Annotated in this window: 50 protein-coding genes and 3 pseudogenes (1 of these 53 running past the window's edge); 21 read left to right on the top strand and 32 right to left on the bottom strand. The window is 73.2% G+C overall.

Annotation, left to right across the window (positions count from 1 at the left end; all coding sequences use genetic code 11):
- The 7 genes and pseudogenes from ACFWPT_RS23860 to ACFWPT_RS23830 form a co-directional block, all read right to left on the bottom strand.
- Positions 1–69, bottom strand: the start of a protein-coding gene (locus ACFWPT_RS23860; protein ID WP_380484088.1) for a LuxR C-terminal-related transcriptional regulator. Its footprint begins 2,295 nt before the window's first position; the window shows 69 of its 2,364 coding nt (coding positions 1–69); it begins with the start codon at positions 67–69; its stop codon lies beyond the left edge, outside the window.
- Between the two features lie 256 nt (positions 70–325).
- Positions 326–2,008: a multicopper oxidase family protein gene (locus tag ACFWPT_RS23855; protein ID WP_380484086.1), complete on the bottom strand. Its 1,683-nt coding sequence runs from the start codon at positions 2,006–2,008 to the stop codon at positions 326–328.
- A 330-nt stretch (positions 2,009–2,338) separates the two neighbouring features.
- A pseudogene (locus ACFWPT_RS23850) lies at positions 2,339–3,403 on the bottom strand (type III polyketide synthase); the annotation flags it as partial.
- Positions 3,404–3,737: 334 nt separating this feature from the next.
- On the bottom strand, positions 3,738–4,943 hold the full coding sequence (locus ACFWPT_RS23845; protein WP_350876052.1) for a cytochrome P450: 1,206 nt from the start codon (positions 4,941–4,943) through the stop codon (positions 3,738–3,740).
- A gap of 200 nt (positions 4,944–5,143) precedes the next feature.
- On the bottom strand, positions 5,144–6,919 hold the full coding sequence (locus tag ACFWPT_RS23840; protein WP_380376298.1) for a glycoside hydrolase family 3 protein: 1,776 nt from the start codon (positions 6,917–6,919) through the stop codon (positions 5,144–5,146).
- Positions 6,913–7,740: a tyrosine-protein phosphatase gene (locus tag ACFWPT_RS23835; RefSeq protein WP_380376295.1), complete on the bottom strand. Its 828-nt coding sequence runs from the start codon at positions 7,738–7,740 to the stop codon at positions 6,913–6,915. The genes ACFWPT_RS23840 and ACFWPT_RS23835 overlap by 7 nt, the downstream gene beginning before the upstream one ends.
- Before the next feature lie 167 nt (positions 7,741–7,907).
- Positions 7,908–8,510, bottom strand: a complete 603-nt coding sequence (locus ACFWPT_RS23830; RefSeq protein WP_063352100.1) for a TetR family transcriptional regulator — start codon at positions 8,508–8,510, stop codon at positions 7,908–7,910.
- A gap of 246 nt (positions 8,511–8,756) precedes the next feature.
- On the opposite strand from ACFWPT_RS23830, the gene ACFWPT_RS23825 reads away from it, so the two are divergent.
- The 6 genes from ACFWPT_RS23825 (at position 8,757) to ACFWPT_RS23800 (ending at position 14,970) form a co-directional block, all read left to right on the top strand.
- Positions 8,757–10,310, top strand: a complete 1,554-nt coding sequence (locus tag ACFWPT_RS23825; RefSeq protein ID WP_380484084.1) for an ABC transporter substrate-binding protein — start codon at positions 8,757–8,759, stop codon at positions 10,308–10,310.
- Positions 10,307–11,275: an ABC transporter permease gene (locus ACFWPT_RS23820; RefSeq protein ID WP_380484082.1), complete on the top strand. Its 969-nt coding sequence runs from the start codon at positions 10,307–10,309 to the stop codon at positions 11,273–11,275. The genes ACFWPT_RS23825 and ACFWPT_RS23820 overlap by 4 nt, the downstream gene beginning before the upstream one ends.
- Entirely contained in the window at positions 11,262–12,143 is an 882-nt protein-coding gene (locus ACFWPT_RS23815) for an ABC transporter permease (RefSeq protein WP_380484080.1), read from the top strand. Before ACFWPT_RS23820 ends, ACFWPT_RS23815 begins: the two co-directional genes overlap by 14 nt.
- Positions 12,140–13,324 carry an ABC transporter ATP-binding protein gene (locus ACFWPT_RS23810; protein WP_380484078.1) on the top strand — a complete coding sequence of 395 codons (1,185 nt, stop codon included), beginning with the start codon at positions 12,140–12,142 and terminating at the stop codon, positions 13,322–13,324. Before ACFWPT_RS23815 ends, ACFWPT_RS23810 begins: the two co-directional genes overlap by 4 nt.
- Entirely contained in the window at positions 13,321–14,343 is a 1,023-nt protein-coding gene (locus ACFWPT_RS23805) for an ABC transporter ATP-binding protein (RefSeq protein WP_380484076.1), read from the top strand. Before ACFWPT_RS23810 ends, ACFWPT_RS23805 begins: the two co-directional genes overlap by 4 nt.
- Before the next feature lie 279 nt (positions 14,344–14,622).
- Positions 14,623–14,970: a hypothetical protein gene (locus tag ACFWPT_RS23800; protein ID WP_380484074.1), complete on the top strand. Its 348-nt coding sequence runs from the start codon at positions 14,623–14,625 to the stop codon at positions 14,968–14,970.
- Positions 14,971–15,246: 276 nt separating this feature from the next.
- Here ACFWPT_RS23800 and ACFWPT_RS23795 read toward each other — a convergent pair whose 3' ends face one another.
- Both ACFWPT_RS23795 and ACFWPT_RS23790 read right to left on the bottom strand, forming a co-directional pair.
- Positions 15,247–15,555 carry a hypothetical protein gene (locus tag ACFWPT_RS23795; protein ID WP_380484071.1) on the bottom strand — a complete coding sequence of 103 codons (309 nt, stop codon included), beginning with the start codon at positions 15,553–15,555 and terminating at the stop codon, positions 15,247–15,249.
- A 93-nt stretch (positions 15,556–15,648) separates the two neighbouring features.
- Positions 15,649–16,086, bottom strand: a complete 438-nt coding sequence (locus ACFWPT_RS23790) for a transposase (RefSeq protein ID WP_380484127.1) — start codon at positions 16,084–16,086, stop codon at positions 15,649–15,651.
- Here ACFWPT_RS23790 and ACFWPT_RS23785 point away from each other — a divergent pair.
- Positions 16,087–17,121 (top strand): annotated as a pseudogene (locus tag ACFWPT_RS23785) (FAD-dependent monooxygenase); the annotation flags it as partial.
- Between the two features lie 451 nt (positions 17,122–17,572).
- On the opposite strand, the gene ACFWPT_RS23780 reads toward ACFWPT_RS23785, so the two are convergent.
- From ACFWPT_RS23780 to ACFWPT_RS23760, 5 genes and pseudogenes are all read right to left on the bottom strand, one after another.
- Entirely contained in the window at positions 17,573–18,277 is a 705-nt protein-coding gene (locus ACFWPT_RS23780) for a hypothetical protein (RefSeq protein ID WP_380484069.1), read from the bottom strand.
- A complete protein-coding gene (locus tag ACFWPT_RS23775) occupies positions 18,277–18,897 on the bottom strand; it encodes a SigE family RNA polymerase sigma factor (protein ID WP_380484067.1) in 621 nt (206 codons plus the stop codon). Before ACFWPT_RS23775 ends, ACFWPT_RS23780 begins: the two co-directional genes overlap by 1 nt.
- A 156-nt stretch (positions 18,898–19,053) precedes the next feature.
- Positions 19,054–19,257, bottom strand: a pseudogene (locus ACFWPT_RS23770) (LysR family transcriptional regulator); the annotation flags it as partial.
- A 39-nt stretch (positions 19,258–19,296) separates the two neighbouring features.
- Complete coding sequence (locus ACFWPT_RS23765) at positions 19,297–19,875, bottom strand: hypothetical protein (RefSeq protein ID WP_380484065.1); 579 nt, start codon at positions 19,873–19,875, stop codon at positions 19,297–19,299.
- Between the two features lie 420 nt (positions 19,876–20,295).
- Positions 20,296–21,531, bottom strand: coding sequence for a GDSL-type esterase/lipase family protein (locus tag ACFWPT_RS23760; RefSeq protein ID WP_380484063.1), 1,236 nt, complete (start codon positions 21,529–21,531; stop codon positions 20,296–20,298).
- Between the two features lie 248 nt (positions 21,532–21,779).
- Between ACFWPT_RS23760 and ACFWPT_RS23755 the strand changes: the two genes are divergently transcribed.
- A complete protein-coding gene (locus tag ACFWPT_RS23755; RefSeq protein ID WP_380484061.1) occupies positions 21,780–22,583 on the top strand; it encodes a GntR family transcriptional regulator in 804 nt (267 codons plus the stop codon).
- Positions 22,584–22,789: 206 nt separating this feature from the next.
- Here the strand turns inward: ACFWPT_RS23755 and ACFWPT_RS23750 are convergent, their stop codons facing one another.
- Positions 22,790–23,665 (bottom strand): SGNH/GDSL hydrolase family protein, encoded by an 876-nt coding sequence (locus ACFWPT_RS23750; protein WP_380484059.1) that lies wholly within the window; start codon positions 23,663–23,665, stop codon positions 22,790–22,792.
- Between the two features lie 619 nt (positions 23,666–24,284).
- Positions 24,285–25,148 (bottom strand): helix-turn-helix transcriptional regulator, encoded by an 864-nt coding sequence (locus ACFWPT_RS23745; protein WP_380484057.1) that lies wholly within the window; start codon positions 25,146–25,148, stop codon positions 24,285–24,287.
- 174 nt (positions 25,149–25,322) lie between these two features.
- Between ACFWPT_RS23745 and ACFWPT_RS23740 the strand changes: the two genes are divergently transcribed.
- A complete protein-coding gene (locus ACFWPT_RS23740) occupies positions 25,323–26,246 on the top strand; it encodes an alpha/beta hydrolase (RefSeq protein ID WP_380484055.1) in 924 nt (307 codons plus the stop codon).
- Positions 26,247–26,424: 178 nt separating this feature from the next.
- Positions 26,425–27,495, top strand: coding sequence for a hypothetical protein (locus ACFWPT_RS23735; protein ID WP_380484053.1), 1,071 nt, complete (start codon positions 26,425–26,427; stop codon positions 27,493–27,495).
- Positions 27,496–27,702: 207 nt separating this feature from the next.
- Here the strand turns inward: ACFWPT_RS23735 and ACFWPT_RS23730 are convergent, their stop codons facing one another.
- The 9 genes from ACFWPT_RS23730 to ACFWPT_RS23690 all read right to left on the bottom strand — a co-directional run bounded on the left by ACFWPT_RS23730 (position 27,703) and on the right by ACFWPT_RS23690 (position 34,349).
- Entirely contained in the window at positions 27,703–28,341 is a 639-nt protein-coding gene (locus ACFWPT_RS23730; protein ID WP_380484051.1) for a DNA-3-methyladenine glycosylase I, read from the bottom strand.
- Positions 28,342–28,421: 80 nt separating this feature from the next.
- Positions 28,422–28,934 (bottom strand): methylated-DNA--[protein]-cysteine S-methyltransferase, encoded by a 513-nt coding sequence (locus ACFWPT_RS23725; protein WP_380484049.1) that lies wholly within the window; start codon positions 28,932–28,934, stop codon positions 28,422–28,424.
- Positions 28,935–29,188: 254 nt separating this feature from the next.
- Positions 29,189–29,719 (bottom strand): hypothetical protein, encoded by a 531-nt coding sequence (locus tag ACFWPT_RS23720; protein WP_380484046.1) that lies wholly within the window; start codon positions 29,717–29,719, stop codon positions 29,189–29,191.
- Positions 29,720–29,847: 128 nt separating this feature from the next.
- The gene (locus ACFWPT_RS23715; RefSeq protein WP_380484043.1) at positions 29,848–30,621 is read right to left on the bottom strand and encodes a 2OG-Fe(II) oxygenase; all 774 of its coding nucleotides are present in this window, start codon (positions 30,619–30,621) and stop codon (positions 29,848–29,850) included.
- Positions 30,618–31,235, bottom strand: a complete 618-nt coding sequence (locus ACFWPT_RS23710) for a methylated-DNA--[protein]-cysteine S-methyltransferase (RefSeq protein WP_380376241.1) — start codon at positions 31,233–31,235, stop codon at positions 30,618–30,620. Before ACFWPT_RS23710 ends, ACFWPT_RS23715 begins: the two co-directional genes overlap by 4 nt.
- The gene (locus ACFWPT_RS23705) at positions 31,232–31,723 is read right to left on the bottom strand and encodes an RNA polymerase sigma factor (protein ID WP_380484041.1); all 492 of its coding nucleotides are present in this window, start codon (positions 31,721–31,723) and stop codon (positions 31,232–31,234) included. Before ACFWPT_RS23705 ends, ACFWPT_RS23710 begins: the two co-directional genes overlap by 4 nt.
- A gap of 253 nt (positions 31,724–31,976) precedes the next feature.
- On the bottom strand, positions 31,977–32,651 hold the full coding sequence (locus ACFWPT_RS23700) for a hypothetical protein (protein WP_380484039.1): 675 nt from the start codon (positions 32,649–32,651) through the stop codon (positions 31,977–31,979).
- Positions 32,652–32,946: 295 nt separating this feature from the next.
- Positions 32,947–33,192, bottom strand: a complete 246-nt coding sequence (locus ACFWPT_RS23695) for a hypothetical protein (RefSeq protein ID WP_380484037.1) — start codon at positions 33,190–33,192, stop codon at positions 32,947–32,949.
- Positions 33,189–34,349, bottom strand: coding sequence for an anion permease (locus ACFWPT_RS23690; RefSeq protein ID WP_380484035.1), 1,161 nt, complete (start codon positions 34,347–34,349; stop codon positions 33,189–33,191). The genes ACFWPT_RS23695 and ACFWPT_RS23690 overlap by 4 nt, the downstream gene beginning before the upstream one ends.
- A 254-nt stretch (positions 34,350–34,603) precedes the next feature.
- Here ACFWPT_RS23690 and mdlC point away from each other — a divergent pair, with 254 nt between their 5' ends.
- The 6 genes from mdlC (at position 34,604) to ACFWPT_RS23660 (ending at position 41,433) form a co-directional block, all read left to right on the top strand.
- On the top strand, positions 34,604–36,214 hold the full coding sequence (mdlC, locus tag ACFWPT_RS23685) for a benzoylformate decarboxylase (protein ID WP_380484031.1): 1,611 nt from the start codon (positions 34,604–34,606) through the stop codon (positions 36,212–36,214).
- 328 nt (positions 36,215–36,542) lie between these two features.
- Positions 36,543–38,438 (top strand): amidohydrolase, encoded by a 1,896-nt coding sequence (locus ACFWPT_RS23680; RefSeq protein ID WP_380484029.1) that lies wholly within the window; start codon positions 36,543–36,545, stop codon positions 38,436–38,438.
- A gap of 92 nt (positions 38,439–38,530) precedes the next feature.
- The gene (locus tag ACFWPT_RS23675; RefSeq protein WP_063352131.1) at positions 38,531–39,193 is read left to right on the top strand and encodes a hydrolase; all 663 of its coding nucleotides are present in this window, start codon (positions 38,531–38,533) and stop codon (positions 39,191–39,193) included.
- Positions 39,194–39,241: 48 nt separating this feature from the next.
- On the top strand, positions 39,242–39,766 hold the full coding sequence (locus ACFWPT_RS23670; RefSeq protein WP_380484027.1) for a DoxX family protein: 525 nt from the start codon (positions 39,242–39,244) through the stop codon (positions 39,764–39,766).
- Positions 39,747–40,475, top strand: a complete 729-nt coding sequence (locus tag ACFWPT_RS23665) for a YoaK family protein (protein ID WP_380484025.1) — start codon at positions 39,747–39,749, stop codon at positions 40,473–40,475. Before ACFWPT_RS23670 ends, ACFWPT_RS23665 begins: the two co-directional genes overlap by 20 nt.
- A gap of 46 nt (positions 40,476–40,521) precedes the next feature.
- Complete coding sequence (locus ACFWPT_RS23660; protein WP_380484023.1) at positions 40,522–41,433, top strand: VOC family protein; 912 nt, start codon at positions 40,522–40,524, stop codon at positions 41,431–41,433.
- A gap of 13 nt (positions 41,434–41,446) precedes the next feature.
- Here the strand turns inward: ACFWPT_RS23660 and ACFWPT_RS23655 are convergent, their stop codons facing one another.
- From ACFWPT_RS23655 to ACFWPT_RS23645, 3 genes are all read right to left on the bottom strand, one after another.
- Positions 41,447–42,481 carry a helix-turn-helix domain-containing protein gene (locus tag ACFWPT_RS23655; protein WP_380484021.1) on the bottom strand — a complete coding sequence of 345 codons (1,035 nt, stop codon included), beginning with the start codon at positions 42,479–42,481 and terminating at the stop codon, positions 41,447–41,449.
- Positions 42,482–42,655: 174 nt separating this feature from the next.
- Positions 42,656–43,627 carry a helix-turn-helix domain-containing protein gene (locus tag ACFWPT_RS23650; protein ID WP_380484019.1) on the bottom strand — a complete coding sequence of 324 codons (972 nt, stop codon included), beginning with the start codon at positions 43,625–43,627 and terminating at the stop codon, positions 42,656–42,658.
- A 118-nt stretch (positions 43,628–43,745) separates the two neighbouring features.
- Entirely contained in the window at positions 43,746–46,493 is a 2,748-nt protein-coding gene (locus ACFWPT_RS23645; protein WP_380484016.1) for a BREX system ATP-binding domain-containing protein, read from the bottom strand.
- Positions 46,494–46,725: 232 nt separating this feature from the next.
- Here ACFWPT_RS23645 and ACFWPT_RS23640 point away from each other — a divergent pair, with 232 nt between their 5' ends.
- Both ACFWPT_RS23640 and ACFWPT_RS23635 read left to right on the top strand, forming a co-directional pair.
- A complete protein-coding gene (locus ACFWPT_RS23640; RefSeq protein ID WP_380376210.1) occupies positions 46,726–47,283 on the top strand; it encodes a hypothetical protein in 558 nt (185 codons plus the stop codon).
- A gap of 80 nt (positions 47,284–47,363) precedes the next feature.
- On the top strand, positions 47,364–47,960 hold the full coding sequence (locus ACFWPT_RS23635) for a hypothetical protein (RefSeq protein ID WP_380484014.1): 597 nt from the start codon (positions 47,364–47,366) through the stop codon (positions 47,958–47,960).
- Between the two features lie 100 nt (positions 47,961–48,060).
- Here ACFWPT_RS23635 and ACFWPT_RS23630 read toward each other — a convergent pair whose 3' ends face one another.
- Complete coding sequence (locus tag ACFWPT_RS23630) at positions 48,061–48,348, bottom strand: TetR-like C-terminal domain-containing protein (RefSeq protein WP_380484125.1); 288 nt, start codon at positions 48,346–48,348, stop codon at positions 48,061–48,063.
- A gap of 84 nt (positions 48,349–48,432) precedes the next feature.
- Between ACFWPT_RS23630 and ACFWPT_RS23625 the strand changes: the two genes are divergently transcribed.
- Positions 48,433–49,851, top strand: coding sequence for an APC family permease (locus ACFWPT_RS23625; RefSeq protein WP_380376205.1), 1,419 nt, complete (start codon positions 48,433–48,435; stop codon positions 49,849–49,851).
- A gap of 37 nt (positions 49,852–49,888) precedes the next feature.
- Positions 49,889–51,526 (top strand): amidohydrolase, encoded by a 1,638-nt coding sequence (locus ACFWPT_RS23620; protein WP_380484012.1) that lies wholly within the window; start codon positions 49,889–49,891, stop codon positions 51,524–51,526.
- Positions 51,527–51,724: 198 nt separating this feature from the next.
- On the opposite strand, the gene ACFWPT_RS23615 is transcribed toward ACFWPT_RS23620, so the two are convergent.
- The 3 genes from ACFWPT_RS23615 to ACFWPT_RS23605 all read right to left on the bottom strand — a co-directional run bounded on the left by ACFWPT_RS23615 (position 51,725) and on the right by ACFWPT_RS23605 (position 54,573).
- Positions 51,725–52,429, bottom strand: a complete 705-nt coding sequence (locus ACFWPT_RS23615; protein ID WP_063352140.1) for a TetR/AcrR family transcriptional regulator — start codon at positions 52,427–52,429, stop codon at positions 51,725–51,727.
- Between the two features lie 161 nt (positions 52,430–52,590).
- Positions 52,591–53,583: an Acg family FMN-binding oxidoreductase gene (locus ACFWPT_RS23610; RefSeq protein ID WP_380484010.1), complete on the bottom strand. Its 993-nt coding sequence runs from the start codon at positions 53,581–53,583 to the stop codon at positions 52,591–52,593.
- 393 nt (positions 53,584–53,976) lie between these two features.
- Positions 53,977–54,573, bottom strand: a complete 597-nt coding sequence (locus ACFWPT_RS23605; protein WP_380484008.1) for a TetR-like C-terminal domain-containing protein — start codon at positions 54,571–54,573, stop codon at positions 53,977–53,979.
- Between the two features lie 450 nt (positions 54,574–55,023).
- Here ACFWPT_RS23605 and ACFWPT_RS23600 point away from each other — a divergent pair, with 450 nt between their 5' ends.
- Positions 55,024–55,227, top strand: coding sequence for a hypothetical protein (locus ACFWPT_RS23600; RefSeq protein WP_380484006.1), 204 nt, complete (start codon positions 55,024–55,026; stop codon positions 55,225–55,227).
- Positions 55,228–55,307 lie beyond the last annotated feature (80 nt).

Below are 55,307 nucleotides of genomic sequence, written 5' to 3'. Positions count from 1 at the left end.
TTCACCCGTGAAGGCCCGGTGGTCCGCGGGTTCCTGCCGGGGGACGCCAGGCTCGAACAAGATGGTCATGGACGGCTCCAGAGCTGGCTCCGCCCGCCTACACGGCGCAGGCGCGCCAGCGGGATCGTCCGTACTGATCCTGGACGGCGGCGCCGACCGGCGGTATCCCAGACTTCTGGGACGCCGCCGGTTCAGCATCTCCGGTTCAGCACCGCCGGTTCAGCACCGCCGGTTCAGCATCGCCGGTTCAGCATCTCCGGTTCAGCATCGGCGCGCGGCCAGGCTCAACTCCTCGTCCGGGCCGGCCTGCCGTTCGGTTCCGGGTTCACCGCAGTCCCCGGTGCCGGCGGTGGTGGCCCGCATGGTGGTGGTGGTGCCGGTTGCGCCGTCGCCACCGCCGTCGACCGGCTCCTGCCGCCGAGGCTCCGGCCGCCGACGATCCGGTGGACCGGGACGAGTCGGCGAAGGCGTCCTCCGACTCCCGCCCGGAGTCCTTCGATCCTGCGGGCAGCACGTCGATCCGGCCCATCTGGCCGTGCGAGGAGTGCACCATGTGGTGGCAGTGGTAGACGTACTCGCCCGGATATTCGCCCCAGGTCATGGCGATCCGGACGCTCTCCCCCGGGTGGACCGTGATGGTGTCCTTCAGCCCGGCCTCGGCCGGGCCGACCGGCACCCCGTCACGGTCCAGCACGCGGAACTGCACCAGGTGGGTGTGGAAGGAGTGGGGGGCGTGGAAGACCCCGGCCGGCGGGCGGGTGAGGTGGTTGCGGATCGTCCAGATCTCGCTGCTGCCGACGGTGGTCCGCACGTCGGTCCGCTTCGGGTCGTACTTGCGCCCGTTGATCCTGGCGTCCGGGAAGGTCGTCAGCGCGAACTCCCGGTGCACCGTCGCCTTCGGGATCGGCGGCAGGGTGGCCAGGACGTCCGGAATCCGGCTCCGGTCCTCGGCCGTCCGGGTGATGTCGAAGCGCAGCACCTCGGTCCGCTCGCTCTCCAGCGCGGCCGTGTTCTCCAGCACCACCGATCCGCCGACCGGGTAGCGGGCGAAGTCGACCACGATCTCGGCGCGCTCCGCGCCGGTCAGGGTCAGCTCGTGCAGCGTCACCGGCGCGGCGAGCAGTCCGCCGTCCGAGGCGATCTGGGTGAACGGCTGGCCGTCGGCGAGGCGCAGCGACACATGGCGGTTGGGCGAGACGTTGAAGACCCGCAGCCGGTACTTGCGCGCGGCCACCTGGAAATAGGGCCGCTCCTTGCCGTTGACCAGCATGTGCGGGCACGCGTACGGGTCGGTGTAGACCAGCCTGCCGTCGGTCTCGATCCGGGCATCCCGGATCAGCAGCGGGATGTCGAACTCGCCGTTCGGCAGCGGCAGGCCGCTCTCGTGCGGGTCGCTGAGCAGGTAGGCGCCGGCCAGGCCGCGGTAGACGTTCTCGGCCTCCAGCTCGTGCGCGTGGTCGTGGTACCAGAGCGAGGCGGCCACCTGCTCGTTGGGGTAGCGGTACTCGCGGGTCTCGCCGGGCTGGACGAGGTCCATCGGCAGGCCGTCGTAGCGCGAGTGCACCTGGCCGCCGTGCAGGTGGACGGAGGTGTGCACGCGCAGGTCGTTGGTCTGCTGGACCACCACCTCCCGCCCTCTGACCGCCCGGATGGTCGGACCGGGGAAGCAGCCGCCGAAGGTCCGGACGGTGGTCAGCAGCCCCTTGACGATCTCCGCCTGGGTATCGGCCATCCGCAGCCGGTACAGGTCCGAGGAGTCCGTCCGCGACACCGGGTTCAGCACGGGGGGCACCGGCATGGCGTGCTCGAAGGGGGTGATCCGGGCGGCCGACCGCTTGGCCTCCGACCTGGGCGGCGCGGCGTGCGCGGCCGGAGCGGCTTGCGTGGCCGGCGCGGCCGACAACGCCAGGGACGAGACCCGGGCCCCGCCCGGTGCGCGGTCCCAGGGGAAGAGGACCGCCGGGCCGCCTATCGCGGCGGCTTTCAAGAGGTCTCGTCGGTTCAGCATTCCCGGTCTTTCCGTCCAGGGCCGGGCGGTCGGTACGCCGCCGGGCCAGTGGTCGCCGGTCGTGGCTTCCGGCGGCCCTGCTCGGTGGCCGCCGCGCGCACGCCGGCGCGGGCCGGGCGTGTCGGACCGTAGCGCCGACGCGACGTTCCGTCACTGCCCGTTGGCTCAGTATCGGCGAGCTTCGCGCGCTCCGCAGCGCGACCGCACCTGCCCGGGCCCTGACCCAGCGCCCGGCCCCCTGCCCCCTGCCCCCGGCCCCCGGCCCCCGGCCCCCGGCCCTCTGAACGACGGACGCGGGGCCGGGCACCTGGTGCCCGGCCCGGCCGCCGATCAGGATTCCGACGACGCCCAGGTGCCCAGGGACATCTCGGCGGTGATCCCCGGGCCGAACCCGGCCAGCAGCCCTTGGTGCCCGTCGAGGGCCGACTTCTCGTCGAACATCCGGGCCAGGGCGTCGAGTACGACCGCACTGGCGATGTTGCCGTACTGGGTGAGGGTGGCCCGGCTGAAGCGGAACGCCTCGGGCGGCACCTCCAGGAAGCGGCTGAGGTCGTCCAGGATCCGTGGGCCGCCGGCGTGGACGATGTAGAAGTCCAGCGTGCCCACGTCCCACTGGTGCTGCTCCGCCACCGCGCGCAGGGCCGGGCTGAGCGGCTCCATCGTCCCCGGCACCCTCTTGTCCAGCTGGAAGTGGAATCCGGTGGGGCGGACCGCGTAGGAGATCCACTCCTCGGTGTCCGGGATGAGGTACGAGCCGTTGCGTTCCAACCGCATTCCGGTCCCGCCCTCGCCCCGGACCACGGCGGCGGCGATCCCGTCGCCGAACAGGCCGTTGGACAGCAGCGAGCCCACGCCCAGGTCCGTGGGCTGGTAGCACAGCGAACAGAACTCGCAGGCCACGATCAGCACGTTGGCGCCCGGGTAGGCCGAGCAGAAGTCGTGGGCCCGGTTCACCGCCGCACCGCCGCCCGCACACCCCAGTTGGGCGATCGGCAGCTGCCGGGTCTCCGGCCGGAAGCCCAGCCTGTTGATCAGCCACGCCGTGAGCGACGGCATCATGAAACCGGTGCACGACACATAGACGATCAAGTCGATCTGGGACGCCTCCACTTGGGCCTGTTCGAGGGCCCTGATCACCACCGCCGGGACGCGGGCCTTCGACTCCGCCGCGAAGACGGCACTGCGCTCGTCCCACCCCGGGTGCTTCAGCACCACCTCGATGGGCTGGATCAGGTGCCGCTTGCGCACTCCGGTGTTCTTGATGAGACGCAGCGCCAGTTCGAGCTGTGGATGGTCGGGGTGGAGCCTGCGCGCCAGCTCGATGGTCTCCTCGTTGGTGATGACGTGCTCGGGTACGTCTATCGCCGGTTTGCACAGAACTGCCACGGCACTTCCTCCAGACGAGCGGTGTTCCCGGTGCGACCCTGGCGGGGCGGGATTTCACCACTCGACGGCAGCCGCTGCGAGCCGGACGCGCGGAGGGCGCGGTCGGCGGGACGCACCGGGCGGGACCCAACTCAGCGGCCGACGAGCCGACCGGGCGAGCATCGGTTGATCGCGGTGCGGGCGGTCGTGCTGGCCGCAAGTTGGTTCAGGCCACCTAGCCCAATTTACGGAAGGCGGGCCCGTCCCGCATGTCGGCCCGCACACCCCGGGGTGTGCGGGCCGACGTGCGCGGTGTTTCCGGCAGCGGGTGGCTGCGGGCGGCCGCCGGAGCGTGGGGGCACCGTCACCAGGTGACCGGCAGCGCCAGCGGATAGCGCCAGATGGACGTGGTGTTCCACGCCAGCTCCGCGGCCGGCTTCGCCAGCGCGATCCTGGGGAAGCGCTCCAGCAGCGTCCCGAGGGCGACTTCGAGTTCGGTGACGGCCAGCGGCGCGCCGAGGCAGTGGTGCGCGCCCCAGCCGAAGGTCATGTGGGAGGGGCTGGTCCGCTCCAGGTCCAGCTCGTCGGGCCGGTCGAACCTGCGGCCGTCCCGGTTGGCCGTCAGGTAGGAGACGTGCACGATGTCCCCCGCCGGGATCGTCACCCCGCTCAGCTCCACGTCCTCAAGGGCCACCCGGGGGATGCCGACGCCCTTGCGGAAGGGGATGAAGCGCAGCAGCTCCTGGAGCGTGCGGGAGAGCGTCTCGGGCCGCTCGCGCAGTGCGGCGAGCACGTCGGGCCGGCTGAGGATGGTGTACGAGAGGTTGCCGAGCTCGTACGTCGTGGTGTCCTGGCCCGTGATCAGCAGGACCATGGCCATCACGGTGAGTTCCTTCTCGTCGAGGACCTCGTCGCCGTCGCGGGCCGTGGCCAGCACGCTGATCAGGTCGTCGCCGGGGTTCCTGCGCCGTTCGGCGGTCAGCTCGGCGAAGTACGCCCGCAGGTCGGCCTTGGCGCGTACCGCGTTCGGCTTGTTGGCCAGGCTCACGTCCATCATCGTCCGGGCGTTGGCGCGCAGCTGGGCGCTGTCGGCCTCGGGGATCTCCAGGACCTCGCAGATCGTGATCAGCGGGAGCGGATGGGCCAGGTGCTCCATGAGGTCGGCCGGGGGGCCCTGGTCCCGCATGCGGTCCAGCAGCCCGTTCACCACGTGCTGGGTGCGCTCCCTCATCCGCTCGATGTGGTCGGGGGTGAAGCCCTTGGACACCAGGCTGCGCAGGCGGGCGCTGGCGGGCGGGTCCATGACGTTGATCGCCTCGGCCTGGACGATCGGCTCCGGGGTCATGCGCGGGAAGTCCCGGCCGACGATGGCGTGGCGGCTGAACCGCCGGTCGGTGGTCACCGTGCGCACGTCGTCGTAGCCCGTGACGAGCCAGGCCTCCCCCTCGCCGTAGGGCAGGCGGATGCGGCTGACCGGTGCGTCGTTCATGAGCTGCCGGAGCGTCGGGTCGAACTCTAGGGTCTCGGCGAAGTCGAACGGGCAGTTCCGTGCGCTGGAGTCGGTGGACATGCGGACCTCCAGGTCTGGGCCGCGCGGGCCGGATGGGGGAGGCGGACGGAATGCACCGGTACCCGATCGGTCGGCCGCACACACCGGTGGACGGGCGAGAGCGCCGGTAATTCATCCGGTCTGATCAGCGGATCGGCTCCACCCGCGCCGGGGCCTGCCACTGGTCGGTGGCAGGCCCCGGCGGCCCCGGCCAGGGTGCCTCAGCCCTCCCCGGCGGCCCGGTGCCCGTGCCGGAAGAGCGGGGCGCGGGTGTCGAAGGGCACGTCCTCGCGGCAGGCGGCGACGGCGGCGTCCGAGCGGGGGAGGTCGAACGGGAGCGTCGCGGTCATCGGGGCCCGGCCGAGCGCGGCGTCCAGCACGACCTCGTCCGCGGCGCCGAACTCGCCGATCAGCAGCGCCGCGTGCGGGGCGAGCGGGGTGAGCACGGCGGGCCGCTCCAGCTGGGCGGCGAACACCGTGGGCACGGTGGCGGCCAGCGCGGTGAGCCGGTCGACCTCGGCCGGCTCGAACTCCAGCGAGCCGCTGTGGAAGTGCTGCTCCAGCATCCCTTCACGCCGCTCGTACGGGGTGGCGAGGCGGATCACGGCCAGCTCGGCCCGCTCCGGGTCCTCGACGAGGGTGCCGTACCCGGCGGCGACGGCGGGGTCGATGCCCTCGACGTACAGCCGGGTGGCGGTGCGCGGCTCGCCGGCCAGGTGGACCACCGAGCGGCGCTGGACCTCGCGGCCGAGCGCCCGGCCCTCCGGGGCGCCGACCAGGTCGGCGGCGGCCTCCGGGTCGACGTACGGGTCGGCGAAGAGGCCGAGGCGGAACTTGTCGCGCAGGATGCGGCGGACCGACTCGTCGAGCCGGGCCTCGGTCACCGCGCCGGAGCGGACGGCGGCCAGGATCAGCTCCGGGTCCGTCTCGCCGCCGAGCTGGTCGGCGCCCGCGTCCAGGGTGAGCACGACCTGCTCGGCGACGGACAGCTCCTCGACGCCCCAGTGCCGCGGGGGCAGTGTGACCACTCCGGGGACGTCCATGCCGGTGATGGCGTTGAAGTCGGTGCAGACCACGCCGTCGAAGCCGTAGCGACCGCGCAGCAGGCCGGTGATGACGTCCCGGTTGAAGTTGGCGCCGACCTCGTCGAGGCCGCTGCCGGAGGGGATCGCGTAGGCGGGCATGATCTGCGCGGTGCCCGCGGCGAAGGCCGCCTCGAAGGGGCGCAGGTGGGTCTCGAACTCGCCGCCGGGGTAGACCAGTCGGCGCCCGGCGGCGAAGTGCGAGTCCTCGCCGCCGGCCTGCGGGCCGCCGCCGGGGAAGTGCTTGGTCATGCAGGCGACGCTGTCCGGGCCGATCGGCCCGCCCTGGAGGCCCTCGATGTAGGCGGTGATCATCCGCGAGGCGCGCTCCGGGTCCTCCCCGAAGGTGCCGCTGATCCGGGCCCAGCGGGGCTCGGTGGCGAGGTCGGCCATCGGGTGGATGGCGACCCGGATGCCGACGGCGCACAGCTCGCGGCGGATCAGGTCGGCGTAGCGGCGCACCAGGTCGGGGTCGTCGGTGGCGGCGAGGCCGATCGGCTCGGGGCCGGTGCTGAAGCCGCCGCCGGTGTGGGCGGTGGCCGGGTTGGCGGTGAAGCCGTGCCGGGGGTCGGAGGAGAGGGTGACGGGGATGCCCAGCCGGCCGGCCGCGGCGAGGTCCTGGACGTGGTTGTTCCACTCGGCCATCGCGCGCGGGTCGGGGACGGCCATCATGGCGAAGTGGGTGAGGCCGCGCTCGGTGATCAGGCGGGCGCCGGAGGGGAACGGGCCCTGGTCGCCGGGGAGCATCCGGCCGTGCAGCATCAGCGCGGCCTTCTCCTGCAAGGTCATCCGGGTGAGGAGGTCCTCGACCCGCTCCTCGACGGGCAGCCGCGGGTCCTCGTAGGGCTCCATGGTGCCGTTGTGGTTGAGGTCGCGGAAGGGCGTGCCGTCGGTGTGCCGCAGCAGGGTCAGCATGCCGTCACCTCGGCGGTGTTCGACGCGGCGGTACGGGCGGCGGTACCGGCCTCGGTGCGGGCGGCGGTGCGGGCCTCGGCACCGGCGGCTGTACGGGCGGCGGCCTTGGCGCGGAAGGCGTCCAGGGTCTCGGCGCCGACCCCGCAGGCGGTCAGGAAGCCCTCGGCGCCGCCGTTCTCGGCGCGGACCAGGTCGAGGAAGGTGCTCATCGCCCCGGCGGGAGCCTCCAGCAGCGGGGCGGGGACGACCATCCGGCCGGCCTCGACCTCGTTGAGGGCGGCCCGGTTGCGGTCGGCGAGGCCGGCCCAGATCTGCTCGATCGCCTCGTTGGTGCGGGCGTAGTCGGCGACGATCTCCTCGGCGGGCACCCCGAGCAGCTCCAGCAGCAGCGCGGTGAGCAGCCCGGTGCGGTCCTTGCCGGCCGCGCAGTGCACCAGCACGCCGCCCGGGCGGACGGCGGCCTCGACGGCGGCGGCCAGCCCCTGCGGCGCGGACTCGGCCATCAGCAGGTAGAAGGCGCCGAGGTCCTCCGCGGTGGTCATGGCCCGCATGGCCTGCGCCAGTTCGTCGTTGGTCGGCTCGATCCGGGCGGGGACGACGGCGATGCCGGCGGCCTCGGCGGCGGCCCAGTCCTCGGGGCGGCTCTCGGGCTCGCCCCGGAGGTCGACGATGGTGGTGATGCCGTGCTCGCGCAGCTGGGCGACGACGGTCTCGTCGGCGGCGGGGAAGGGCTGGGCGGAGCGGAACAGGGTGCCGGGGCGGATCCACCGGCCGGCGGGGTCGGCGAGCGCTGCGGGGTCGCGGAAGTTGACCAGGGACATGCGGGGGCCTTTCGGGAAGTGCGAAGCAGGTGGTGAAGGTGCGCGGCGGGCCGCGCGAAGGGGGGGAGGGGGGCGGAAAGGGCGTGCGGTGCCGTCCGGACGGCCGGCGGCATCGCCCAGGGGTGTCGCGGTGACGGGGTGTAGAGGTGCAGGGCTGTCGGCTCGGGTCAGCCGGCGGTGTCGAGCACGTCCCGGTAGGCCTGGCGCCATTCGGCCACCGTGCCGGTCTCGGACGCGATCAGGACGTGGTGGCGCACCATGCCGCCGAACTGCGCGCCGAGCGCGGTCGGGCGCAGGTCGGTGGCCGGGTCGACGCCGAGCCGCTCGGCCGCGATGGTGACGGTGCGTTCGGTGAAGCCGTCGATCACGACCACGGCGTAGTTGTGCACGGAACCCTGCACCTCGATCAGGCTCCGGCGCAGCCGGCGGCGGCGCTCGGTGTGCTCGACGGGCTCTTCGAGCCGGCCGCCGGTGGCGGTCAGCGCGTGGTCGAGCGCGGCCCAGAGCGGGAGTTCGGCGGGGGCGGCGGCGAAGGCGTCGAGGATGGCCTGGCCGAAGTCCCAGCCGAACAGCAGCGCCTCCTTGGCCGGGTAGTAGCGGAAGAACGTGCGGTGGGCGATGTCGGCGCGGCGGCAGATCTGGTCCACGGTGGTGCGCTCGAAGCCCTGCTCCTCGAAGAGGTCGAGCGCCGCGGTGCGGATGCTGTCGCGGGTACGCGCCTTCTTGCGGTCGCGCATGCCCTGCTCCGCCGCGGTGTCCGTCCCCTGCATGGTTCTTCCGTTTCCTCTCGGTGAGTTGAGTGTGGATGGGGCCGCCGAGGGGGCGGCTGTCAGTACCGAATCACGTCCGACCGTGCTCGCTCAAGGCGAGTGCCGACTCTTCCGGGTCTCGTCATCTGAAATTTGCACAACTGCCTTTTGGCAGTACTGCCACTTCCGGAATGGTGTGGGGCGTCGGCGGCCGCACTCCCCCAGGCCGCCCCCGCTCCCCTCCCCCCTCCCCCGAACCGAGGAACCATGAAGCGGCACACCCACCTCCTGGTAGCGGCGGCCTGCACGGCCGCGCTCACCCTCACCGCCTGCTCCGCCTCCGACGACGCGCTCTCCGGCGCCGGCGCCGGGAACACCGGCGCGGCGAACGACGGGCCGGCCGTGGACGGCGGCACGCTCAAGATCGGCCTGGACCGGCCGTTCGCCAAGCTCGACCCGGCCGACGGCACCCTGACCTCGATGCCGATGATGGTCCTCGCCAACGCCCTGTACGACCCGCTGATGGTCAACGGCGACAACGGCGCCGTCCAGCCCTACCTCGCCAAGTCCTTCACCCCCAACGCGGACGCCACGGTCTGGACCCTCGACCTGCACGAGGGCGTGAAGTTCAGCGACGGCAAGCCGCTGGACGCCCAGGCCGTCGCCGACCACGTCACCCGGCTCGCCAAGCCGGAGAGCAAGTGCGCCTGCGCCATCGACGCAGCCACCATCGGCGCCACCACCGTCTCCGGCCCGACCACCCTCACCTTCACCCTCAAGGCGCCCGACGCCGCCTTCCCCAACCTGTTCACCCGCTCCCTCGGCTACGTCTCCGAGGCCCCGGCCGGCGACTCCCCCGCCGTCGGCTCCGGCCCGTACACCGTGGAGAGCGTGCAGCCCGGAGTCTCCGTCACCCTCGCCCGCAACCCCGCGTACTGGGGCGCCAAGGGCCACGCCGACAAGCTCGTCTACCGGGTGCTCACCGACACCGACAGCCGCTACCAGTCGCTGCGCTCCGGCGACACCGACCTGATCTGGACCGAGACGCCCGGCCAGCTCAAGCAGGCCGCCGCCGACGGGCTGCGCAGCGCCACCGGGCCCGGCGGCACCACCACCATCGTCTTCAACACCACGTCGGCGCCCTTCGACGACGTGCGGGTCCGCCGGGCCGTGCAGTACGCGATCGACCGCGAGGCCCTGGAGAAGGTCGTCTCCCTCGACCAGGGCGCCGTCTCGGACGGCCCGATCGGCTCCCGCTCCCCGTACCGCACCGCCCCCGGGTACCCGGCCCACGACGTGGCCAAGGCCCGGGCCCTGCTCGCCGAGTCCGGCCACCCCGACCTCGCCTTCGACTACCTCGTCGACAGCCGCCCCGAGGGCCAGCAGCGCGCCACCGTGCTCCAGCAGATGCTCGGCGAGGCCGGGATCAAGGTGACCATCAAGCCGCTCGACGCCGCGGGCCTGGGCACCGCGATGCTCCAGCGCAAGTTCCAGGTGATCGACTTCCCCACCAGCATGTTCGGCGACACCGACACCGCGCTCACCAGCCTCTACCTGCCCAACTCGCCGTACAACTTCATGAGTTGGTCCGACCCGGAGACCTCGAAGGCGATCGCCGAGGGCCGCTCCTCGACCGACACCGCCCAGCGTGCGGCCGCCTACCAGCAGGCCGCCCGGCGGGTCGTCGGCGAGGTGCCGATGGCCTTCCTCACCGAGAACACCGTCGGCTTCCTCGGCTCCGCCAAGGTCGGCGGACTGCCCGACCTGTCCAAGCGCACCGTCCTCAACGTCTCCCCCGCCCCCCTGTGGGTGAAGCGATGACCCCCCGCACCCGCACCGCGCTGCGCCACGGCGGGCGGCTCGGCCGCGCCGCGGCCGTGCTGCTGCTGGTCACCGTCGCCGCCCTGTACCTGCCCCACCTGATGCCGGGCTCCCCCGCCGTCGCCGCCCTCGGCCCCACCGCCACCCCCGAGCAGATCTCCGCCTACGAGGCCGGGCTCGGCCTGGACCGCAACCTGTTCGCCGCCACCTGGCAGTGGATCGCCGACGCCCTGCACGGCGACCTCGGCCACTCGCTGTCCACCGGAGCCGCCGTCACCACCGAACTCGCCGACCGCATCCCCGTCACCCTCGAACTCTTCCTCGCCGCCCAGCTGGTGGCACTCGCCCTGGCCGTGCCCGTCGCCCTGCTCTCCGCCTGGCGCCCCGGCGGCACCTTCGACCGGATCGCCACCGCCGGCACCTTCGGCTGGCTCGCCGTCCCCGGCTTCGCCCTCGGCCTGCTGCTCATCTGGCTCGCCGCCGTCCAACTGCGCGTCCTGCCCGCCACCGGCTGGACCCCGTTCACCGAGAACCCGGCCGAGAACCTGCGCCACCTGGTGCTGCCCGCCCTCACCCTCGGCCTCACCGAGGCCGCCGTGTTCACCCGCACCCTGCGCGGACAACTGCTCGACACCCTCGACCAGCCGTACATCGCCGCCGCCCGCAGCCGCGGCATGGGCACCACCCGGCTGCTGCTGCGCCGCGCCCTGCGGCCCTCCAGCCTGCCGCTGGTCACCCTGGTCGGCATCGGCATCGGCACCTCGCTGGGCGGCTCGGTGCTGGTCGAGTCGCTGTTCGCGGTGCCCGGCGTCGGCAGCCTGGCCGCCGGGGCCATCTCCGGCCGGGACTTCCCCGTCGTCCAGGCCGTGGTGGTGGTCAGCGCCCTCGGCGTGGTCGCGGCCACCTTCGCGGTCGACCTGCTGTACCGCACGATCGACCCGAGGATCGCCCATGAGCACCGCTGAGACCACCGTCGTGACCGTCGAGACGGTCCCGGCGCGCACCACCCGCCGCCGCCGGCCCCCCGCCGGCGTGCTCGCCGCCGGGGCCTGGCTGGCCGTCGTCGCCCTCGCCGCGCTGCTGCTGCCCCTGCTGCCCGGATTCGACCCGCTGCACGGCGACTTCGCCCACCCCGCCGCCGCCCCCGGCCCCGGCCACTGGCTGGGCACCGACAGCGCCGGACGGGACGTCCTGCAGCGCACCGTCGCCGGCGCCCGCGCCTCCTTCACCGTCGCCGCCCTCACCATCCTGGTCGGCCTGCTCGGCGGCGGAACGCTCGGCCTCGCCGCCGGCTGGTTCCGCGGCCCGCTCGACAAGGCGATCGGCTTCGCGACCGACCTGCTGATGTCCGTGCCCAGCCTGATCCTGGTGATGATCGTGGTCTCGCTGCGCGGCCCCAGCCTCACCGTGATCGGCACGCTGATCGGGCTGTTCACCGTCCCGCACTTCACCCGGGTGGTGCGCGCCGTCGTGCTCTCGCTCAGCGAGCGCGGCTTCGTCCAGGCCGCCCGCATGCTCGGCACCGCCCCGCTGCGCATCCTGCGCCGCGACATCGTCCCGCACGTCGTGCCGGCCGCCCTCACCTTCGCCTTCACCGCCACCACCGTCGCCATCGTCGCCGAGGGCTCGCTCAGCTTCCTCGGCTTCGGACTGCGCCCGCCGGAGCCCTCCTGGGGCGGCATCATCGCCGAGGGGCGCACGGCCCTCGGCAGCGCGCCGTGGATCTCGCTGGCACCCGCGGCCGTGCTCTGCCTGACCGTCCTCGCCCTCAACTACCTCGGGGAGCACCTGCGTTCGGGTGGCCCCGCCGGCCCGAAGGGAGCGCGCGGATGACCTCCGCCCCCGACCTCGACTCCCCTGCCCTCGACTCCCCTGCCCTCCACTCCCCTGCCCTCCACTCCCCTGCCCCCGACGAACCCGACCTCGGCGGACCCGACCTCGGCGTTCCCGTCCTCGACGTCCGCTCGCTCGACACCGTCCTGCACACTCCCGACGGCCGCGCCCTGCACGTCCTGCACGGCGTCAGCCTCACCATCGCGGCCGGCGAGTGCCTCGGCGTGGTCGGCGAGTCCGGCTCCGGCAAGTCCGTGCTCGCCCGCGCCGTCCTCGGCGTCGAGTCCCGCACCACCAGGGCCGTCGCCACCGGCGAGATCCGACTGAACGGCGAGGACCTGCTCGCCGCCTCCCGCACCCGCCGCGCCGAACTGCTCGGCACCGGCATCGCCATGGTCCACCAGGACCCGATGACCTCGCTCAACCCGGTGGTCCGGATCGCCGACCAGGTCACCGAGTCCCTCACCAACCGGCGCCGGCTCTCCCGGCGCGAACGGCTGCGCACCGCCACCGAGTTGCTCGCCGCCGTCGACGTCCCCGACCCCGCCCGGCGGGCCCGCGCCCACCCGCACGAGCTCTCCGGCGGCCTGCGCCAGCGCGTCGGCATCGCCGCCGCCCTGGCCGGCGAACCCGCCCTGCTGCTCGCCGACGAACCCACCACCGCCCTCGACGTCACCGTCCAGCGCACCGTCCTCGACCTGCTCGACCAGCACCGGCGCAGCCGCGGCCTCGCCACCCTGCTGATCACCCACGACATCGGCCTGCTGTACGGGCGGGCCCGCCGGATCGCCGTCATGTACGGCGGCCGGATCGTGGAGACCGGCCCCACCGAGGCCGTCACCCGCCACCCCCGGCACCCCTACACCGCGGCCCTGCTGCGCTCCGTACCGCGGGTCACCGGCCCGCTGCGCCGCACCCTGCCCGCGATCCCCGGCTCGCCGCCCGACCTCACCCGGCCCACCCCCGGCTGCCCCTTCGCCCCGCGCTGCGAACTGGCGACGGACCTCTGCACCACGACCGCGCCCCCCACCCACACCGCGGCGGACGGCCACACCGCCACCTGCCACTTCCCGCTCACCGCGCCGTCTGACGCGCCGTCGTCCTCGCATTCGTCCTCCCCTTCGCCCTCGCCCGATTCCTCGCCCGATTCCTCGCCCGACGAACTGGAGCCCGCGGCGTGACCACCGCCCCCGACGCCGCTGCCCCCGCAGCCGTCGCTCCCGACGCCGCCGCTCCCGGAACGGCCGTCCTGGAGGCCACCGGCCTCAGCGTCGTCCACCGCACCCGCTCCGGCCCGCTGCACGCCGTCAGCGGCGTCGACCTGGCCCTCCACCCCCGCCGCACCCTCGCCCTGGTCGGCGAGTCCGGCTCCGGCAAGAGCAGCATCGCCAAGGCCCTGCTGCGGCTGCCCCCGCCCACCACCGGCACCGTCACCCTCGACGGCACCGACCTCGCCACCCTCTCCCCGCGCGCCCTGCGGGCCGTCCGGCCCCGCTTCCAGATGGTGTTCCAGGACCCGCTCTCCTCCCTCAACCCGCACCGCCGGGTCCGCGACCTGGTCGCCGAACCCCTCGACGCCCATCCCGACCCGGCCCGCGACCGCGAGCAGGTCGTCACCGAGCAGCTGTCGGCCGTCGGCCTGCCGCCCGCCCTGTTCGGCGACCGCCGCCCCCACCAGCTCTCCGGCGGGCAGGCCCAACGCGTCGCCATCGCCCGGGCCCTGGCCGCCGGACCGCGCGTCCTGATCGCCGACGAGGCGGTCTCCGCCCTCGACGTCTCGGCCCAGGCCACCGTGCTCAACCTGCTGCGCGGGCTCACCGAGGGACGCGGACTGGCCGGCCTCTTCATCTCCCACGACCTCGGCGTGGTCCGCGCGGTGAGCGACGAGGTGGCCGTGCTCCAACTCGGCCGCATCTGCGAACGCGGCCCCACCGAAGCCGTCCTCGCCGCCCCGGCCCACCCCTACACCGCCGCCCTGCTCGCCGCCGTCCCCGAACCCGGCCGCCCGCTGCGCGACACCGGCCTCCTCCCCACCGACCCGCCCTCCCCCCTCGCCCCGCCCAGCGGCTGCCGCTTCCGCACCCGCTGCCCGCTGGCCGACACCCGCTGCGCCACCGAGGAGCCGCAGCTGCGGGAGGTGGCACCAGGCCGCGCGGTGGCCTGCCACCGACCGCTGATCGACGCCGCCACAGCGTCCTGACCAGCCGGACGCACCACGGGCCCCCGGGCCGGGAGCCCCACTCCCGCCCCGGGGGCCCCTTCCGTTCCGTTCCGTTCCGGCCGCGGACGGGCCTGCGTCCAGGGCGCGCCGTCGGCGGAAGCGACGGACGACGCCCCTGCCGGGCTGTCACCTGGCAGGGACAAGGCCTTCGCGCCCCGTTCGCACCCCTTCACGCCGGTGACGATTCGCGTACGCAGCCTTACCGTTGGCTGCGATCACGGGCCGCACCCGGCGACCCGGTGTACCGGAGGTCCCATCATGCGACGCCTCGTCACGACGATCGGTACCCTCATCGCCGCGGGGACGCTGGCCGTGGCCGTCCCCACGTCCGCCCAGGCCGCCACGGGCACCCTGACGTTCTACAACGTGATCTTCCCCGACGGGTCGGGCAGCGGCCCGGGCGTGCCGTACGTCGACCCGGCCCCGGGCTGCTACGACGTGCCGAGGGAGGCGCACGGGCCCCTGTCAGGCGTGAACAACGCGACGGACAGCACGGTCCGCTTCTACTGGGGCGAGGACTGCACCGGCGGATCGCTGTTCAGCGTGTCGGCCGGCCGTTCGGTCAGGTTCAACTCGCACCCGCGCTCCTTCAGGGTCGAGAGCTGACCCTGAACCCGAACGCACCCACACCGGCCCCCCACGACCGAAGCGCGGGCAACTCGGACACAGAAACGGCCAGTTGGACAGCGACAACGTCGCTGTCCACACCGCCCGATCTGCGGCGGCAAGAGCAAGCCGACCGAGCCGGCCGGCCCGGCTGGAGCCTCACCATGTAGTTGTCGGGCGTCTCGTCGTAGCACGTGGCCAGGCTCCGCCACGCTCGGATCCCGTGGGAGACCGGTTTCCCGCCCGCGCTGCCGCGCCTCTTTCGGTACGTCCCGGTCAGACAGCGGAGAGGTGCAGCTTGAACGGCGAACCGTTGGAGCTGGGCGTCCAGCCGTTCGACCGCCCGGCCCGAATACCTGCGGCGACTTCGCGCGGCAGGACGACCTCAGCCGGCAGCATGTTCGGTTCGAGCACGGCCGGCCGACCGGTCTCCACGACGAGCGTCGTTCCGGGACAGGCCGCGTCCTCCACCATGTAACCCAAGGTGACGCCGTCGTAGTCGCAGCACGGTTTCCTGCTCACTCGCCAGCGGTACTCGACGCCGTCGACGACAATGCGGCGGGACCCTTTCTTCGCCAGTGCCACTCTTTGCCCTTCGGCCTTCGACTGCTCGTATATGTGTATCGCCAGTCTCCCTGTACGGCACACGCGTGTCACCGGGTTCGGCGCCAGAGCTGATCACGCAAGGCCGAGGAGCGCGAGGGGGCGGCGTGCGTCGCGCGCGTTGCGGCGGAGGCCGGCCGCAATGTTCCTGACGCCGCTCAGCCGTAGGAATCCAACAGCGAGATTGCGCCAGGTCGCCATGGCGCGGGGGGCGTTCCCGGTCCGCAGTTGGGAGGCGCCCTCGGCGAAGGTCGTGTCGCGGACGTGGTGCAGGGCCTCGATCTTCCAGTGGTTCCGGATCAGTTGCGCGAGCTGGGCGGGAGTGGCCTGTTCGGCGGTCAGGCTGGTGACCGCGTAGATGGTCGCGATGGTGGTCTTGCCGGTCTTGCGGTCGGTGCGGCGGCGCTTGACCTGGACCGCCTGGCAGGCGCCGGGGAAAAGCAGGTTGTTGACAGTGGCTACCTTGATCCGGCGGATCTCGGAGCGGCCATGTCCCGTTCCCCGGGTACGCACACCGACGGCGGTGCGCCGATCCGAACCGGCTGGCTGGTCGGGTGCGACGGCGGCCGCAGCACGGTGCGCCGGCTCGCCGGGTTCGACTTCCCCGGCACGGCCCCGGAGATCACCGGCCACCAGGCGATAGTGGAGATGACCGGCTCCGAGGCCCTGGGCGCCGGCTGGAACCGGACCCCGGTCGGGACGTACGTGCACGGGCCGGTGCCGGGCCGGATCCTCACCGTGGAGTTCGACGGTCCGCCCGCAGACCGCCAGTCGCCGGTCACCGCCGAGGAGTTGCAGGCCAGCCTGCGCAACGTCAGCGGCGTGGACGTGACGATCACCAAGGTGCACAGCGCGACCCGCTTCACGGACAACGCCCGCCAGGCGAGCACCTACCGCGCGGGCCGGGTGCTGCTGGCCGGCGACGCGGCGCACGTGCACTCCCCGTTCGGCGGCCAGGGGCTCAACCTCGGCATCGGCGACGCGATCAACCTCGGCTGGAAGCTCGCCGCCACCGTGCAGGGCTGGGCGCCGGAGGGCCTGCTGGACAGCTACACCGCCGAGCGGCACCCGATCGGCACCTGGGTCCTGGACTGGACGAGGGCTCAGGTCGCACTGATGAGGCCCGAGCCGGGCAGCGGAGCGCTGCGCAACGTCGTCGCCCAGCTGGCCGACACCGCGGCCGGGACCACCTACTTCGTCAAGCAACTCTCCGGCGTGTGGCAGCGCTACGACCTGCCCGGCGAGCACCCGCTGGTGGGCCGCAGCGCGCCGGACCTCGTACTCGCCGACGGCAGCAAACTGGCCGACCACCTGCACGACGGCCGCGCGCTGCTGCTGGACCTCACCGACGACCCCGAGCTGCGCGCCCGCGCCGACGGCCACCGCGACCGGCTGCGGATCGTGACTTCCCACTGCCCCGAACAGCCCACGCTGGCCGCCCTGCTGGTCCGCCCGGACGGCTTCGTCGCCTGGGCGGGCGGCAGCGGTGAAGCCCCGGACGGGCTCGGCGAGGCGCTCGGCAGGTGGCTCGGCGCAACTCAGGGCTGAGCTCAAGGCTGAGCTCAGGGCTGGCACAGGGCCGGCGCAGGACGGCGGCTGCCAGGGCGAGCGCCAGGTCCTTGCAGGGTGTCGATCGCCCGGTCGAGTTCGGCGGCCTGCTGCTGGCAGCTGCCGCCGGTGACGCAGTCCTGGAAGGAGTCGATCCGCAGGTAGCCGATCCCGCCCGGCAGCGCGCCGACTCCCAGTCGGCCGTTGCCGGAGCCGAGTTGGAGTGTCGGTGCCGGGGAGGGAGCCCGGACCGGTGGGAGGGGCCGAGCAGACGCCTCCCACCGACGCGGATCCCCGGCAACCAGGCGCCGTGACGGCACCGTCCTCGCCCGGCGCGTCCGACCCGTCGGGCCTCAACCCGAACGTCCGGGCGCACTGCGGGTGGGAGAGCAGCCACTTGGCGGCTTCGCCGACCGGCCGGGCACCGCCGGGATCGCGGCGGCGGTCTGATTCAGGAGGTCAGCGTCTTGCTCGCCAGCACCTTCCCCTGAGCGTCGTACGCGGCGAGCTTGACGCCTTCGAACGGGTATGCCGTCGAACCGTTGGGGGTCTTGCGGCCGGGCGGCCCCCAGACATAGCCGGTGGCGTAGCCCGGGTTGCCGGGAAGTGAGGCAACGGTGGCCCAGGACACCTGGCCGTCTATCTCGATGGTCATCCGGGCCACCCGCCCGGGCCCGTGGTAGATGAGGTTGTACAGACCCTCCTGGTACTGCGGGGGGTTCCCGTAGTACTGCATGACGATCTCGGTCGCTCCGCCCGCCCAGGAGTGCCCGCCGCACCCCGGACCGCTGCGGTAGGCGGGGGCGTCGTGGATGCAGATCTCCTGGTCGTTCAGTTGCATCCACCAGTCCTGGCGGCCCAACGACAGTTGCTGGCCGGGCTCCACCACCACGGCCTCGGGAGCCGGCCCCTCCGGTACGGCCAGGGCCTGCGAGGCCGGCCCGACGGTCTGGACCGCGCGCTGCGCGGACAGTACCGCGCCCGTGCCGGCCACCACCGCGAGCGCGGCCACCACAGCCGACGCGCCCATCGCCACCCGGCGCCCCCGCTGCTGCCTGCGTACCTGGACCTGCACGGGTCCGGCAGACCAGTCCCCCACCTCGACCCGGGCCGCTTCATCTCGCAGAGCGCCGCGCATCATGTTCTCGGTGTCCATCACCTGTTGTCTCCGTTCGTGCCGTCGGTCGTCGAACCGGTGTCCGCCGCGTACGGGGCCAACGCCGGGTGTCCGCGCAGTTTCGCCAGGCCTCGGCTGGCCTGGCTCTTGACATTGCCCAGCGAGCAGCCGAGCGCTTCGGCGACCTGGTACTCGCTCATGTCCTCCCAGTAGCGCAGGACGACCACGGCCCGCTGGCGCTGTGGCAGTTCCGCCAGCGCCTGGAGCAGCACCGAGCGTTCCTCGACGTCGCGGTGGCCACCGCCCGCGGTGTGCGCCCGATCGGGCAGGACGGGCATGAGCAGTTGCCTGACCCGGCGCCGCCGGTGACGGCTCAGGTTGTTGTTCACCAGGGCCCGGCGGATATAGGCGTCCGGCTCCTCCAGACGGCTGATCCGGGACCAGTTCCTGAAGACCTTCGCGAAAGTCGCCTGTACCACGTCCTCGGCCTCGTGGTAGTCGCCGGTGAGCAGGTAGGCGGTGCGCACCAACTGCCGCCAGCGCGCAGCGGCGAACCCCTCGAAGTCAAGCTCCCGCAGGCCGGGGCCGCCCGCGGAAGCCGGTGCCGTGACGGACGGGGGCGGGTCCTCCACTGGGATGTGCAATACGCTCACGGTCATCCGATTCCTCTTCGCGTCCGCGCGACGACCCAACCGGGCCATCGCTCTGCCCTACTCACCGCCGCACCACCGAGAAGGTTGCACACGGGCGCCGACAACTGGTGCACGGCGAGTCGGTAGTCTCGGCGCCGGGTCCGGGGGGCCCGGCGGCACGTATCAGGCGGTCGAGGTGATGGCTCGGGTGATGGCTCGGGTGACGGCCGTGATCGGCGGGGTCGGGCGGCCGGGGAGTCGCGCCACGAGGACCCGGCGGAGCTCGGGAGGTGCGCCTTCGACGTGCAGCAGGCTCACCCCGGGCGGCAGCACCGGGGAGAGCCGGGAGGGCACCGTTGTCACCCCGAAGCCGCCGGCGACCAGTTGGAACGCCCGTCGGGGAGCCGGGCCGACGCGTTCAGGCGGCTACTGGGCCAGCACCACGGTGAAGACGAAGAGGACGACGGCGAGGACGATGGTGCACAGCACCGCGGCCCTCACGGGCGTCAGCCGGTCCCGGAACCGCTTCTGCGGCAGGACGCGCTGGCTCGGACTGGTGTTGTGCTTCCACCAGTCGACGACCCGCCGGAAGTCGGTGTCGAAGTCCTCCGACGGGTGGAGGTCGCTGGCCATCACGGTGGACATCCAGTGGCGCCGGCCGTCGGTGGTGTGGATCCGGGCCACACGTGTGGGCGCGCCGCGGCCTTGGATCTCCGACACGTCGATCCAGGAGATCTGCTGCCAGGAGTAGGTGCGGCCACGGCCGAACCCCCAGCAGATGGTGACTCCGTCGGTGCCGACCCTGCTCCAGTACCGCATGGAGAGGAGGCGGCTCGCGGCGGCCAGCGCCACGGTCCCGCCGACGAGTAGGACCATGGGGCCGAGGCCGAGGTGGAACTTCAGGTGGCCGGCGACGAGTTCGATCGTGACGACGATGAGTACCGGCCCGAGATCGGACCAGTCTGGGCGGAATCTGTCTTTCCCCCGGAAGATCAGTTCATTCACACTACGCACACTACGCCGCCCTCGACCCGGCCTCGCAGGGGGATGGGTAGAGGGCCGCGAGGCTCCCGTCAGGGCAGGTCGAATACCGACAAGTCGGCTGGTACCGCACCTGGTTGTGCCGGCTCGTACTGAACCTCGCGCTGAACGAGGACGCTGCCCGGCTTCCCGGCTTCTCCGAGAATCCGCCCCAGGCCCGGTCAGCCGGCACCGGCGCATCGCCCTGATCCGCAAGGTCGTGATCAGCGACGAGCTCCCGCCCATGGAGGGGGTCGCCACCGCACTGATCCTGCTCTGTGCCCAGCCCATCCGGCGGCTGGTCCGGCTCACCCATCCGCGAGGTCCAGCACGAAGCCGATCAGGTCGCGCTCCGGCTCGGCGATCCACCCACCCCAGTCCCCGAGCCCTTCACCGGCATACTCCTCATCTACATCCACACCGCGCGGCCGAACCGGCCGAACAGCACCGCTCCGGCCAATGGCTGAAGGGGCCCGGGGTGGTGAAGGTGAGGGTGGCGAAGCGTTGGGCCATGTGCTGGTGGGTGGCGGCGTCCGGGTGGAGTTGGTCGGGCAGCGGGAGGGCGGCGGCGTCGGCCGGTCCGTAGAGGTCGCGGCCGTCGAGGTAGTGGAGGTTCGGATCGTCGGCGGCCCGCTGTTCGACGATGCGGGCCAGCTCGTCCCGGATGACGCCCAGCGTCAGCTTTCCGCTCGCGCGCTCCGCGGGGTCGCCCGTTGCCCGGAAGCGGAGTTGTCCGGTGCTGAGAGCGGTGAGGTCGATCGTGCTGGGGCCGGGTGTGTCCTCGACCATGGGGCACAGGATGGGCGAGACGACGAGCAGGGGCGTTCGGGGGTGGCCGTCGCGGATGGTGTCGAGGAAGCCGTGGACGGCGGGGGTGAAAGCGCGCAGGCGCATCAGGTCGTGGTTGACCACGTTGATGCCGATCTTGACGCTGATCAGGTCGGCGGGGGTGTCCCGCATGGTGCGCGCGGTGAAGGGGTCGAGCAGGGCGCTGCCGCCCAGGCCCAGGTTGATCAGTTCCACGTCGCCGAGGGCGGCGGCCAGGGCGGGCCAGGTGCTGGTGGGGCTGGCGGCGTCGGAGCCGTGGCTGATGGAACTTCCGTGGTGCAGCCACACCTTGCGGCCTCGGTCCGGCACGGGCTCGATGGGGGCGTCGGTCCGCAGTGCGACGAGTTCGGTGGTCTCGTTGTACGGCAGCCAGATCTCGACCTCCTTGGCCCGGTCGGGCAGGTCGCTGAAGCGGAGGGTGCCGGCGGTGCCCGGGCGGCGCTCGGCGGTCCTGGTGGTGATGTCGATGGTCAGCGTGTCGCCGCCGGTCACGACGGCCTGACCGGCCAGACGGCCGTCGACGAGCAGGTCGTAGACGCCGTCCGGGCGCGCCGGGGCACCCACGTAGGCGGTCTTGGTGGGCAGGGTGTCCAGTTCGACGGCGGTGGCCCGGGTGCGGAAGGCCAGCCGTACACCGGAGGGCTGGGACTCTGCCCTGGCCAGCTGCGGGTCGGCGCACTGGGCGCGGGCCCAGGCGGGCAGTCGGTGCGGCAGCAGGCCGCGCTCGGTCTGCTCCAGGTCGAGGGCTCCGCGCAGGAGGTTCGCGGTGATGGGTGTGGTGATCCAGGCGTGCGGATCGTGCTGGTGGTGCATGGTGTCGGCCTGCCCGTCGGGGTTGTCGTGGTGTTGCGATTCATTCGATGGGGGTGCCGGGGGGCGGGGCCCTTCACCAGGCGGCTGTGCAGGGCGCGCTGGGGCTCCGGCCAGGCATCTAGATGTCTAGCCGTCCAGATGCCGCAGATGCTATCCCTCGCCGAGCCGCACCCGGTTGAACACCAGGAGAACTTCACGGATGCGAACCCGGACTGGACCCAGGGCGCCGGATCCGTAGGATTCGCCACGTGCCGACACCACGAAACAACGGTCCGTTGTACCTCCAGTTCGCCCACGCCATCCAGGAGCGCATCGACACCGGCGAGTACCCCCCGGGCTCCCGACTGCCGAGCGAGCCGGAGCTGTGCGGGCAATTCGGCGCCAACCGATTGACCGTCCGCCAGGCGATCGCCGAGCTCGACCGTGCGGGCGCGATCGAGATCCGGCGGGGGGTCGGCACCTTCGTGCGCCGGCCGGTCGTGCGGGCCACGATCGATGTCGACCCGAACAGCGCCCGCCTCGATGTCGGCAGCCAGAGCGTGCCCGTGCCCGTGCGCGGCCTGAAGGGCACCGAGGAACGGGCCGTGGAGGTGTCGGTCGGCTCGGACACGGCGCCCGACCGGCAGGCGGCCGAGCACCTGCGGCTGCCCACGAGCGCGCTGACCCGCATCGACACCGTGATCGTGATCTCCGCCCAGCCCTGGGCCGTGAACAGCTACTGGGTGGCCACGCACCTGCTGCCCACGGGCTTCGCGGAGTCGACGGAGTCGCGGAACACCACGGTGGCGGTGGCCGAGGCGATCGGTATCGAACTTGAATACGACTGGCGCTCGTTCAGCGCGATCGCCGCCGACATCGCCGACGCGCAGCGACTCGACGTCGCGGCCGGCAGTCCGCTGCTCCTGCGCGAGGGGGTCAGCTGCGCACCGGACGGACGGCCGATCCTCTACGTACGCCGGCGGATCTACGGCGAGAACGCCAGCTTCGTGATGCGCTACCGCGAGTGGCGCCAGGCGGACCAGGACTCGGGCGGCGCGGATACCAGCGGCTGAGGCGCACCTCGTTGCGCGGGGACTCTCACCTCCCTCCCGCCACCTCCCTCCCGTCGCAAGTGATCCGGGCCGCATTTGAGGCTGCGACCAGGTGTGACCAGGTGTGACCGGAACAACCGGGACGTCGGGGGCGAGGGCCCGGTGGCCCGGCAGCCTCGGTGAGGCCGCCGGGCCATCGACCCGCTGCGGTCTGCGGCCTCGGACCCTCAGCTGACTCCGGCGGCCCGCAGCGCGGCTTCGACGGCCGCAGCGACGTGTTGCTGACCGACCGCGTTCGGGTGGAACGGCGCGTAGGCGCCGGCGGGGACGAGCGGCTCGATCCAGCGGGTGGACGCGCTCTGGCAGGCGTCGTGCCCGACGCTCGGGGTGTAGGTGTCGACGTAGGTGGCGTCGTTGCTCTGGGCGGCGTGCCGCAGCATGGAGTTGAGGGCCAGTTCGATGCCGTCGAGGTAGGCGGTGTCCTTGGTGGTGAGGGTCAGTTGCGGCCGGCAGTTGCCGCTCTGCGGCAGGATGTCCGGGTAGCCGACGACGAAGACCTTGGCCTGCGGCGAGAGTCGGTGGATCTGCTGGAGGGCCCCGGCGATGTTCGCCTCGTCCGAGGCGATGGCGTCGGCGAAGGTCGATTTGTAGAAGTCCGCGCACGGCGATCCGATGTCGAACACGCTGAGCGCGTCGATGACCTCGCAGCCGCGGACGGCGGTGCTGAAGGTGTTGTTGTCGTTGCCTCCTATGCCCAGGGTGACCACCGATGTGGACGGGGCCAACGCGTCGAACTGCGGCGGTGAGTCCGGCGACTGGGCAAGCGTCATGTCTCGGACCTGCGCGCCGGAGCAGCTGACGTCGGCGAGTTGCAGCCCGAGGTTCCGGGCCACGACGTGGGGGTAGTTGTCGCTGCCCTGGCGGCAGGCGGACGGTGTGCCGGGGGCGAGGGTGGTCAGTGTTCCGACGGCGGTGTAGGAGTCGCCCAGGGCGACATAGGCGCCCTGGATCGGGGACGCCTGGGCCGGGTTGGCCAGGGCCAGCGCGGTGGTGAGGGCGAGGCAGGCCGCGGCTGCGACGCCGGCGGTCTTCGTGGGGGTCATCGGGGGTCCCTTCCCGTTCTCGTGACTACTGGTCAGAAGGTGTGCGGGTGCCCATGGTTCGAGTGGGCTTACTTCACCAGGAAGCCGCGCAGGTCCCACCGAGGCCCCGGCAGGACATCTACACATCTAGATGTCGCAGATGCTATCCCTCACCGAGTACCGCCATGTTGAACAGCAGGAGAACTTCACGGAGTTGCTCTCCGACTCCGCGATCAGGGCGCTCGCTGCCGCGAGAAGGCCCACAGCGACTGCCGCGACGGGGAGCGGGGCGGGGTGGGCCGGGAGGGCGGCATGCGTCCCGTGCGCGACAAGCGCCCGCGGGTGCCCATGAGACTGGACGAATGTCTATGAACGAAACGAAAACTGACGAACCGCCATGAACGCTCGGCCTGCTCTGGCGGGTGGTGGAATTTCGACCTCTTCCCGGGGAGGCGGTTTCGCGGACGACGACCGTCCGAGGTCCTCCCGCCAACCGATCACGTCGACTCCGTCCGGCAAGTGTGTTTCGCCGTAGCCGATGGCCAGAGAGGCAGGCAACCCGAGGGCCTCAACGCGGCCCGGCAGTGCCGCATTGGCCGCCAGTGCGGCCAGGTACGGAAGCAGACTCCGCACACGAGCGTCATCCGCGCGGAGCAGGTGCCCACTGGAGGAGGAATCGCAGTCCCTCGTGGGCCGGGGAGCCGGGAGGGGCGGTGTAGGCGATGAGTTGCTGGTCGGGCCGGGTGTCGACGGTGAACTGCTGGACGTCGAGGGTCAGGGGGCCGGCCAGCGGGTGGGCGTAGGTCTTGGTGAGCTGCCGGGGGCCGCGCACCCGGTGGTCGGCCCACCAGGCCCGGAAGTTCGCGTCGCAGGCTGTCAACTCGCCGATCAGCGAAGTGAGTTCACGGTCCTCCGGGCGGCGGCCGGCTTCCATGCGCAGCGTGGCGACGCAGTCGCGCGCGGCGCGGGGCCAGTCCGCGTACAGCGCGCGGTAGGCGTCGTCGAGGAAGGTGAGGCGGATCAGGTTGCGCTCCCCGGGGGCGAGTGCGCCGAAGTCGGTGAGCAGGGCAGTGGCCGCGTGGTTCCAGGCCAGGACGTCCAGGCGCCGGTTGAGGACCATGGCGGGGACGTCGTGCATGGTCGCCAGGAGCTGCCGCAGTTGCGGGTCCACGGGCGGGCGGCCGGACGGTGGGACGGCGGGTGCCGGGGCCGCGTCGGCCAACGCGAAGAGGTAGGCGCGTTCGTCCGGCGCCAGGCGCAGCGCGTCGGCGAGCGCGTCGAGGACCGACCAGGAGACGCGCCGGGTGCGTCCCTGCTCCAGGCGGACGACGTAGTCGACGCTCACGTGGGCGAGCTGCGCCAGTTCCTCGCGGCGCAGGCCCGGCACCCGGCGCAGCCGTCCGTCGTCGGGGAAGCCGGCCCCGTGGGGGTCGAGGGCGGCGCGGCGGGCGCGCAGGAAGTCCCCCAGCTCGTTGTCGCGGGAGGGCTGGTCGCGGACGGTCATGGTTCCAGTGTCCGGCACGGGAGCGGCCTCGTGCCTGGTACCGGCGTGCATAGGCAGCGTCCTCCCTGGCACCCCCGCACACCCCGGCGCCACGGTGGAGGAGCGGCCACCGAAGAGGGCCCCGGAGTCGGCCCCGCGCCGACCCGCCCGTCGCACGACGACCGGAGCAGCACCGTGATCACCGATGTGACCTTCCCCAGCGCCGGCCTGGACCTCGCCGGCCACCTGTACACCCCCGACGACGGCAGCACCGGCAGCCCCCGCCCGGCGATCGTCGTCGGCCACCCCGGCGGCGGGGTGAAGGAGCAGGCCGCCGGCCTGTACGCCCGGCGCCTGGCCGAGCGCGGCTTCGTCACCCTCGCCTTCGATGCCGCCTTCCAGGGCGCGAGCGAGGGCGAGCCGCGCGGCCTGGAGGACCCGGCGCACCGGATCGAGGACCTCAAGGCCGCCGCCTCCTTCCTCACCACCCGCGCCGAGGCCGACCCGGGCCGGATCGGGGCGCTGGGCATCTGCGCCTCCGGCGGCTACGCCCTGGCCGCCGCCTCGACCGACCAGCGGATCAGGGCCGTCGCCACCGTCAGCGCCACCGACATGGCCCGTCAGTTCCGCGACGGCGCCGACGGCACCCAGGATCCGGCCGTCTTCCGGGCCATGCTCGAAGCCGCTGCGGCAGCCCGCACCGCCGAGGCCCGGGGCGGGGGCGTCCGGACCTTCCCGATCTTCCCCGCGACCGAGGAGGAGGCCCACCGCGGCGGCCCGCACGTCCACGACGGCTGGGAGTACTACTGCACGCCCCGCGCCGAACATCCCCGGGCGGCCAAGGCCCTGACCTGGTCAAGCATCGACCGCATCGCGGCCTTCGACACCTTCGCCGCCCTGCCCCTGCTCGCCCCGCGCCCGCTGCTCATGGTCGTCGGCCGCGAGGCGGTGACCGCCTGGATGTGCGTGCGGGCCTTCCAGCGCTCGACCGGACCGAAGGAACTGCACTGGATCGACGGCGCGTCGCACGTCGACCTCTACGACAAGGACGAGTTCGTCACCCCCGCCGTCGCGAGGCTGGCCGGCTTCTTCGGCACCCACCTCGTTGCGGCCGCGTAGCCGCGCCCCGGGCAGCCGGCCGGTCTTCGCGTGCACCGGCGGGCAAGCCCCCGCTGACGGCACCGTCACCGGCTCCCACCGGCGCCAATGTCCGGGCTCCGGGCGGAAGTTCCGCCTCGGATTGCGGCGCGCCCCGGCGTGCACCACGTCGAGGCGCCCGGAGGAGGGAGATGGTCCGATGGGATCGGAACGCATGCGCGGCCGCCGTGCCGTTGTCGCCCGCGCACCGCACGTGGCAGTGGCGGTGCTGGCCGGGCTCGGCCTGACGGTGGGGCTCACGGCCTCGCCCGCCGCGGCGGCGACGACCGAGGGCAACTGGATCAACGAGGGCGGCCCCGCACGCTCCCCGTCGGCCATGACCGCCCTGTGGCACGACGGCGGGACGTACGAGGCCGCCCGCGGCGAGGACGACCGGATCTGGTGGCGGCACGGGAACGGCGCCTGGCAGCTGATGCCGGGCAACGCCCGCACCCACCTCCCGCCCACGCTGGCGGTCGGCGACGTGGACGCCCGCACCCAGCGCCTGGTCATGTTCCGCGTCGGCGACGACGGCGCCGCCTACTACAGCTTCCTCCAGGACCGGAACACCAACCGGTGGACCGGCTGGAGCAGGGTCCCCGGCTCCCTGTACCTCACCGGCGAGGTCTCGGCGACGTACTCCACCAACGGCATCCAGCTGGCGACCGCGGCCGGCAACAGGCCCTACACCCAGCAGATGTACCTCCGGCCCGGCCGCCCCCTCTTCCGGCCCGACTGGGCGGTCCAGGACATCGACACCCGGGAGCTGCGCCTCAGCGACAGCTTCACCTTCACCGCCGGAGAACAGGAATTCTACGCCTCGCGGGGCCTGACCAACACGGTCAGCATCGCCCGCACCCGCCCGGGCGACGGCAGGAACGCCCGGTACACCGAACTGCCCGGCGGCGGCCGGTGCGAGTCGCTCGCGATCGGCCGCGGCGGCGATCCCGGGCACCTCGCCACCAGTCCCTTCGACCCGGGCTACGCCGCCCAGCAGAACATGGCCATCGGCTGCATCAGCCCCAACGACCACCAGCTCTACCTCAACCGCTCCACCGACGGCGGCAACACCTGGTCCGGCTGGGCCCACAGCACCGGCGGTCCCTCCCCCTCCGACGCCGCACCCGAGATCCACGGCTTCCCCGGCGGCGAGGTCTTCGCCGTCCTCTCCTGGGGCAACGACACCGCCCCCTTCAAACGCCACATGATCGTCATGAAGCGCGTCATGTGACACCCACTCGGGACCAGGATCACCGCACCGGCCCTCCCGGGTGCGGTGGATCGGGAACACGAGCAGCGCGATGATGATGGCGAACGTCCCGTCACTCGTCGCCTCCAGACGGCGGCTCGACGGACACGGCCCGCCACACGGGGGACGTGGCGGGCCGTGTGGTGGCCGAACGGCCCCAGCGAGCAGGGGTGCTGGGTGGTGAGGCGGTCATTCCGGCCGGATTCCGGAGGAACCGCGGCGGTGGGAGTCCAGCAGGTGGGTGTCGATGATGCCGATGGCTTCCATCAGGGCGTGCATGGTGATCGGGCCGACGAACGCGAACCCCTGCGCGCGCAGGGCCTTGGACAGGGCCTGCGATTCGGGGGAGGTGGTCGGGATCTCGGCGAACGTGCGCAGCCTGGGGGTGTCGAGTGGCTTGAACCCCCACACGAAGTCGGTCAGGCCGCCGTGTTCGCGCAGCCGGACGGTCGCCCGGGCGTTGGCCACGGCCGCGAGGATCTTCGCGCGGTTGCGGACGATCCCGGCGTCGGCCATGAGGCGTTCGACGTCGGTGTCGCCGTAGCCGGCGACCCGGTCGGGGTCGAAGTCGTCGAACGCGGCGCGGAACGCCGGGCGCTTGCGCAGGATCGTCGCCCACGACAGCCCGGCCTGGAAGGCTTCCAGGCTGATGCGTTCGTACAGGCCGCGCTCGTCGCGCACGGGCATGCCCCACTCGGTGTCGTAGTACTCGCGGAGCAGCGGATCGGTGCCGGCCCACGCGGGGCGGGCGAGCCCGTCCTCGCCGATCACCACCCCGGGGTCGACGGGGTGTTCGGGGGCGAGGGCGGGGACAGTGTCGCTGGCCATCGGGGAAGGGTTCCTCGCTGTTCTTCAAAGGGGCAGGGGGTGCCGGGCGTTCGCGGTCGGGCCGCCCGGCCGGGGCGCGGCTAGAACAGTCGTCCGGCCCGGGTCTCGACCGGCTCCTCCAGGTCCAGCAGGAGCTGCTTGCGCTCCAGTCCGCCGCCGAATCCGGTGAGTTTGCCGCCCGCGCCCACCACCCGGTGGCAGGGGATGACGATGCTCACCGGGTTGCGCCCCACGGCTTGGCCCACGGACTGCGCGAACCCCTTGCTGCCCAGCTCGACCGCGATGTCGCCGTAGGTGATCCGCGCGCCGTACGGGATCTGGCGCAGCTGCGCCCAGACCTGTTCCTGGAACTCGTCGCCGTTCGTCGCCGCCGCGACGTCGAACACCTGCCGCTTTCCGGCGAAGTACTCGTCGAGTTCGCTGCGGGCCTGGGCGAGCACCGGGTCGGCCGAGGTGTCGGCTCGCCGGCCCCACGCCGAGGGCCGGGGCGTGTACCGGTAGCCCGGGAAGTAGAGCCCGATCAAGGCGTTGTCGCCGGCGACGACCAGGAGCCGTCCCACCGAGCTGTCCAGGTAGGCGTGTCGGACGTCCATGTCGATCTCCTCTCTGCGCCTGCTGTCTGTCTGTGGTGAAGACGTGCGGGCGCACCGAAACGTGAGACACGTTCCGGCAGCAGTCGGCCGGGCAGAACGGCGGGGCGGCCGAAGGCTGTGGCCGGGCAGGATTCCCGAAAGGCGCGTGGATACGCGGGATCACGAGGAGTGCGGGGGTCCTGGGGCAACAGGAGCGCCCCAGGGGGCGGGGCTGACCGCATCGCGCGGCACCTCCGGCAGGTCGGACAGCGCCGTCACCGTGATACGCCGGGGCCAGGGCCGGTGACCGTGAGGCCGCCGTCGTCGGTGACGATCCAGGTGGCGCCGTTCGCGTCGGCTCCAGTCAGGCCGCGCAGCTGCCGGGCGCCGACCAGGGCCAGCGTGGCGGGGCGGCCGATGGCGGCGGTGGCCAGGGTGCGGTCGGGCCGCCAGGACGTGGACCACAGCAGCCGCCGGGCCACCTGGGCCCAGCCGACCTCCGGGCCGGTCATCACCCACACGTCGGCCGGCGCGTCGGCGAAGTGGCGGGCCTGGCACAGCCAGGAGGCTGCGGTCTCCGGCCAGGTGGTCGTGGTGGCCACGACGCCGCCGGCGGCCTGCCAGGCCCGGGTGATCGCGTCGGCGCCTGCCAGCGCGGCCGGGGTCCGGCCGGAGCCGACGGCGATGCTCCGGGCGCCGCGCGCCTGGGCCAGCGCGACCAGCACGGTGACTTCGGTGGCGGTGACTGCCAGGTCGGGGCCCGGCGGTGGGGGGTCGGTCAGCAGGGGGCTGGTCAGGGGATTCATGGGGTGCCTTCTTCGTCAGCGCTCTTCGATGACCGGCAGAGGTCCAGGTGGCGCACCGCGACCGGCCGGCAGGAGCGGGCGGGCGGGCGCGGTGGATGCGGACAGACCGACGGCGGCCGCCGGGGACGCTAGGCGGCGTCGTGGAAGACCAGGGCCAGGGTGTGCCGGTGTCCGGAGCGGAGCGCCGAGACGCCGTGCCGGACGGGGGCGGCGGACCAGCCGCGCGCGGAGCGCACGGGCCGGTCGCGGGTGGTGAACACGTAGCCGTGGCCCTGCGGGAGCAGGGTGGCGGTGCCGCGGGACTGGGCGCGGGGGCGCTGCTCGACCAGCAGGAACTCCCCACCGGTGTGGTCGATGCCGGGCCGGTCCAGGTTGATCACGACCTGCAACGGGAACACCAGGTCGCCGTACAGGTCACGGTGCAGCGCGTTCCAGTCCCCGGCGCCGTAGCGCAGCAGGATCGCGGTGGACTTGGACTGCCCGGCCGCGTGGCACATCTGCAGCCACTCGTCCAGGGTGTCCGGCCACGGCGCGGTGCGGCCGAGCCGTTCCCACCAGGTGCGGGCGATGGGCAGCAGCCGCGGGTACAGGGCCTGCTTGAGCTGCTCGACCGGCTCGGGGTAGGGAGCGTGGAAGTACTTGTACTCGCCGGACCCGAACCGGTGGCGGGCCATGTCGACGGTGGAGCGGAACAGCTCGGGCCGCCCGTACAGGTCCCGGAGCCAGCCGGCCTCGTCCGGGGTGAGCAGCTGCGGCAGCAGCGCGCCTCCGAACGCGTCGAGTTCGGCGGCCACCGCGTCCCAGTCGGCGTTCTCGGCCCGGCCGGCCCACGGCCCGACAGCGGCGTGAGCACCGGGAGCCGTCGTCCCCGTCCTCGCGGTGGTGACGGTGGTGGCGGTCATGCCGCGGCCTCCAGTTCCAGTAGTGCGGTCTTGGCCTCCAGGCCGCCGATGTAGCCGCCGAGGGTGCCGTCCGAGCGCAGCACCCGGTGGCAGGGGACGACCACCGGCAGCGGGTTGGTCGCGCAGGCCGTGCCGACCGCCCGCACCGCCTTGGGGCTGCCGACCAGTTCGGCGACCTGGCGGTAGCTGCGGGTCTGGCCGTAGCCGATCTCCGGCAGGTGCTGCTGGACGAGCTGCCGGAAGCCCTTGGACAGGGACAGGTCCAGCGGCAGGTCGAAGGCGCGACGGCGGTGGTCGAAGTACTCGTCGATCTCCCGGGCAGCGGTGTCCAGCCGGCCGGGGGCGCGCAGGACGCGCGGGCTGACCTTGTCGGCCAGGGCCTGAAGGACCTGGTCGTGGCCTTCGACCGCGAAGGCGACACGGACCAGGCCCCGGTCGGTGGCGGCCAGCAGCAGGGGGCCGACCGGGGAGTCGACGACGGTGTAGGCGATGTCGACCAGGGCGGCGGCCTGGGCCTCGGCCTCCAGTCGGCGGTGCAGCCGGGCCAGGGTCCCGGCGTCGACGGGAGCCGACAGCATGCTCAGGACGTCATCGTGGGATCGGGTGCCGCTCATGTAGATGCTCCTCTCGAGGTCGCGCCCGGATAGTGTTTTCGTAGGTTCTTCAGACCGTCCGCCGCCGCCCGGCGCGCCGCCGCGGTGTTCCCGCCCACCACCGCCGCGATCTCGTCGTACGACATCCCGGCCAGATAGCGGAACGTGACCGCCTGCCGCTGCTTGCCGGGAAGACGCCCCACCATCTCCCACAGCTCCCCGTCGTCAGCGCCCGGAACGCCCAACGAGCTGGGCGCCTCCGGCAACTCCTCGGCCGGCAGCGGCCGGCGTCCGGCGGCGCGCAGCGCGTCGATCGCCTTGCGCCGGGCGATCGTCACCAGCCACGCCTCCACGTTCGCCGTCTCCGGCAGCCCCGGCCAGGCCCGCATCGCCGCCAGGAACGTCTCCGACCAGGCGTCGTCTGCGTCGTGTGTCCCCAGCAGCGCCCGGCACACCCGCAGCACGGTCGCGCCGTGCTGCTCGACCGCCTTCTCGAACGGTTCCCTCATCCTCGCCCTGCCGTAGACCTTGAATCCGAACCGATGTGTTCGAGCTCCCGAAACAGCCGGCCGGTCGCGGCCGGCACTGCCCTCCTCCGAGTCCGGCGGCCTCCGCTCGGTTTCTTCGGGTCGTCGCCGTGCCCGGCCGCCTTCTGCACCTGCTGTCCCACCTGGAAGACGGTGCGGGTGCCGAGAACGTGAGATCCGAATTTCACCCGGTGGGAACGTGCCCAGCGCGGGCCTCAGCCGCAGCCACTCCCGTTCATCCGGCGGACGGGTGCAGGACGGGCGCGTACCCGCCGACCAGCACCTGCACTGTCACCGCGGGGGTGAGCACCTCCACCCGAAGGTCCGGGGCGACCGCCCGCGCCGCGCCGTACCCGGCCATCGACCAGGGCCGCCAGCACCCCTGCCGCACCAGCCCGGCTTCACCGTCCAGGCGGATGAACGCGCCGTCCGGCAGGTCGCCGGCCGCCGCCCGGAAGGTGCGCTGGCGCCCGTCGGGCGTTCGCCGGTCCGCCTGCAGCTTGCTGTCCATCTCCGGCGCGCAGGGAAGGCCACCTCCCAGGGTGTCGGCCCAACTGCGCTGGAACCGCCGGTAGTCCGGGACGCGGCACAGCCCGCACTGCCGGTGCCCGGCGGCAAGGGCCGTGGCCTCGTCGAGGAAGTACAGCTCCGTCAGCCGGCCCGGCTGCCACTGAACCCGCCACCAGTCCTTGAACTCCAGCACGCAGCAGACCCAGGCCCGCGTCGACGGCTTGCGCGTCGGCTGGCCTCCGGCGCCGAGCAGCGAGCCCCGGTTGCCCCAGAACAGCCCCCGCCCCGGGTCGGCCACGAGCTCGCCGTCCGGCCGCACCCGATTGCGTCGGCCCGTACGGACCCGTTCGCCCGCCCCCGGCTGGTTCTCCCGCCTGGTCAAGCCCTCGTCCACCGGCATGATGCGCTCCTCGCCCTGTCGGATGATCGGCAGGCGGGATTGACCGCCGACATGGTGAAGACGCCGGCGGCAGGTCAGGCATGCGGCCGGAGTCCGGACGCCCATCGGATCACGATGCGCCCTGGATGTTCCCCGGGTTCCGAGGTGCGTTACCGCGGCAGCTTGGTGGTGCGCTCCGGGCGGACGGCAGGGGACGGACGGCAGGGGACGAACGGCAGGGGACGGACGAAGCACGACAGCACCCGCAGTGACGAGCGGGATCGGCACTCGCCGAGACGGCCTGGACGGCGGGCGGTCAGCGGTGGCCGACGATGACGGAGATGCCCCAGCCGATCGCCGCGAGCACCACCGCGAAGACCAGTCCCGCCAGGGTGGTACCGACCGGCCCGGCGGAGGGCCGGACAGCGGCGGGCTCGCCGGCCGCGCCGGTCGGGTTGAGCAGGCGCAGGCCGAGGGCGAACAGCGCGGGCAGGCCGGCGCCGGTGAGCAGGCCCACCACGACGATCTTCCACACCGCGTCCAGGTTGATCCAGGAGTTCACGGGCTCACCTCGTCCTTGGCCTTGACCGGCTCCGGCGTCACCGAACCGGTCCACGCGGCGTTGACGTTCTCCGGTGTCACGGCCGGATGGCGGGAGGCGGCGAAGAAGGCGACCGACGCCGCCACCAGCGCGCCGACGATCACCGCCACGCCGGCCGTCCCGCCGATCCCGTTCGCGGCCCAGTAGGCCACCGCGCCGGCCAGCGCGGAAGCCGGCAGGGTGAGCAGCCAGGCCGTCACCATCCGGCGGGCGAGCTGCCAGCGCACCACTGCGCCGCTCCTGCCGACCCCCGAGCCCAGGATCGATCCGGTGGCCACGTGCGTGGTGGAGAGCGAGTAGCCGAAGTCGGTGGAGCAGAGGATCACGGCGGCCGAGGCCGACTCGGCGGCCATCCCCTGCGGCGGTTCGATCTCCACCAGCCCCTTGCCCAGGGCCCGGATCACCCGCCAGCCGCCGATGTAGGTGCCCAGGGCGATCGCCAGCGCACAGGAGAGGATCACCCAGTCCGGTGCCTTCGCCCCGGTGGGCAGGGTGCCGTTGGCGATCAGGGCGAGGGTGATGGCGCCCATGGTCTTCTGCGCGTCGTTGGTGCCGTGGGCGAGCGAGACCATGGAGGCCGAGCCGATCTGGCCGAGCCGGAAGCCGCGCCCACGCGGTCCTTCGGGCACGTCGCGGGTGAGGCGGTAGACCAGGAGGGTGCCGACCACGGCCACCCCACCGGCGATGAACGGCGACAGCGCCGCGGGCACGATCACCTTGGAGACCAGCCCCTGCCACTTGACGGCCGAGGCCCCGGCGGCCGCCACCGTCGCCCCGACCATCCCGCCGATCAGCGCGTGCGAGGAGCTGGAGGGGATGCCGAGGTACCAGGTGGCCAGGTTCCACAGGATGCTGCCGACCAGACCGGCGCACACCACCGTCAAGGTCACCTCCCCCGTGGCGACCAGGCCGTTGGCGATGGTGGCCGCCACGGCGGTCGACAGGAACGCGCCCACCAGGTTCAGCACCGCCGACACCGCGACCGCGACGCGCGGCGGCAGGGCGCCGGTGACGATCGAGGTCGCCATCGCGTTGCCGGTGTCGTGGAAGCCGTTGGTGAAGTCGAAGCCCAGCGCCGTGGCGACCATCAGCGCCAGGACCGCGTCGTTGCCGGTCACGGACCCGAACCTAGCCCGCGCACCGGCCGAGGCGGCGGCCGACCCGCCCTGCCCCAGGGCCCGGCATCCCGTTCGTCCGGTTGCGGGGCCCTCAGTACCGATGCTCTCCTGCAAGAGCCGGCCGGCGTGACGATCGGAACCGATGTGCCGTCCCCCGTCGCCGTCCCGCCCCAGGAGGCTGCCGGCCGGCCGGACCGAGACCCGTCCCTGCAAGCCCTGAGGCCCTGACGCCCCGGGTGAAAGCGTTGGCACCCATGGCTGAGCACTCCACCGTCCGCACCGTGACGTACGACCTGCTGCGCACGCTCGGACTCACCACGGTCTTCGGGAATCCGGGCTCCACCGAGGAGCCGTTCCTCCAGGACTTCCCCGCGGACTTCGCCTACGTCCTCGCGCTCCAGGAGGCGTCCGCCCTCGCGATGGCCGACGCCTTCGCCCAGGTCACCGGCCGCCCCGCGCTGGTCAACCTGCACTCCTCGGCCGGCACCGGCAACGCGCTGGGCAACCTGGTCGCGGCCCACCACGGGAACACGCCCCTGATCGTCACCGCCGGCCAGCAGCACCGGGAGCTGGTGATCGGCGAGCCGTACCTCGGCAACCGCGAGGCCACCCAGCTGCCGAAACCCTGGGTGAAGTGGTCCTACGAGCCGGCCTGCGCCGAGGACGTCCCCGAGGCCTTCATGCGCGCCTACGCACAGGCGCTCCAGCCGCCCGCCGGCCCGGTCTACCTGTCGATCCCGATGGACGACTGGAAGCGGCCGCTGTCCGGCTTCACCCGGGTGCGGACGGTGAGCGAGCGGGTGGCCCCCGACCCCGGGCGGCTGCGCGCCTTCGCCGAGCGCATCACCGCCAGCCGCCGGCCCGCGCTCGTCTTCGGGCCCGAGGTCGACCGCAGCGGCGGCTGGGACGCAGCCGTCGCCCTGGCGGAGAGGCTGCGCGCCGCCGTCTACGGCGCCCCGCTGGGGGACCGCGTCTCCTTCCCCGAGGACCACCCGCTCTTCGCCGGCCCGCTGGGCATGTCGGTGAAGACCATCAGCGACCGGCTGGCCGGGCACGACCTGGTGGTGGTGATCGGCGCGGAGGTGTTCCGCTACTACCCGTACGTGCCCGGCGACTACCTCCCCCCGGGCACCGGGCTGCTCCAGATCACCGGCGACCCGGAGGCGGCCGCGGCCGCGAGGGTCGGCGACAGTCTGCTCGGCGATCCCCGGCGGGCTATCGAACTGCTGCTGGACCTGGTCGAGGAAGGATCCGCCCGCACCGCTCCGGAGCCGATGCCGCGGCCCCGCGTGCTGCCGTCCGCCCCGGACCGGCCGCTCACCCCGCCGGAGGTCCACGCCGCCCTGAGCAGGGTCCGCCCGCCGGACGCGGTCATCGTCAACGAGTCGACGTCGACCATGGCGCAGCAGCTCGAATGGCTGCCCACCACCCGGTCGGGCTCGTTCTTCGCCACGGCCAGCGGAGGCATCGGCTGGGCCGTCCCGGCCGCGGTCGGCGTCGCGCTGGCCGACCGGGAACGGGGGACGCGGCGCCCGGTGATCGGCCTGATCGGCGACGGCTCCTTCCAGTACTCCGTGCAGGCCCTCTACACGGCGGCCCGGCACCGCCTCCCGATCGTCTACGTGGTGATGCGCAACCACGAGTACTCGATCCTGAAGTCGTTCGCCATGCTGGAGGACACCCCCGGGGTGCCCGGGCTCGACCTGCCCGGACTGGACATCGCCTCGGTGGCCCGCGGCTTCGGCTGCCACGCCGTCGACGTGGAGACCACCGAGGACCTGGAGCGGGAGTTCACCGCCGCCCTGACCGCCGACACCCCCACCGTCATCGTCGTTCCCACCCGGCCCCAGCAGGCCGCGCTGTAGCCCGCGCGGCGGGGCCGGGCCGGGCGGCAGGAGCACCTCGGCGACCAGCAGGGGAAGGTGTCCGACAGCCGGGCACCTTCCCCTTTCGGCACCACGGCCCCCTCCGTCTTCCGCCATCGACCGCGCCCGCACGATCGCCGCTGCGGGCGGCTGGTGCGCTCGCGGACCGGGGCCGGTGCGCTGTGGGCCAAGTCCGGCACCACCCCTGCGCCTAACGTCACGTCAGGAGCCCGAACGGGGCGGGGCTGTGGCCCCGGCCCAATCGGAAGCCTCCACCCGCCGTCCGCACCCGGGCGGCAGGTCGATCCCGTGACAGGAGGCCGTCGAGGTGCCTGCAATACCCGTCGGTGGGCTGGTCCCCCGCGCCGTCGAGGACGCCGCCGAGGACGCCGCCGACGTCGTCGTCCGCAACGCGAAGATCCACACCGGCGACGCCCGCCGCCCCCAGGCCGGCGCCCTCGCCATCCGCGACGGCGTGATCACCGTCGTCGGGGACGACCCGGACGTCGCCCCGGTCATCGGCCCGTCCACCGTCGTGGTCGACGCGCTCGGCCGGCGGGTGGTGCCCGGCCTCAACGACGCGCACCTGCACGTGATCCGGGGCGGCCTCAACTACGTCCTGGAGCTGCGCTGGGACGGCGTGACATCGCTGCGCCGGGCGCTGGCGATGCTGCGGGAGCAGGCCGCCCGCACCCCCAGGGGCCAGTGGGTGCGGGTCGTCGGCGGCTGGTCGGCCGAGCAGTTCGCCGAGCGGCGGCTCCCGACGCCCGCCGAGCTGAACGAGGCGGCGCCGGACACCCCGGTGTTCGTCCTCCACCTCTACCAGTCGGCGATCCTCAACCGCGCCGCCCTGCGCGCCGTCGGCTACACCCGCGACACCCCGGACCCGAAGGGCGGCCAGATCGTCCGGGGCCGCGGCGGCGAGCCGAACGGCATGCTGTTGGCGGCGCCGAGCGCCCTGGTCCTCTACTCCACGCTGGCCAAGGCCCCGGCGCTGGAGGGCGAGGACCGTGCGACCTCCACCCGGCACTTCCTGCGCGAGCTGAACCGCTTCGGGCTGACCTCCGCGATCGACGCCGCCGGCGGCTTCCAGAGCTTCCCCGAGAACTACGCCACGGTGACCGAACTCGCCCGCGAGGGCCTGCTCACGCTCCGCATCGCCTACCACCTGTTCCCGCAGACCCCCGGCCAGGAGCTCGACGACCTCACCCGTTGGATCGAGACGGTCCGCCCCGGGGACGGCGACGCCTGGCTGCGGCTGAACGGCGCCGGCGAGAACCTCACCTGGGCCGCCGCCGACTTCGAGAACTTCGCCGAGCCACGCCCCGAACTCGGCCCCTACGAAGGCGAGTTCGAGAAGGCCGTCCGCCTGCTGACGGAGCACGGCTGGGGCTTTCGGCTGCACGCGACCTACGACGAGACGATCCGGCGCGACCTCGCGGTGTTCGAGAAGCTCGCCGCCGAGGGGCTCTTCCCGGCCGGGAACCGGTGGCTCTTCGACCACGCGGAGACCGTCTCCCGGGACAGCCTGGACCGGATCGCGGCCCTCGGCGGCTCGCTGTCGGTGCAGAACCGGCTGTCCTTCCAGGGCGAGGTGTTCACCTGCCGCTACGGCCTCGGCGCCGCCGCCGAGGCCCCGCCGATCCGCGCGATGCTGGAGCGCGGCCTGACGGTGGCCGCCGGTACGGACGCCACCCGGGTGTCCTCGTACAACCCCTGGGTCGCCCTGCACTGGCTGGTCTCCGGGCGCACGGTCGGCGGGTCGGCGATCCGGCCGCCGCAGAACCGGGTGGACCGGGCGACCGCGCTCGCGATGTACACCACGGCCGGCGCCGCCCTCACCGGCGAGCAGGACGTCAAGGGCGTGCTGCGGACCGGCTGCTACGGCGACCTGGCCGTCCTGTCCGAGGACTACTTCACCGTGCCGGAGCCGGAGATCCCGTCCATCGAGTCCCTGCTGACGGTCGTCGGCGGCCGGATCGTCCACGCGGCGGCCGAGTACGAGGGCATGGACGAGGAGCTCCCGCCGGTCAGCCCCGGCTGGAGCCCGGTCGCCCACTTCGGCGGCTACCAGGCCTCCGGTCGCACCTCCGGCGCGGGCGCCCGCCAGGCGGAGCTGCTCGGCGAGGTCGTCGCCGAGTCGCAGCTGCACCACCGCTGGCGGGTCGAGCGCGGCCTGGCGGACGAGCACCACCAGCCGTTCGACCCCTGCTTCCTCCTCTGATCCACCTCCCCCGGCCCCTGATCCACCTCCCCCGCCCCCGCGCGGAGCACCGCGCGGGGGCCCTGCCGAGACACACCGAAGGGAACCCCCTCATGGTCGACCTCACCCAGGTCAGCCCCACCCCGAGCCCCGACCTGCTGACCCCCGACAACGCCGTGGTGCTGTTCGTGGACCACCAGCCGCAGATGTTCTTCGGCACCGGCAGCGGCGACCGCACCGCGATCGTCAACGCCACCGTCGGCCTCGCCAAGGCCGCCCGGGCCTTCGAGGTGCCGACCGTCCTGACCACCGTCGCCGCCGAGTCCTTCTCCGGCCCGCTGCTGCCGCCGCTGGCGGCGGTGTTCCCCAAGGCCGAGGTCCTCGACCGCACCTCGATGAACGCCTGGGAGGACGCGGCGGTCGTCGAGGCGGTCAAGGCCACCGGGCGCGGCAAGGTCGTCATCGCCGGCCTGTGGACCGAGGTCTGCCTGGTCCTGCCGGTGCTGTCCATGATCGACCAGGGCTACGAGGTCTACGTCGTCACCGACGCCTCCGGCGGCGTCTCCCCGCAGGCCCACGAGCACGCGATCCAGCGGATGACGCAGGCCGGCGCGGTGCCGGTCACCTGGGTCCAGGTGCTGCTGGAGCTCCAGCGCGACTGGGCCCGGACGGAGACGTACGGCGTGGTCACGGAGATCGTCAAGGAGCACGGCGGCGCGTACGGCCTCGGGATCGTCTACGCCCAGGCCGTCATCGGCGAGCACGCCGCCGGCTGACACCCACCACCGACGCTCCGTCAGAACAGGGACCAGGGACAGGACACGATGGATACCGGACTGCTGATCCTCCGCGTGGTGGTGGGCCTGCTCATCGCCGGGCACGGGGTACAGAAGGTGAGCCACCGCCTCGGGGGCAACGGCCTCGCCGGCGGGACGGAGGAGTTCCGGCACGACGGCTTCCGCGGCGGGACGCTCACCGCGCTCGCCGCGGGCGCCGGACAGGTCGGTTCGGGCCTGTTCCTGGCCCTGGGCGCGCTCACCCCGCCGGCGGCCATGGTCGCCATGGGGGTGATGACGGTGGCGATGACCGTCAAGCTGCCGCACGGGCTCTGGGTGCAGGACGACGGCTACGAGTACCCGCTGGTGCTGGTCGTCGTCGCGGGAGCGCTCGCCCTCACCGGCCCGGGCCGGTGGTCCGTGGACCACGCCGTCGGCCTGACCGCCTGGCCGCTCTGGCTGTCGGTCGCGGCCGCCGTGCTCGGCCCGGCGAGCGGGCTGCTCACCCGGGTGGTCCTGCACCACCCGCCCGCGCCCGAGGAGGCTGCCGCCGTTGCGCGCCCTGCTGACTGACGCCCTGCGCACCCTCGCCCCGCCGCGCACCGACCGGCACGGGCCCCTCCCCCCGCTGATGCTGCTGCTGACGGTGGCGACCGGGGTGGTCGACGCCGTGAGCTACCTCGGCCTCGGGCACGTCTTCGTCGCCAACATGACCGGCAACGTGGTCTTCCTCGGCTTCGCCCTGGCCGGTGCCCCGGGCCTGTCGGCCACCGCCTCACTCGTCTCGCTGGCCTCCTTCCTGGCCGGCGCACTCGTCGGCGGACGGCTCGGCAGCCGGTCGGCCGCCCACCGCGGACGCCTGCTGGCCCTGGCCGTCGGCGTCCAGACGGCCCTGACGGCCGCGGCGGCCGCCACCGCCGCGGCCGGCGGCGCCGACTACGTCCTGATCGTCCTGCTGGGCCTGGGCATGGGCCTGCAGAACGCGGTCGCCCGGCGGCTCGCCGTACCCGACCTGACCACCACCGTCCTCACCCTCACCCTGACCGGCCTCGCCGCCGACTCGACGGCGGCCGGCGGCACGGCGCCGCGCCCGGGCCGCCGGATCCTCTCCGCCCTGGCGATGCTGCTCGGCGGCCTCGCCGGCGCGGCGCTGGTCCTGCACGGGCGGCCCGCCACGGCCCTCGCCCTGGCCGCCCTGCTGCTCCTCGGCACGGCGCTGGCCGCCCACCGGCTCTCGGCCGCCGACGGCCCCGACGCCCCCTGGGCCGCGCCGACAGTCTGAGCAACCCACCGCACCGTCACAACGTCAGAACATCAGGAGCTTCCCCATGATGCGACGCTTCGCCCGACGCCTCGTCCCGCTCGCCGCGGCGATCGCCGCGCTGACGGCCCTGCCCGCCGCCTCGGCGGCCCAGCCCGCACCGGCCAGCCGCCACACCTTCGCCGTCGGCCCGCAGTACGACTCCACCCACGTGTACGTCGAACCGGGCACCGAGCAGGCGTTCGCGGCCAGTTGGGTGGCCACCTTCGGCGGCAGCACGATCGGGCCGAACGCCACCCAGGTGACGCCCACGCCCAGCCGGACGCTCTCCGAGCTGGTGCTCTCCCCGGTCGGCACGCTGTCGGTGTTCGACTACACCACGCCCGTCCCGTACCCGTTCGGCACCGAGCGCACCGGCTGGCTGGTCACCGACCTCGACCAGGCGGTCCGCGCCGCCCGCGCCGACGGAGCCGCCGTCACCGTGGCGCCGTTCGCCGACCCGATCGGCCGGGACGCCGTCGTCCAGTTCCCCGGCGGCGTCAGTGCCCAGCTCTACGTGCACACCACCCCGCCGTCCTACCCCGAGTTGGCCAGCGTGCCGGAGAACCGGCTCTACCTGTCACCGGACGCGGTGGGCGCCTTCCTGCACAGCTTCCTCGCCTTCACCCAGGGCCGGATCGTCTCCGACGACCGCCGGGCCGACGGCGCCGCGATCGGACTGCCCGGCACCGCCTACCGGCTCGTCCGCCTCACCTCCGGCTTCGGCACCACGACGGTCGCCGTGACGGACGGCCACCTGCCGTACCCGTTCGGCTGGGAGCTCACCGGCTACGGCGTGGCGGACCTCGGCGCCACCCTGGAGCGGGCGAAGGCCGCCGGCGCCTCGGTGCTGTCGGGCCCGGTCCGGGCGGGCGGCCGGGACACCGCGATGGTGCGGTTCCCCGGCGGCTACGTCGCGGAGCTGCACAACGGCCGGTGAGCGGCGGGGGCGGTCACACCGCGATGCCGTACCCCGCCGGCCGGGCGGCCGGGACCGGCTGCCCGGCCGGCCGCACCGCGCTTCCCCGGGCCGGGCCCGCCAGTGCGCACGCCTGCCACTCGCGCGGCGAGACCCCGTAGGCGGCCCGGAAGGCCCGGCTGAAGTGACTGGCGCTCACGAAGCCCCACCGGCCGGCGACCGCCGCCACGGTCGCCCGGCCCGCGTTCGGACGCCCCAGGTCCCGGCGGGACATGTCCAGCCGCTGGCGCTGGATCCAGCGGGCCACCGTCACCCCCTCGAAGCGGAAGAGCTTGTGCAGGTACCGCACCGACACGTGATGGGCCCCGGCGATCCGCTCCGGCGAGAGGTCCCGGTCCCCCAGGTGGCGCAGGATGTGGTCCTTCACCCGGGCCAGGGTGGCCAGGGCCGCCTCGGGCGCCTCCGGGGCGGACCGGCCGCGCCGTTCGTGGGCCAGCACCGCGAGCAGGTCGAGCGCCGTGGCGGCGAGCCGGCGGGCCACCTGCGGCTCCATCGAACCGGCCGACCGGGAGAGGCACTCCAGGTAGGCGGCCACCAGGCGGGCGGTGTCGTCGCGGGTGTCGAAGGCCGTCGCGGTCAGCACCCGCAGGTCCTCCTCGGTGACGCCCACCGCCGAGCGCGGCCAGTGGAACGCCGTGAAGACGAACGGCTCCGGCAGCTCCTTGACGAACGGCCTCCCGGCGTCCGAGATCGCGAAGGCGCCCGGGCGCAGCTCCACCTGGCGGCCGTCCTGGACCAGCCGGGCGGTGCCGCGGTGGTGGAGCGCCAGGGTGAGGTGGTCCTCCCCGCCGCGGGCGATCAGGCCCGCGCTGCGCTCGACCCGCTGCGGTCCGGCCTGGACCAGGGAGACCTGCACGGCGCCCAGCCGGTGGCTGGTGATCGCCGCGGGCGCGGGCGCGTCCTCTCGCAGGGCGACGTCGAGCGGGATGAAGGTGCGGGAGACGGCCTCGTGCCAGTACTCGGCGCGGTCGGCGGCCGGTACCCCTGCGGTGTCGAGGACGACGGACATCTGTACTCCTCTTCGGATGTACTTCTCTTCGGAGGGCCGGCCGATCGGGGCTCACCAGGAACGGCTGTACAGGGCGAGGTGCACGGTGTCGACCGCCTGGACGGTGGCCCGATCGTGCCCTTCGGCGGACGGCTCGGCGGACGGTTCGGTTCGGCAGACGGCTCGGCGGCCCGGTCAGCCGGCCTCGTCGTTCCGGAGCGAGCGCCACTCGCGCGGCGGGACCCCGTACGCGGCGCGGAAGGCCCGGCTGAAGTGCGCCGGGTTGACGAAGCCCCAGCGTTGGGCGACAGCTGACACGGTCGGGGCCGTACGACCGCGGCGGCCCAGCTCGCGGGCACAGGCTTCCAGGCGGCGCTGCTGGACGAGGCGGCTCACCGTCACTCCCTCGTTCTCGAAGAGCCGGTGCAGGTACCGCACGGAGATGTGGTGGGCCCACGCGATCCGCTCGGGTGTCAGCTCCGGATCGCCCAGCCGGTGGTCGATGTACTCCCGCACCCGCCGGACCAGGTGCCCGTCGGGGCCGTCCGGCTCGTCCGTGGCCCGGCCGGCCACCAGGTGGGCGACGAGCGCGCTCACCAGGTCGGCGACGCGTCCGGCCAGCAGGTCACCGACCGGTGCGGGGAGCGACCGGGCGGACGCGGCCAGGGCGCCGAGGAAGGGCGCCAGCACCGGCCCGCAGCCGTCCGCGGGGCCGACGGCGGTGCCCGCCGCATGCCGCAGGTCGCGCTCCGCCGCACCGAGCAACCGGCTCGGCAGGTGGACCAGATGGGTGCGGAAGCGCTCCGGGAAGTCGACGGCGTAGGGCCGCTCGGTGTCGTACAGCATGAGCCCGCCCGGCAGCGCCTCCGCCCGGCGCCCGTCCTGCTCCAGCACGGCCCGGCCCGACACCTGCACCCCGACCCCGACCTGCGGCTCGGTGCGCGGGGCCCGGGCGATCAGGTCGGCCGTACGGGAGAGGCGGGCGGCGTCCGCCTCCAGGGTGGAGATCCGTACGTAGCCGAGCCGGTGCGACTCCAGGCGTCCGTCGAACGGCCGCCCGGTGAGCGGGTGCACCTCCACCGGCACCAACGTCCGCGACACCATCGCGCTCCAGAACGCCGCCTTCTCCTCGTCCGCGACCGACCCGGTCGTCACCCGCACGCCCATCTGACCGCCCTTCCGCCGAAGCCCTGCGCGGTCCAGCGTGGACCGCGCGCACGACGTGCCGTTAGGTCATCTGACTGCCGTGCCCGGGAAGGGCGGTTCGAGGAGCCGTTCCGGCAGGTCAGCCGCCGTCCAGGGCGTGGGCGAGCGCGGCCCGGGTGGTGATGCCGAGCTTCGGGAAGATCCGGTAGAGGTGGGCCCCGACGGTGCGGGGCGACAGCTGGAGCTGCCGGCCGATCTCCTTGTTGGTCAGCCCGGTCGCGGCCAGCCGGGCGATGCGCAGCTCGTGACCGCTGAGGCCGGCCGGTTCCGCGTCCGGTCCGCCCGGCGGCAGCGCCACGGAGTCGCCGGCCGCCCGGAGTTCCGCCTCGCACTGCCGGGCCCAGGGGGTGGCTTCGAGGCGGCGGAACACGTGGTGGGCCGCGCGCAGCGCCTCCCGGGCCCCGGGCCGGTGGCGCCGGCGCAGCCACGAGCCGTGGGCGAGCCGCAGCCGGGCGAGGTCGAACGCCCACCGCTCGGCGCCCGGTACGGCGTACGCGGCGCGGTAGGCGTCGTCGGCCTCGTCGTCGTCGGTGGCGGCGGCCGGGGCGGTGGCTGCCAGGGCGGTGGCGGCCGCGAAGAGGAAGGCGTGGCGGCCGGAGATCTCCGCCGAGCGCGCCGCGGCTCCGGCCGCGAGGTGGTCCCGGGCCTCCTCGTGGCGGCCGGTGTGCACGGCGGCCGTCACCAGGTCGAGGACCAGCGCGTGGCGCCACGGCGACCCGTTGGGCAGCCGCCCGGGCGGGGTGAGCTCGCAGAAGTGCGCGTACGCCTCCTCGTCGCGTCCGTGGGCGAGCGCCGCCAGGCCGCGCAGGTGGGTCAGGCGGTCCAGGACGTACCGCATCCGGGCCCGGGTGGCGGCCGGGCGGACGGCCTGCTCGATCTCCCGCAGGCCGTCCTCGTCACCCCGGCCGGCCAGGAAGTGGGCGTAGTACTGGCGGAACATCAGGGCGTTGGTGTGATAGCCGAGTTCGTCCGCGATCTCGGCCTCGCGCAGGCAGGCGGCCGCCCGGTCCCAGTGCCCGAGCAGGAAGTCCTGGTGGCACTTGGCCTTCGCCACCGAGCCCTGGGTGGCGTAGCCGTGGAAGCCGGTGAAGCGCCGCCACAGGTCGCCCTCGGGGCAGTCGAGCGCGGAAGCGGTCCACAGCAGGAGCCAGGCCGCACCGGCCTCCTGCTCCTCGGTCATGGCCCCGGCCACCGTCCGCAACGCTTCGGCGACCTCCGGGCCGGGGGCGGTCCAGGCCCGCAGGCACAGCCGCCCCACCTCGGAGACGTTCTCCCGGTGCCGTTCCAGGGCGTGCCACACCCACGGGTCGTCGGTGTAGCTGGCGGCCAGCAGCAGCTTGAAGTACACCTGGTCGACCAGCCCGCCGAAGGTGTCGGCGCCCGGGGCGGTGAGCGCGTCGAGGGCCGCGGGCAGCAGGGCGGCGGAGGACTCGAAGTCGACGTGGTGGCTCTGGTCGGCGTAGACCACCGCGTACGCGAACAGCGGGGCTACGTCCTGCGGCACCGTACTGGACTTCAACTCCTCCACCAGGTCCACGGCGTGGCGCAGTTGCCCGCCGCGCGCCGCCATCACCGCGGCCCAGGTGAGCCGGCGGGTCTGGTCGCAGGAGCCGGGGCTGAGGGCGGCGGCGCGTTCGAGCAGCAGCGCGCCCTCCGCGTCGCCCCCTCGACGCGCGAGGTCGCGCCCCGCCTCCTGCAGCCGCTGCGCGAGTGCCTCGTCGGGCAACAGCGCGGCCGACGCCTCGTGGGCCAGCCGCCTGGGATCATCCGGCGCGAGGGCGGCGGACAGGGCCCGGTGCGCTTCCCGGCGGGCGCTGTCGGAGGCGGTGGAGACGACGGCGGTACGGACCAGGGGGTGCCGGAACACGAGCTGTCCGGCGCGGTCGAGCCGGGCCAGCCCGTCCGCCTCGATCCGTTCCAGGATCTCCCGCGCGTTCTCGTCCGCGACGGCGCGCAGCCACGCCCCGGTGGCGGACTCCGTACCGGTGGCCAGGGCGCCCAGCAGCAGCAGGCGGCCGACCTCGGGCGTCACGGCGCCCAGGCGGTCGGCGAACATCCGCTCCAACTTCCGCCCCAGTGGCAGCCGTTCGGGCAGGGGGGCGGCCCCCAGCTGCTGGGCGGCCGCCAGTTGGCGCGGCAGCTCCACCAGCGCCAGCGGGTTCCCGGCCGCCTCCGTGAGGACCCGGTCCCGGGCGGGCGCGGCGAGGTCGGGGTAGCGGGCGCCCAGCAGTAGCGCCGCGTCCGCCCGGGGCAGGGCCCGCACGTCGACGGTCTCGGCCGACCACGTCCGGGCGGCCGGTCCGCCCGGTCGGGTGGCGGCGACGATCACCACCGGCAGCTCGGCGCAGCGGCGGTTCAGGAAGGCGAACACGCTCGCGCTGGAGGAGTCGATCCAGTGCAGGTCGTCCAGGAGCAGCAGCACCGGGGCGGTCCGCACCGCCTCCTCCAGCAGGGCCAGCGCGGCGGCGCCGACGGCGAACCCGCTCGGGGTGCCGGCCCGGACGCCGAGCGCGCTCTCCAGGGCCTCCCGCTGGTGCGCGGACAGGGCGTCGGTGTGCTGGAGCAGCGAGCGGAAGGCCTGGTGGAGGGCGCCGAACGCGAGATCCGTCTCCGCCTCCGTACCGAGCGCCCGCAGGACGGTGAACCCCCGCTCCCGCGCCGCCCGTTCCACCCAGGCCAGCAGTGTGCTCCTGCCGACCCCGGCCTCACCGCGCAGCAGGACCGTGGAACCGCTCGCACCGTCCACGGCCTGGACCAGCGCCGCGGTCAGCAACTCCGTCTCCCGTTGCCGCCCGACCAGCCCCGGCACCCGCCCGTCCTCCGCCACCCTTGCCCCCTCGGGTCCGCCCGGGTCACTCCACGGGCAGCCAAGGCTACCGTCCGTCAACGTCTCCGGGCACGCCGTCGGACGCTCCCCGGGTCGCCGTGGGCCACTCAACGTGATCGGGCACGTCCGCCGTGGCACGTCGTTCGACTTCTTCGGTTCGTCCGCGTTTTGGCTCCGGGCCGCAGGGCACGCGCCGTTCAGGGAGGTCCGGAGCTACAAGCGGAGGACCCAAATGTCAACAGGGACCCTCATCGCAGTCCTCGTCATCGTCTTCGCCCTTCTGGTCGTGGCCGCGCTGGTGGCGACGTTCGCCATCCGCCGCCGCCATCTGCAGGAACGGTTCGGCCCGGAGTACGACCGGACCGCCGAGGCGAAGGACGGCCGTTTCGCCGCCGACCGGGAGCTGCGCAAGCGCGAGTCGCGCCACGACTCGCTGAACATCAAACCGCTGTCACCAGGTGCCCGTGACCGCTACGCCAAGGACTGGGCACGGGTGCAGGAACAGTTCGTCGACCGGCCCGACGACACAGTGCACGAGGCGGACCGGCTCGTCACCACGCTCATGAGCGAGCGCGGATACCCGACCGAGGGGTACGAGCAGCAGCTCAAGGACCTCTCCGTCGAACACGGGAGCGTGCTGACGCACTTCCGGTCCGCCCACGAGGTCAACGACCGCAGCAGCCGCCACCAGGCGACCACGGAAGAACTGCGGGGCGCCATGGTGCACTACCGCACCCTGTTCGAGGAACTGCTCCACAACGGCGACCGTCCGCAGGGCAGCCGTGCGTGAGCCCCGGACCGGCGAGTTGAGCCGACGGGGCGAGACCGGCGACGGCCGCCGACCGGAACTGCCGAAAGGGAAGTGAAGAGATGCACAGCCGAGCAACATCCGAACCGGTCGAGGGCGGCCTGTCCACGGAGGACCTGGCCGGCGCCCGACAGGACACCGACGAACAGAACGACACCTCCGGGGCGGATTCGCCACCGGCGTTCCCCGGGGAAGCCACCACCGAACAGCGGAGCGGCGAGCAGGAGTTCACGCTCGAAGGCCGCGACCGCGAGCAGAACTACGGGCAGGAACACGGGCAGGACCGCGAGCAGGAGCACGAGCAGGAGCGCGGACAGGAAGAGGACCAGGAAAGGGGCTACACCCAGGCAGCCGAGCCGTCCGAGCGCACCGAGGGCTCGGAATCCGCCGAGAACGAACCCCTGCTGGGCGGGCAGCAGGAGGAGTTCCGCTCCCGGTGGCAGAAGATCCAGGGCGAATTCGTCGACGACCCGCGCAATGCCGTGTCCGCGGCCGACAATCTGGTCGCCGAGGCGATGCAGGCACTCGCCACCACCTTCTCCGCGCACAAGCAGGACCTCGAAGGCCAGTGGCACCGCGGCGACGAGGTGCCGACCGAAGAACTGCGCGTCGCGCTCCAGCGCTACCGCTCGTTCTTCAACCGCCTGCTCAACACCTGAAGCAACGGGGCCGAAGCCACGCCCCCCGACCTGCGACGATCGAGCTCCATCCGGTCCTCGCCCAAAAAACCGAACAGGTTCTTCGGGCCTCCTGCGAACCTCAGGAGGCCTGCTGCTGGACCGGACCGGGCGACAGCAGCCGCGACACGAGGGTGCGGGTCCATTCGGCGGTCAGCGGCAGGTCGGTGAAGACGGCACGGTAGTAGAGGGGCGCGAGTACGGCGTCCGCGGTGTGTTCGAGGGTCGGGGGCTGTTCGCCCCGGGCCCGTTCCCGCCCGAGGACGGCTTCGAGCCCTTGCTCGCGCTCTCCTGCGCACCAGCTCTTATGACAACAGCATTGACGTGTAGGGACGCCACCGGTTTCATGTCTCGCACCCCTCCCCCACACGAGCAAGGCGGTGATCCGTTGACACCGACGGTGAAGGCCACGGGCGACGCTCCGAGACCGGACACGAGCAGCCCCCACGTCACCATGCACAAGTCCATCGGCCTGCTGGACGGGGCGACGATCGCCGCCTCCAGTACGGCGGCCACCAGCAGCATCGGCATCGGCCTGGGCCTGATGGCCGGAGTCGTCGGCCTGCACCTGCCCGCGATCATGCTGTTGGCCTTCCTGCCCGTGCTCGCCATCGCGGGCGGGTACGGGCGACTGAACGCCGTTGAGCCGGACGCCGGCAGCAGCTACCGCTGGGTGGGCCGAATACTCAACCCCTGGCTGGGCTTCCTCACCGGCTGGGTGAACACCGTCGGCACCGTGGTCTTCATGGCCTACACCACCACGGTCACCGGGTCCTCCATCATCCAGCTCCTCGACCTGGCCCACGTGCGCAGCGTCGCGGGCCTCCGCCTCGACGCCGACTCGACCGTCCAGTGCACCCTGCTCGGCCTGGTGGTCCTGGCCGGCGCGGCGCTGGTGGCGGTGCGCGGCCTGGACCTGGCCGCCCGGCTGCAGAAGGCGCTGCTGGTGTTCGAGTACGCGGTGCTGCTCGGCTTCTGCGGGTACGGGCTGTTCGCCGGCGACCAACCGTTCTCACTGCAGTGGTTCAACCCGTTCGACATCCCGTCCTTCGACGCGCTCGCCCAGGGCATGGTGCTGGCGGTGTTCTGCTACTGGGGCTTCGAGTCGGTGTTCAGCGTCGGCGAGGAGGTGCGCAGCCCCCGGGACGCCTCGCGGGGCGGCATGCTCGCCCTGGTGGTGATGCTGCTGCTCTTCCTGCTCGCCGGTACGGCCTTCCAACGGGTGCTGCCACTCGACGAATTGGCCGACAACGGCGCACACGGGCTCGCCTACTTCGGCACGACGCTCGCCCACCAGCCGTTGGCCGCCCTGCCGTTGATCGCGCTCATGTTCTCCGCGGTGGCCTCCCTGCAATCGTCCGTGATCCCGACGGCGCGCGGAATGTACGCGATGGGGCGCGACGGCGTGCTCGGCCCGGTCTGGACCCGGCTGCACCCGAAGCACGCGACGCCCGCCGTCGGCACGCTCCTGATCACCGGCATCGCGATGGCCCTCGCGCTGGCCTCGATCGTCATCCCCACCGTCAACGACCTGATCTCCGCCTCCGTCAACGCGATCGGCATCATCGTCGCGCTGTACTACGCGCTGACGGCCGTCGCGGCGGCCGTCCGGTTCCGGCACCTGCTGCGCAGCAACCCGCTGGAGGGGCTGCGCGCGGTGGTCGGCCCGCTGCTGGGCGCGGCGACCCTGCTCGCCGTCGGCGGCTATCTCGCCTGGTCGTTCTACGACTCCGCCGACCACTTCGAACTAGCCGCCGACAACGGGTGGTTCGAGCTGACCGTGACGGTGATGATGATCGTCACCGGACTACCGGCGGCCGCCTGGGCCCGCTGGCGGCGGCGCTCGCCCTACTTCCTGCCCGACACCGACTGACGATCCACAGAAGCCACGAGAGAACGGAGCACCCCCCATGCCCGAGGCCGATCTGGTCTTCACCCGCGGCCCGGTCCACACCGGTGACGCAGCCCGCACCCGGGCGACCAGCCTGGCCGTGACCGGCGAGCGGATCACCGCCGTCGGCCACGACGAGGTCCGGGAGCTGATCGGGCCGGGGACGGAGGTCGTGGACCTCACCGGCAAGCTGCTGCTGCCCGGATTCCAGGACGCGCACATCCACGCGGTCTTCGGCGGCACCGAGTTGGCGGTCTGCGACCTCACCGGCACGGTCGGCGTCGCCGACTACCTGGAGCGGATCCGCGCGTACGCCGACGCCAATCCCGGCCAGACGTGGATCACCGGCAGCGGCTGGTCGATGGAGAGCTTCGAGGGCGGGCTGCCGACCCGGCAACTGCTGGACTCCGTCGTCCCGGACCGCCCGGTGTACCTGACCAACCGCGACCACCACGGCGCCTGGGCCAACACCCGGGCGCTGGAGCTCGCCGGCCTCACCCGGGACACCCCCGATCCGGCCGACGGCCGGATCGAGCGCGAGCCGGACGGCACTCCGGGCGGCACGCTCCAGGAGGGCGCCACCGGCCTGGTCGCCCGGCTGATCCCGCCCTCCACCGCCGCCGACCGGCTGGACGGGCTGCTGCGCGCCCAACGGCTGCTGCACTCGCTCGGCATCACCGGCTGGCAGGACGCGCTGCTCGGCGAGTTCAACGGCCAGCCGGATCCGTCCGACGCCTACCTGGCCGCCGCGCGCTCCGGCGCGCTGACCGCCCGGGTGACCGGCGCGCTCTGGTGGGACCGCGACCGAGGGGCCGAGCAGATCCCCGAACTGGTCGAGCGGCGTGCAGGGTTGAGCCAGGGGCGGTTCCGGGCCGGCTCGGTGAAGATCATGCAGGACGGCATCGCCGAGAACTTCACCGCTGCCATGACCAGCCCCTACCTGGACGGCTGCGGCTGCGCCACCGCCAACTCCGGCCTCAGCTTCGTCGACCCGGCCGCCCTGCGCGGGTACGTCACCGAGCTGGATGCGCTCGGCTTCCAGGTGCACTTCCACGCCCTCGGCGACCGGGCCGTCCGCGAGGCGCTGGACGCGGTCGAGGCCGCCCGCGCCGCCAACGGGCGACGCGGCACCCGCCATCACCTCGCCCACCTCCAGGTGGTTCACCCGGATGACCTCGACCGTTTCGCCCGGCTCGGCGCGATCGCCAACATCCAGCCGCTCTGGGCCGCGCACGAGCCTCAGATGGACGAGTTGACGATCCCGTTCCTCGGCCCGGAGCGCGCCGCCTGGCAGTACCCCTTCGGCGCCCTCCAGCGCGCGGGCGCCACCCTGGCGGCGGGCAGCGACTGGCCGGTGAGCAGCCCGGACCCGCTCGCCGGCGTTCACGTGGCCGTCAACCGGAGGGAGCCGGGGGCCGCCGACGGCCGGGTCTTCCTCCCCGAGCAGCGCCTCGACCTGGCCTCCGCCCTCGCGGCGTACACGGCCGGAACCGCGCACGTCAACGGCCATGACGACGCCGGCACCCTCACGGCGGGCCACCTCGCCGACCTCGTCGTCCTGGACCGCGACCTCTTCACCGCCCCCGCCGAGGAGATCGCCGACGCCCGCGTCCTGCGCACCTACGTCGGCGGCCGGCTCGTCCACGCGGCGGACTGACCCACCCGGGGGTGAGTCGGCGCCCCGGCGTCTCAGGGCACTACCGGGATCCCCCGCACGAAGTGGTGAAACGTACCCAGGAACGCGTAGGCGCCAGGGCTGCGTCGGCACCGTGACGGTCGCCGACGCAGCCGGGAGCGATCGGCCCGGTTCCGAGGGCCGATTCGGATCCGGCAGCGCTCGGCCCGTCGCCCGCGCTCAGCCCGTCGCCGGGAGACGGGCCTCGGCGGCGTCGAGGAGGAGGTCGAGGGCGTAGGGATAACCGCTGCGGCGCATGTCGCTGGTGAGGAGGCGGGCGGTGGCGGCGATGTGCGGGTGCGTGGTGGCGTCGAGCCGGGCGTAGGAGGCCTGCCAGACCTCCAGGTCGGCGGCCTGGGCCGCGGCGGGCAGGGCGAGGGCGGCGGCGTCGAGCGCGGCGAAGCCGAGGCTCTGGTCGACGAAGGCGTGGTAGATCCGGACGGCCTCGCGGTCGGGGAAGCCCGCCCCGCGCAGGACGCCGAGGATGGCCTCGACGGCGGCGATCTCGTAGGTTCGGCCGGTGGTGCGGTGGGCGGCGAGCAGCGCGGCCTGGGGGTGGGCCTGGTAGGCGGCGTGGATTCGCAGGCCGATGGCGCGCAGGTCGGCGCGCCAGTCACCAGTGGCCTGCCAACCGTACTGGGCGCGGCCGATGAGCTCGTCGGCGACGGCGAGCAGCAGGTCGTCGGTGCTGCGGAAGTAGCGGTAGACGGCGCTGGGATCGGCGCCGAGCGCGGTACCGAGCCGCCGTACGGTGAGCGCGTCGGCGCCGTGCTGCTCGATGAGCCGCAACGCGGTGTCGACGATCAGTTCCCTGGACAGGATGACGCCTTGCTTGGTGGGCCGCCGACGCTGCCGCCGGGGCTCGGGGACTACCCGTTCGCTCATACCGGCAGCGTAGGTCAACAAGCTTGACGTAAGCCAGGGAAGGCTCGCATTTCCGCCGTGCCCGAGGAGGTCCTGTGCACCCTCCCGGCCCTGGCCGCCGGAGAAGAGCGCCAGATCGCGATCCCGCTGAAAGCCGCGGCCCAGGGCCCCACCGGCTTGCTCTACGACGCCGACGGCGCCGGGTCGAGGACGTCCTCGACCCGGCGACGCGGGCTGGCCGCACCGGACGGACCGTAGCCGAGGCGCAGCACGAGCTGGACGTGCCCGGGTCCCTCGTGCGGGTCGCGCAGGCGCCAGCGGGTGTCGGGGATCTCGACGGCCTGGTGCAGGACGGAGGCACGCAGGCCGCGGACGGTGGCCAGCAGCCACACCCGTTCCATGGCCTGTCCGGTGCGCAGCCAGTCTGCCCGGCTGTCGAGGTGGGTGGTGAGGGTGGCCAGTTGCGGCAGCGCCTCGAAACGTTCGGCCGGGGTGCTGTGGTGCGGCGGGTGACCGGCGAAGCCGCGCATCGGGACGCGGGCGTCGCGGTCGTGCGAGCCGAGGGCGGCGAGCGGGATGCCGTCGTAGGAGGGCTCCAGCCGTAGCCAGCGGCGGGTCTCGGCCTCGCGGGTGACGTCGGCGGCGATCCGGGCCTCGGCCTCGGAGGTGAGGGCGAGCACGCGGCGCACCCCGTCCTCCTCCAGCACGGTGAGCGTGACGCCTTCGTCCCGGCCCGCCGAGATGAGCTCGGCGACCAGTGCCTCGGGGACGTCCCGGTTGGTGAACGGCTGCCGGCTGGAGTGGCGCCCGGCGATGGCCGGGTAGAGGTCAGCGCCGAAGGGCAGCGGTGTGCGGGCCGGCGCGGACAGGTCGAGCACGGCACACGGCTGCGCGCCTTCGCCGGACGGCAGCAGCCGGACGGCGGCCTCGCGGCCGAGGTGCGCGGCGGCCACCCGCAGGTTGAACAGGGCGGCGCCGATCGAGATGTGCAGCGCCCTGCCGGCCGGGTCGGCGGCCGGAACGGCCCGGCTCAGGTCGGCGCGGACCTCCAGGCCGAGCAGGTCGGGCGTGGGACGGAAGCGCCAGGGCTGGCTGTTGTGCAGCGAGGGCGCCAGGCCTCCGGCTTCGGCCAACAGGTGCAGATCGGCAGTGGTGAGGGCGGTTTCGGTGGTCATGGTTGATCACTCCCTGTTCTCGGCGGGGAGCTCCGGTGGTTCAAGCATCCGCCGATCCGGTGGTGCCGAGCGAGGGTCCTAAGGCCCTGGCCCCACGGCCGAGCGACACCGGTGCCCGCCGACGCGTCCGGCTTCGCCGGGCAGGCCCGCGCCGCCCCCGCGGACAGGGCCCGCCGGAGGGCCGAACAGCCCTGCCGCCTCGCACTCGGCGACGGCCTGCGACCTGCTGCGCGACATCGTCGAACGGCTCGTCGACCTGATGATCCCGGTCTCCCGCAGCGCCCTCCGGGAGACCTCCACCTGATCCCCGTCGACCCGGCCGACTCCCCGACCACGGAAGTACCGCAACTCGCATCCACCGACCGAACAGGTTCTTCGGGCCTCCTGCGAACCTCAGGAGGCCTGCTGCTGGACCGGACCGGGCGACAGCAGGCGCGACACGAGGGTGCGGGTCCATTCGGCGGTCAGCGGCAGGTCGGTGAAGACGGCGCGGTAGTAGAGGGGCGCGAGGACGGCGTCCGCGGTGTGTTCGAGGGTCGGGGGCTGATCGCCCCGGGCCCGTTCCCGCCCGAGGATGGCTTCGAGCCCTTGCTCGCGCTCTCCGCGGCACGCCGCGGCACCTTGTTCTCCGCCCGTGCCGATGGTGGCGCGCACCAGGGCGAGGGTGTCCGGGTCGCCGAGGTCCTTGGCGAGGTCGAACGCGTAGCGCTCCAGGTCCCCGCGCAGGCTCCCGGTGTCCGGCACCACGATGTCCCCGGTGAAGCGGCTGGTCGCGACGTCGGCGAGCAGTTCGCCGACGGAGCCCCACCGGCGGTAGACGGTGGTGGCGTGCACGCCCGCGCGGGCGGCCACCACCGGGATCGTCAGCACGTCGGGAGAGCCTTCGGCCACCACTTCCTGGACGGCCCGGTGGACAGCCGCTCGGACTTTCGCGGAGCGGCCGCCGGGCCGGCTGCCGTTGCCGGACGGAGGGGGCGTCGTAGCGGTCATGCGGCCAGTATCGCATCGATCACTGCTTTTTAAGTTTTCCCAGGTCGAGCCCCTGACCTGCGAGAATACATCTCTGAGGCTCTCGCAACTTCTCTGCGCTTCTCGGCCTCATGTGTGCCGATTCCGTGCCGCGAAGCGATCTGCCGGCCTTCTGGTCACTGCCGACTGCCTGTGCTGCTCAGCCCCTTGGAGGCCCACCAGTATCTCAGGCCCACGACTCCCTCGCGAGCACCGGGCAGAGCTGACCCCTGCTTTACACCCCCAGGTGTCCGCAGCCCCTCATCCACGGCCATGGTCACGGAACGTGACCAAAGGAGCTGGCCATGCACTTCGACACCATCACCGCCGGACGGTTCGACGAACTGCCCTGTGACTCGAACATCCCCGTCGCCCACCAGGCCCCCTGGGCATTGCTTGCCGCAGCGGGCCCTCGCGACAGTCGGCGAGCCCATGGAAATCACGCGCAGTAAATACGCCGCGGTGCTTGCTCTGCTCCAGCACCTCGATGCGGTCAACGCGCCGGAGAGCGAGGCGGCCCGGTCGCCACTGATCGACTCCACAGGCGCTGAGGAACTAGCCTGCGCGTTTCAGCTGAGGCTGGACCGGATCGGGGGCGGAAACACGAAAGTGCCTTCTGCGCTGCAATGCCGGTGAGTTAGGGCGTTTCCGCAGGTAGGGGCGGGTGCCAGGCCACTTTGAGGGTGTACTGAACGTGACCGGGAGTGCGTGGCCGG

Source organism: Kitasatospora sp. NPDC058478, from assembly GCF_042720345.1.
Lineage (GTDB): Bacteria > Actinomycetota > Actinomycetes > Streptomycetales > Streptomycetaceae > Kitasatospora.
The sequence above is the reverse complement of the archived record's forward strand: the minus strand, read 5'-3'. Positions and strand labels throughout refer to the sequence as shown.

What these genes read in the sequence shown, in the direction of transcription:
- ACFWPT_RS23620 (WP_380484012.1), top strand. Translation starts at nt 49,889, where the DNA reads ATGCCCGAGGCCGATCTGGTCTTCACCCGCGGCCCGGTCCACACCGGT.
- ACFWPT_RS23670 (WP_380484027.1), top strand. Translation starts at nt 39,242, where the DNA reads ATGGATACCGGACTGCTGATCCTCCGCGTGGTGGTGGGCCTGCTCATC.
- ACFWPT_RS23635 (WP_380484014.1), top strand. Translation starts at nt 47,364, where the DNA reads ATGCACAGCCGAGCAACATCCGAACCGGTCGAGGGCGGCCTGTCCACG.
- ACFWPT_RS23660 (WP_380484023.1), top strand. Translation starts at nt 40,522, where the DNA reads ATGATGCGACGCTTCGCCCGACGCCTCGTCCCGCTCGCCGCGGCGATC.
- ACFWPT_RS23725 (WP_380484049.1), bottom strand. Translation starts at nt 28,934, where the DNA reads ATGGACGTCCGACACGCCTACCTGGACAGCTCGGTGGGACGGCTCCTG.
- ACFWPT_RS23760 (WP_380484063.1), bottom strand. Translation starts at nt 21,531, where the DNA reads ATGCACCACCAGCACGATCCGCACGCCTGGATCACCACACCCATCACC.
- ACFWPT_RS23780 (WP_380484069.1), bottom strand. Translation starts at nt 18,277, where the DNA reads ATGGACACCGAGAACATGATGCGCGGCGCTCTGCGAGATGAAGCGGCC.
- ACFWPT_RS23605 (WP_380484008.1), bottom strand. Translation starts at nt 54,573, where the DNA reads ATGACCGCTACGACGCCCCCTCCGTCCGGCAACGGCAGCCGGCCCGGC.
- ACFWPT_RS23820 (WP_380484082.1), top strand. Translation starts at nt 10,307, where the DNA reads ATGACCCCCCGCACCCGCACCGCGCTGCGCCACGGCGGGCGGCTCGGC.
- ACFWPT_RS23700 (WP_380484039.1), bottom strand. Translation starts at nt 32,651, where the DNA reads ATGCCGGTGGACGAGGGCTTGACCAGGCGGGAGAACCAGCCGGGGGCG.
- ACFWPT_RS23845 (WP_350876052.1), bottom strand. Translation starts at nt 4,943, where the DNA reads ATGTCCACCGACTCCAGCGCACGGAACTGCCCGTTCGACTTCGCCGAG.
- ACFWPT_RS23800 (WP_380484074.1), top strand. Translation starts at nt 14,623, where the DNA reads ATGCGACGCCTCGTCACGACGATCGGTACCCTCATCGCCGCGGGGACG.
- ACFWPT_RS23600 (WP_380484006.1), top strand. Translation starts at nt 55,024, where the DNA reads ATGGAAATCACGCGCAGTAAATACGCCGCGGTGCTTGCTCTGCTCCAG.
- ACFWPT_RS23615 (WP_063352140.1), bottom strand. Translation starts at nt 52,429, where the DNA reads ATGAGCGAACGGGTAGTCCCCGAGCCCCGGCGGCAGCGTCGGCGGCCC.
- ACFWPT_RS23750 (WP_380484059.1), bottom strand. Translation starts at nt 23,665, where the DNA reads ATGACCCCCACGAAGACCGCCGGCGTCGCAGCCGCGGCCTGCCTCGCC.
- ACFWPT_RS23640 (WP_380376210.1), top strand. Translation starts at nt 46,726, where the DNA reads ATGTCAACAGGGACCCTCATCGCAGTCCTCGTCATCGTCTTCGCCCTT.
- ACFWPT_RS23825 (WP_380484084.1), top strand. Translation starts at nt 8,757, where the DNA reads ATGAAGCGGCACACCCACCTCCTGGTAGCGGCGGCCTGCACGGCCGCG.
- ACFWPT_RS23715 (WP_380484043.1), bottom strand. Translation starts at nt 30,621, where the DNA reads ATGACCGCCACCACCGTCACCACCGCGAGGACGGGGACGACGGCTCCC.
- ACFWPT_RS23840 (WP_380376298.1), bottom strand. Translation starts at nt 6,919, where the DNA reads ATGCTGACCCTGCTGCGGCACACCGACGGCACGCCCTTCCGCGACCTC.
- ACFWPT_RS23830 (WP_063352100.1), bottom strand. Translation starts at nt 8,510, where the DNA reads ATGCAGGGGACGGACACCGCGGCGGAGCAGGGCATGCGCGACCGCAAG.
- ACFWPT_RS23735 (WP_380484053.1), top strand. Translation starts at nt 26,425, where the DNA reads ATGGGATCGGAACGCATGCGCGGCCGCCGTGCCGTTGTCGCCCGCGCA.
- ACFWPT_RS23610 (WP_380484010.1), bottom strand. Translation starts at nt 53,583, where the DNA reads ATGACCACCGAAACCGCCCTCACCACTGCCGATCTGCACCTGTTGGCC.
- ACFWPT_RS23625 (WP_380376205.1), top strand. Translation starts at nt 48,433, where the DNA reads ATGCACAAGTCCATCGGCCTGCTGGACGGGGCGACGATCGCCGCCTCC.
- ACFWPT_RS23650 (WP_380484019.1), bottom strand. Translation starts at nt 43,627, where the DNA reads ATGGGCGTGCGGGTGACGACCGGGTCGGTCGCGGACGAGGAGAAGGCG.
- ACFWPT_RS23675 (WP_063352131.1), top strand. Translation starts at nt 38,531, where the DNA reads ATGGTCGACCTCACCCAGGTCAGCCCCACCCCGAGCCCCGACCTGCTG.
- ACFWPT_RS23655 (WP_380484021.1), bottom strand. Translation starts at nt 42,481, where the DNA reads ATGTCCGTCGTCCTCGACACCGCAGGGGTACCGGCCGCCGACCGCGCC.
- ACFWPT_RS23720 (WP_380484046.1), bottom strand. Translation starts at nt 29,719, where the DNA reads ATGAATCCCCTGACCAGCCCCCTGCTGACCGACCCCCCACCGCCGGGC.
- ACFWPT_RS23815 (WP_380484080.1), top strand. Translation starts at nt 11,262, where the DNA reads ATGAGCACCGCTGAGACCACCGTCGTGACCGTCGAGACGGTCCCGGCG.
- ACFWPT_RS23745 (WP_380484057.1), bottom strand. Translation starts at nt 25,148, where the DNA reads ATGACCGTCCGCGACCAGCCCTCCCGCGACAACGAGCTGGGGGACTTC.
- mdlC (WP_380484031.1), top strand. Translation starts at nt 34,604, where the DNA reads ATGGCTGAGCACTCCACCGTCCGCACCGTGACGTACGACCTGCTGCGC.
- ACFWPT_RS23835 (WP_380376295.1), bottom strand. Translation starts at nt 7,740, where the DNA reads ATGTCCCTGGTCAACTTCCGCGACCCCGCAGCGCTCGCCGACCCCGCC.
- ACFWPT_RS23710 (WP_380376241.1), bottom strand. Translation starts at nt 31,235, where the DNA reads ATGAGCGGCACCCGATCCCACGATGACGTCCTGAGCATGCTGTCGGCT.
- ACFWPT_RS23775 (WP_380484067.1), bottom strand. Translation starts at nt 18,897, where the DNA reads ATGACCGTGAGCGTATTGCACATCCCAGTGGAGGACCCGCCCCCGTCC.
- ACFWPT_RS23705 (WP_380484041.1), bottom strand. Translation starts at nt 31,723, where the DNA reads ATGAGGGAACCGTTCGAGAAGGCGGTCGAGCAGCACGGCGCGACCGTG.
- ACFWPT_RS23855 (WP_380484086.1), bottom strand. Translation starts at nt 2,008, where the DNA reads ATGCTGAACCGACGAGACCTCTTGAAAGCCGCCGCGATAGGCGGCCCG.
- ACFWPT_RS23730 (WP_380484051.1), bottom strand. Translation starts at nt 28,341, where the DNA reads ATGGCCAGCGACACTGTCCCCGCCCTCGCCCCCGAACACCCCGTCGAC.
- ACFWPT_RS23810 (WP_380484078.1), top strand. Translation starts at nt 12,140, where the DNA reads ATGACCTCCGCCCCCGACCTCGACTCCCCTGCCCTCGACTCCCCTGCC.